55 protein-coding genes and 1 tRNA gene (1 of these 56 only partly in view) are annotated in these 55,281 nt (G+C 69.8%); 29 read left to right on the forward strand and 27 right to left on the reverse strand.

Annotated elements, in window-relative coordinates:
- From dnaG to argA, 5 genes are all read right to left on the reverse strand, one after another.
- Positions 1–1,322, reverse strand: a 1,322-nt coding sequence (dnaG, locus tag CS062_RS11915) for a DNA primase (protein ID WP_099861853.1), incomplete at its 3' end; no start/stop codon positions are given.
- A gap of 9 nt (positions 1,323–1,331) precedes the next feature.
- Positions 1,332–3,782 carry a putative bifunctional diguanylate cyclase/phosphodiesterase gene (locus CS062_RS11920; protein WP_099861854.1) on the reverse strand — a complete coding sequence of 817 codons (2,451 nt, stop codon included), beginning with the start codon at positions 3,780–3,782 and terminating at the stop codon, positions 1,332–1,334.
- Between the two features lie 271 nt (positions 3,783–4,053).
- On the reverse strand, positions 4,054–4,356 hold the full coding sequence (locus CS062_RS11925) for an H-NS histone family protein (RefSeq protein WP_091723182.1): 303 nt from the start codon (positions 4,354–4,356) through the stop codon (positions 4,054–4,056).
- Between the two features lie 256 nt (positions 4,357–4,612).
- The gene (locus tag CS062_RS11930) at positions 4,613–4,885 is read right to left on the reverse strand and encodes an oxidative damage protection protein (RefSeq protein WP_099861855.1); all 273 of its coding nucleotides are present in this window, start codon (positions 4,883–4,885) and stop codon (positions 4,613–4,615) included.
- Positions 4,886–4,954: 69 nt separating this feature from the next.
- Complete coding sequence (gene argA, locus CS062_RS11935) at positions 4,955–6,295, reverse strand: amino-acid N-acetyltransferase (RefSeq protein ID WP_099861856.1); 1,341 nt, start codon at positions 6,293–6,295, stop codon at positions 4,955–4,957.
- A 111-nt stretch (positions 6,296–6,406) separates the two neighbouring features.
- Between argA and CS062_RS11940 the strand changes: the two genes are divergently transcribed.
- The 6 genes from CS062_RS11940 (at position 6,407) to CS062_RS11965 (ending at position 17,507) form a co-directional block, all read left to right on the forward strand.
- Positions 6,407–6,823 (forward strand): VOC family protein, encoded by a 417-nt coding sequence (locus tag CS062_RS11940; RefSeq protein WP_099861857.1) that lies wholly within the window; start codon positions 6,407–6,409, stop codon positions 6,821–6,823.
- A gap of 56 nt (positions 6,824–6,879) precedes the next feature.
- Positions 6,880–10,881, forward strand: coding sequence for an ATP-dependent RNA helicase HrpA (hrpA, locus tag CS062_RS11945; RefSeq protein WP_199174229.1), 4,002 nt, complete (start codon positions 6,880–6,882; stop codon positions 10,879–10,881).
- Between the two features lie 105 nt (positions 10,882–10,986).
- A complete protein-coding gene (locus tag CS062_RS11950; RefSeq protein WP_158238762.1) occupies positions 10,987–12,948 on the forward strand; it encodes a serine/threonine protein kinase in 1,962 nt (653 codons plus the stop codon).
- Positions 12,945–15,344 carry a serine/threonine protein kinase gene (locus CS062_RS11955; RefSeq protein WP_099861859.1) on the forward strand — a complete coding sequence of 800 codons (2,400 nt, stop codon included), beginning with the start codon at positions 12,945–12,947 and terminating at the stop codon, positions 15,342–15,344. Before CS062_RS11950 ends, CS062_RS11955 begins: the two co-directional genes overlap by 4 nt.
- Before the next feature lie 190 nt (positions 15,345–15,534).
- Positions 15,535–16,449, forward strand: coding sequence for a hypothetical protein (locus CS062_RS26885; RefSeq protein WP_099861860.1), 915 nt, complete (start codon positions 15,535–15,537; stop codon positions 16,447–16,449).
- A gap of 263 nt (positions 16,450–16,712) precedes the next feature.
- Positions 16,713–17,507, forward strand: coding sequence for a hypothetical protein (locus CS062_RS11965; RefSeq protein ID WP_099861861.1), 795 nt, complete (start codon positions 16,713–16,715; stop codon positions 17,505–17,507).
- Positions 17,508–17,611: 104 nt separating this feature from the next.
- Here the strand turns inward: CS062_RS11965 and CS062_RS11970 are convergent, their stop codons facing one another.
- Entirely contained in the window at positions 17,612–17,854 is a 243-nt protein-coding gene (locus tag CS062_RS11970; RefSeq protein ID WP_143742320.1) for a YXWGXW repeat-containing protein, read from the reverse strand.
- A gap of 245 nt (positions 17,855–18,099) precedes the next feature.
- On the opposite strand from CS062_RS11970, the gene CS062_RS11975 reads away from it, so the two are divergent.
- Positions 18,100–18,768 (forward strand): glutathione S-transferase family protein, encoded by a 669-nt coding sequence (locus tag CS062_RS11975; protein ID WP_099861863.1) that lies wholly within the window; start codon positions 18,100–18,102, stop codon positions 18,766–18,768.
- A gap of 27 nt (positions 18,769–18,795) precedes the next feature.
- Here the strand turns inward: CS062_RS11975 and CS062_RS11980 are convergent, their stop codons facing one another.
- Positions 18,796–19,008, reverse strand: coding sequence for a DUF4287 domain-containing protein (locus CS062_RS11980; RefSeq protein ID WP_099861864.1), 213 nt, complete (start codon positions 19,006–19,008; stop codon positions 18,796–18,798).
- Positions 19,009–19,176: 168 nt separating this feature from the next.
- Here CS062_RS11980 and CS062_RS11985 point away from each other — a divergent pair, with 168 nt between their 5' ends.
- On the forward strand, positions 19,177–20,115 hold the full coding sequence (locus CS062_RS11985; protein ID WP_099861865.1) for a chitosanase: 939 nt from the start codon (positions 19,177–19,179) through the stop codon (positions 20,113–20,115).
- An 8-nt stretch (positions 20,116–20,123) separates the two neighbouring features.
- On the opposite strand, the gene CS062_RS11990 is transcribed toward CS062_RS11985, so the two are convergent.
- Positions 20,124–21,524, reverse strand: coding sequence for an amidohydrolase family protein (locus tag CS062_RS11990; protein ID WP_099861866.1), 1,401 nt, complete (start codon positions 21,522–21,524; stop codon positions 20,124–20,126).
- Between the two features lie 262 nt (positions 21,525–21,786).
- On the opposite strand from CS062_RS11990, the gene CS062_RS11995 reads away from it, so the two are divergent.
- A complete protein-coding gene (locus CS062_RS11995; RefSeq protein WP_099861867.1) occupies positions 21,787–23,718 on the forward strand; it encodes a DEAD/DEAH box helicase in 1,932 nt (643 codons plus the stop codon).
- Positions 23,719–23,811: 93 nt separating this feature from the next.
- On the opposite strand, the gene rpoZ is transcribed toward CS062_RS11995, so the two are convergent.
- The 3 genes from rpoZ to CS062_RS12010 all read right to left on the reverse strand — a co-directional run bounded on the left by rpoZ (position 23,812) and on the right by CS062_RS12010 (position 26,243).
- Positions 23,812–24,015: a DNA-directed RNA polymerase subunit omega gene (rpoZ, locus tag CS062_RS12000; protein ID WP_058936171.1), complete on the reverse strand. Its 204-nt coding sequence runs from the start codon at positions 24,013–24,015 to the stop codon at positions 23,812–23,814.
- A 22-nt stretch (positions 24,016–24,037) separates the two neighbouring features.
- Positions 24,038–24,661 carry a guanylate kinase gene (gene gmk, locus CS062_RS12005; RefSeq protein WP_091723212.1) on the reverse strand — a complete coding sequence of 208 codons (624 nt, stop codon included), beginning with the start codon at positions 24,659–24,661 and terminating at the stop codon, positions 24,038–24,040.
- A gap of 76 nt (positions 24,662–24,737) precedes the next feature.
- Positions 24,738–26,243 carry an FAD-dependent monooxygenase gene (locus tag CS062_RS12010; RefSeq protein ID WP_099861907.1) on the reverse strand — a complete coding sequence of 502 codons (1,506 nt, stop codon included), beginning with the start codon at positions 26,241–26,243 and terminating at the stop codon, positions 24,738–24,740.
- Between the two features lie 105 nt (positions 26,244–26,348).
- Between CS062_RS12010 and CS062_RS12015 the strand changes: the two genes are divergently transcribed.
- Positions 26,349–26,906: a DNA-3-methyladenine glycosylase gene (locus CS062_RS12015; RefSeq protein WP_099861868.1), complete on the forward strand. Its 558-nt coding sequence runs from the start codon at positions 26,349–26,351 to the stop codon at positions 26,904–26,906.
- A gap of 399 nt (positions 26,907–27,305) precedes the next feature.
- On the forward strand, positions 27,306–27,947 hold the full coding sequence (locus CS062_RS12020; protein WP_099861869.1) for a response regulator: 642 nt from the start codon (positions 27,306–27,308) through the stop codon (positions 27,945–27,947).
- Positions 27,948–27,951: 4 nt separating this feature from the next.
- Here the strand turns inward: CS062_RS12020 and CS062_RS12025 are convergent, their stop codons facing one another.
- From CS062_RS12025 to CS062_RS12050, 6 genes are all read right to left on the reverse strand, one after another.
- Entirely contained in the window at positions 27,952–29,058 is a 1,107-nt protein-coding gene (locus CS062_RS12025; protein WP_143742321.1) for a hypothetical protein, read from the reverse strand.
- Between the two features lie 19 nt (positions 29,059–29,077).
- Positions 29,078–29,617: a hypothetical protein gene (locus CS062_RS12030; protein WP_099861871.1), complete on the reverse strand. Its 540-nt coding sequence runs from the start codon at positions 29,615–29,617 to the stop codon at positions 29,078–29,080.
- Between the two features lie 49 nt (positions 29,618–29,666).
- Positions 29,667–30,071, reverse strand: a complete 405-nt coding sequence (locus CS062_RS26625; RefSeq protein WP_199174230.1) for a hypothetical protein — start codon at positions 30,069–30,071, stop codon at positions 29,667–29,669.
- A gap of 77 nt (positions 30,072–30,148) precedes the next feature.
- A complete protein-coding gene (locus tag CS062_RS12040; RefSeq protein WP_099861872.1) occupies positions 30,149–30,760 on the reverse strand; it encodes a DUF2589 domain-containing protein in 612 nt (203 codons plus the stop codon).
- 111 nt (positions 30,761–30,871) lie between these two features.
- Positions 30,872–31,390, reverse strand: a complete 519-nt coding sequence (locus CS062_RS12045; RefSeq protein WP_199174231.1) for a DUF2589 domain-containing protein — start codon at positions 31,388–31,390, stop codon at positions 30,872–30,874.
- A gap of 84 nt (positions 31,391–31,474) precedes the next feature.
- Positions 31,475–32,005, reverse strand: coding sequence for a glycoside hydrolase family 108 protein (locus tag CS062_RS12050; RefSeq protein ID WP_099861873.1), 531 nt, complete (start codon positions 32,003–32,005; stop codon positions 31,475–31,477).
- 279 nt (positions 32,006–32,284) lie between these two features.
- Between CS062_RS12050 and CS062_RS12055 the strand changes: the two genes are divergently transcribed.
- Complete coding sequence (locus tag CS062_RS12055) at positions 32,285–32,713, forward strand: hypothetical protein (RefSeq protein ID WP_099861874.1); 429 nt, start codon at positions 32,285–32,287, stop codon at positions 32,711–32,713.
- Between the two features lie 84 nt (positions 32,714–32,797).
- Here the strand turns inward: CS062_RS12055 and CS062_RS12060 are convergent, their stop codons facing one another.
- Positions 32,798–33,715, reverse strand: coding sequence for a YicC/YloC family endoribonuclease (locus CS062_RS12060; RefSeq protein WP_099861875.1), 918 nt, complete (start codon positions 33,713–33,715; stop codon positions 32,798–32,800).
- A gap of 31 nt (positions 33,716–33,746) precedes the next feature.
- Between CS062_RS12060 and CS062_RS12065 the strand changes: the two genes are divergently transcribed.
- Genes CS062_RS12065 through hemW form a run of 5 tightly spaced genes read left to right on the forward strand, consistent with a single transcriptional unit; the run spans position 33,747 to position 38,185 of the window.
- A complete protein-coding gene (locus CS062_RS12065) occupies positions 33,747–34,715 on the forward strand; it encodes a serine/threonine protein kinase (RefSeq protein WP_058936168.1) in 969 nt (322 codons plus the stop codon).
- Positions 34,712–35,611 (forward strand): PP2C family protein-serine/threonine phosphatase, encoded by a 900-nt coding sequence (locus tag CS062_RS12070; protein WP_099861876.1) that lies wholly within the window; start codon positions 34,712–34,714, stop codon positions 35,609–35,611. Before CS062_RS12065 ends, CS062_RS12070 begins: the two co-directional genes overlap by 4 nt.
- A 12-nt stretch (positions 35,612–35,623) precedes the next feature.
- Positions 35,624–36,358: a ribonuclease PH gene (gene rph, locus CS062_RS12075; RefSeq protein ID WP_099861877.1), complete on the forward strand. Its 735-nt coding sequence runs from the start codon at positions 35,624–35,626 to the stop codon at positions 36,356–36,358.
- A gap of 26 nt (positions 36,359–36,384) precedes the next feature.
- Entirely contained in the window at positions 36,385–36,990 is a 606-nt protein-coding gene (gene rdgB, locus CS062_RS12080) for an RdgB/HAM1 family non-canonical purine NTP pyrophosphatase (protein ID WP_099861878.1), read from the forward strand.
- Positions 36,991–37,000: 10 nt separating this feature from the next.
- On the forward strand, positions 37,001–38,185 hold the full coding sequence (hemW, locus tag CS062_RS12085) for a radical SAM family heme chaperone HemW (protein WP_099861909.1): 1,185 nt from the start codon (positions 37,001–37,003) through the stop codon (positions 38,183–38,185).
- Here hemW and CS062_RS12090 read toward each other — a convergent pair.
- Complete coding sequence (locus CS062_RS12090; RefSeq protein ID WP_099861879.1) at positions 38,151–39,149, reverse strand: LysR substrate-binding domain-containing protein; 999 nt, start codon at positions 39,147–39,149, stop codon at positions 38,151–38,153. The two genes, hemW and CS062_RS12090, sit on opposite strands and share 35 nt — an antisense overlap.
- A 143-nt stretch (positions 39,150–39,292) precedes the next feature.
- Here CS062_RS12090 and CS062_RS27285 point away from each other — a divergent pair, with 143 nt between their 5' ends.
- Positions 39,293–39,781, forward strand: coding sequence for a hypothetical protein (locus tag CS062_RS27285; RefSeq protein ID WP_099861880.1), 489 nt, complete (start codon positions 39,293–39,295; stop codon positions 39,779–39,781).
- Positions 39,782–39,893: 112 nt separating this feature from the next.
- Here CS062_RS27285 and CS062_RS12100 read toward each other — a convergent pair whose 3' ends face one another.
- Genes CS062_RS12100 through CS062_RS12110 form a run of 3 tightly spaced genes read right to left on the reverse strand, consistent with a single transcriptional unit; the run spans position 39,894 to position 42,597 of the window.
- The gene (locus CS062_RS12100; protein ID WP_099861881.1) at positions 39,894–41,009 is read right to left on the reverse strand and encodes a protein-glutamate methylesterase/protein-glutamine glutaminase; all 1,116 of its coding nucleotides are present in this window, start codon (positions 41,007–41,009) and stop codon (positions 39,894–39,896) included.
- 37 nt (positions 41,010–41,046) lie between these two features.
- Positions 41,047–41,718 (reverse strand): chemoreceptor glutamine deamidase CheD, encoded by a 672-nt coding sequence (gene cheD / locus CS062_RS12105; RefSeq protein ID WP_099861882.1) that lies wholly within the window; start codon positions 41,716–41,718, stop codon positions 41,047–41,049.
- Positions 41,719–41,730: 12 nt separating this feature from the next.
- Entirely contained in the window at positions 41,731–42,597 is an 867-nt protein-coding gene (locus tag CS062_RS12110) for a CheR family methyltransferase (RefSeq protein WP_099861883.1), read from the reverse strand.
- Positions 42,598–42,783: 186 nt separating this feature from the next.
- Between CS062_RS12110 and CS062_RS12115 the strand changes: the two genes are divergently transcribed.
- The 4 genes from CS062_RS12115 (at position 42,784) to CS062_RS12130 (ending at position 45,293) form a co-directional block, all read left to right on the forward strand.
- Complete coding sequence (locus tag CS062_RS12115; protein ID WP_438270474.1) at positions 42,784–43,503, forward strand: GGDEF domain-containing protein; 720 nt, start codon at positions 42,784–42,786, stop codon at positions 43,501–43,503.
- A gap of 2 nt (positions 43,504–43,505) precedes the next feature.
- Positions 43,506–44,312, forward strand: coding sequence for a MinD/ParA family protein (locus CS062_RS12120; RefSeq protein WP_099861911.1), 807 nt, complete (start codon positions 43,506–43,508; stop codon positions 44,310–44,312).
- Positions 44,313–44,327: 15 nt separating this feature from the next.
- Positions 44,328–44,762 carry a group II truncated hemoglobin gene (locus CS062_RS12125; RefSeq protein WP_091723270.1) on the forward strand — a complete coding sequence of 145 codons (435 nt, stop codon included), beginning with the start codon at positions 44,328–44,330 and terminating at the stop codon, positions 44,760–44,762.
- Positions 44,763–44,909: 147 nt separating this feature from the next.
- The gene (locus tag CS062_RS12130) at positions 44,910–45,293 is read left to right on the forward strand and encodes a hypothetical protein (protein WP_099861884.1); all 384 of its coding nucleotides are present in this window, start codon (positions 44,910–44,912) and stop codon (positions 45,291–45,293) included.
- Positions 45,294–45,366: 73 nt separating this feature from the next.
- Here the strand turns inward: CS062_RS12130 and CS062_RS12135 are convergent, their stop codons facing one another.
- Positions 45,367–46,008 carry a Smr/MutS family protein gene (locus CS062_RS12135; protein WP_099861885.1) on the reverse strand — a complete coding sequence of 214 codons (642 nt, stop codon included), beginning with the start codon at positions 46,006–46,008 and terminating at the stop codon, positions 45,367–45,369.
- A complete protein-coding gene (gene radC, locus CS062_RS12140) occupies positions 46,005–46,718 on the reverse strand; it encodes a RadC family protein (RefSeq protein ID WP_099861886.1) in 714 nt (237 codons plus the stop codon). The genes CS062_RS12135 and radC overlap by 4 nt, the downstream gene beginning before the upstream one ends.
- A 73-nt stretch (positions 46,719–46,791) precedes the next feature.
- Here radC and CS062_RS12145 point away from each other — a divergent pair, with 73 nt between their 5' ends.
- From CS062_RS12145 to CS062_RS12160, 4 genes are all read left to right on the forward strand, one after another.
- On the forward strand, positions 46,792–47,238 hold the full coding sequence (locus CS062_RS12145; protein ID WP_099861887.1) for an FKBP-type peptidyl-prolyl cis-trans isomerase: 447 nt from the start codon (positions 46,792–46,794) through the stop codon (positions 47,236–47,238).
- Between the two features lie 8 nt (positions 47,239–47,246).
- Positions 47,247–48,215, forward strand: a complete 969-nt coding sequence (gene ispH, locus CS062_RS12150) for a 4-hydroxy-3-methylbut-2-enyl diphosphate reductase (protein WP_099861912.1) — start codon at positions 47,247–47,249, stop codon at positions 48,213–48,215.
- Positions 48,216–48,343: 128 nt separating this feature from the next.
- Positions 48,344–49,639 carry a serine--tRNA ligase gene (gene serS / locus CS062_RS12155; protein ID WP_099861888.1) on the forward strand — a complete coding sequence of 432 codons (1,296 nt, stop codon included), beginning with the start codon at positions 48,344–48,346 and terminating at the stop codon, positions 49,637–49,639.
- Between the two features lie 101 nt (positions 49,640–49,740).
- A tRNA-Ser gene (locus CS062_RS12160) sits at positions 49,741–49,831 on the forward strand.
- A 142-nt stretch (positions 49,832–49,973) separates the two neighbouring features.
- Here the strand turns inward: CS062_RS12160 and CS062_RS12165 are convergent.
- Positions 49,974–50,387: a response regulator gene (locus tag CS062_RS12165; RefSeq protein WP_099861889.1), complete on the reverse strand. Its 414-nt coding sequence runs from the start codon at positions 50,385–50,387 to the stop codon at positions 49,974–49,976.
- Positions 50,388–50,531: 144 nt separating this feature from the next.
- On the opposite strand from CS062_RS12165, the gene CS062_RS12170 reads away from it, so the two are divergent.
- The 3 genes from CS062_RS12170 to CS062_RS12180 all read left to right on the forward strand — a co-directional run bounded on the left by CS062_RS12170 (position 50,532) and on the right by CS062_RS12180 (position 53,530).
- Positions 50,532–51,941 (forward strand): FAD-containing oxidoreductase, encoded by a 1,410-nt coding sequence (locus CS062_RS12170; RefSeq protein ID WP_233218029.1) that lies wholly within the window; start codon positions 50,532–50,534, stop codon positions 51,939–51,941.
- Between the two features lie 165 nt (positions 51,942–52,106).
- A complete protein-coding gene (locus CS062_RS12175) occupies positions 52,107–52,961 on the forward strand; it encodes a glycosyltransferase (RefSeq protein ID WP_143742322.1) in 855 nt (284 codons plus the stop codon).
- Positions 52,962–53,101: 140 nt separating this feature from the next.
- Complete coding sequence (locus tag CS062_RS12180; RefSeq protein ID WP_099861892.1) at positions 53,102–53,530, forward strand: hypothetical protein; 429 nt, start codon at positions 53,102–53,104, stop codon at positions 53,528–53,530.
- 105 nt (positions 53,531–53,635) lie between these two features.
- On the opposite strand, the gene CS062_RS12185 is transcribed toward CS062_RS12180, so the two are convergent.
- Complete coding sequence (locus CS062_RS12185) at positions 53,636–54,571, reverse strand: DMT family transporter (protein ID WP_099861893.1); 936 nt, start codon at positions 54,569–54,571, stop codon at positions 53,636–53,638.
- Positions 54,572–54,583: 12 nt separating this feature from the next.
- A protein-coding gene (locus CS062_RS12190; RefSeq protein ID WP_099861894.1) for an efflux transporter outer membrane subunit crosses the window boundary here: on the reverse strand, positions 54,584–55,281 show its final stretch. It continues 838 nt past the right edge of the window; only the last 698 of its 1,536 coding nucleotides appear in the window; its start codon lies beyond the right edge, outside the window; the stop codon is at positions 54,584–54,586.

Genomic DNA, 55,281 nt, shown 5'->3' on the forward strand with positions numbered 1-55,281 from the left:
GCCGGTGGCAGCGCGTTGGCCCACAGCGCCTGCAGTTCCGCGTCCGGCAGCTGCGCGCGCCGCGCCAGTTCGCCCAGTAGCTGGCGCTTGAGGAGCCCGTCGGGCAGCGCCGCCCACAGCGGCTTGGCGACGCTGAGCATCTTGGCGCGGCCCTCGGGCGTGCCGAGGTCGCAGCCGTCGGCGGCGGTCTCCATCAGCTGGCGCGACAGCGGCACGGCGCCCTCGATGCAGCGCTCGAAGGCGTCGGCCCCCAGCTCCCGCACATAGGAATCGGGGTCGTGCTCGGTCGGCAGGAAGAGGAACTTGATCGTCCGGGTCTCGTTGGCGTGGGGCAGGGCGGCCTCGAGCGCGCGACCCGCCGCGCGCCGGCCGGCGGCATCGCCGTCGAAGCTGAAGACCACCGATTCGGTGAAGCGGAACAGCTTCTGCACGTGATCGGCCGTGCAGGCGGTGCCCAGCGTGGCCACCGCGTTGCCGAAGCCGTGCTGGGCCAGCGCCACGACGTCCATGTAGCCCTCGACCACCAGCGCATAGCCGCGCCGGCGCATCGCTGGCCTGGCCTCGTACAGGCCGTAGAGCTCCTTGCCCTTGTGGAAGACCGGCGTCTCCGGGGAATTGAGGTACTTGGGCTCGCCCTTGTCGAGCACCCGGCCGCCGAAGCCGATGACCTCGCCCAGCACATTGCGGATGGGGAACATCACCCGGTCGCGGAAGCGGTCGTAGCGGCGCTGCTCGGCCTCGCTCTTGCCCGGATCGTCCTGCAGGATGACCAGGCCGGTCTCCACCAGCAGCGGGTCGTCGTAGGACGGGAAGGCGCTGGCCAGCGAGCGCCAGCCGTCGGGCGCGTAGCCCAGGCCGAACTGCAGCGCGATCTGGCCGGTGAGGCCGCGGCCCTTGAGGTACTCGATCGCGCGCGGGTTGCCCTTGAGCTGCTGGCGGTAGTGCTGGCCGGCCTTGGCCAGGATCTCGGTGAGCGTCGCCTGGCGCTGCTTCTGCGCCTTTTCCTGCTCGCGCTGCTGGGGGCTGCGGTCGTCCTCGGGCACCTGCATGCCGGCCTGCTGGGCCAGGTCCTTGACCGCATCGATGAAGCCGATGCCCAGGTGCTCCATCAGGAAGCCGACGGCGTTGCCGTGCTGGCCGCAGCCGAAGCAGTGGTAGGTCTGGCGCGAGGGGCTGACGGTGAAGCTCGGCGTCTTCTCGCCGTGGAACGGGCACAGGCCCTTGTGGTTGATGCCGGCCTTCTTGAGGTCGACATGGCGGCCCACGATGTCGACGATGTCGACGCGGGCCAGAAGGTCCTGAATAAAGCCGGGCGGGATCACCGCAGCAGTTTAAGTGATGGCCTGCAGCGGCCTCTGGCCGCCCGGGGCGGCGGGCGCGCGCTGCCGGGCCCAGTCCAGCAGCGCCTGGGGCGGCAGCGGCTCGCACAGGCCGGTGCCCTGGCCGACCCGGCAACCCATGTCGACCAAGGCCCGCGCATGCGCGGCCGATTCGACGCCCTCGGCCACCAGTTCGCAGCCGAACTGGCCGGCCAGCGCGATCACGCCCTGCACCAGCGCCCGGTCCTGCGGGTCGACCAGCATGGTCTGGACGAAGGAACGGTCGATCTTGAGCTGGTCCAGCGGCAACCGCTTGAGGATCGACAACGTCGCGTAGCCGGTGCCGAAGTCGTCCATTGCCAGCCGCAGGCCCAGGCGCTTGCAGTCGGTCAGCAGGCGGCGCGCCAGCGCGACGTCCTCGAGCGCGCTGGACTCGAGCAGTTCCAGCACCAGATGCTGCGGCGGGACCTCCGGATGGCGGGCCAGCAGGGCTTCCAGTCGCGCAGGGAAATCCGGCGCCGAGAGGTGGCGCGGGCTGATGTTGACGCTGAGCGTCAGCGCCAGGCCGTCGGCTTGCCAGCGCCGGCATTGCTCCAGCGCCTGTTCCAGCACCCAGTGTCCGAGTTGGGCGGCCATGCCGCTGCGCTCCACCGTCGGCAGGAAGGCCGCCGGCGCCAGCAGGCCGCGCTGCGGGTGGCGCCAGCGCAGCAGCGCTTCGGCGCCCAGCAGCTCGCCGGTGACGAGGTCCAGCTTCGGCTGGTAGTAGAGACAGAGTTCGCCCGCCTCCAGCGCCCGCTGCACGCGCAGCACGGCCTGGGCCTGGGCCTCGCGGCTGCGGCGCTTCTCCACGTCGAAGAACTGCACGCCGTCGCGGCCGCTGCGCTTGACCCGGTACAGCGCATGCGCCGCGTGGCGCATCAGGGTTTCGGCCTCGCCGCCGTCCTGCGGGGACAGCGTCGCGCCGACGCTCGCGCTCAGCCGCGGCGAATCGTCCGCCGCGCGCGCCGCGCCGTCGCCTTCATCCCCGGGGGGATCGATCGGTCGGCGCAGCACCTGCACGAGGCGGTCCAGCGCGAGTTGCGCCTCGGCGGCGTTCTGGACCCGCAGCACCAGGCCGAATTCGTCGCCGCCCAGTCGCGCCACCTCGTCGGACCATTGCGGCTGCTGGCGCAGCGCCGTCGACAGCCGGCCGGCGAGCTCGCGCAGGGCCTGGTCCGCGCGCGCGGCGCCATGACGGCGGTTGAACGCGGCGAAGCCGTCGAGGTCCACCCGCGCGACGCACAGCATGAAGCCGGGCCCGACCTGACGGCTGGTCTGCAGCGCGGCCTGCAGGCGGCGCTGGAATTCCTGCTCGTTGGGCAGGCCGGTCAGCAGGTCGAAACGGCCGATGCGCTCCAGCGCCTGCTGCCGCTGCAGGTCCTGGGTGAGGTCGCTGAGCGCCAGCACCCGATAGCGCGGCGGCCCCTCGGGCTCCGGGATCGAGGAGACCGTCAGCCGCAGCGTGCGGGGCGGACCGCCGGTGGCCCGCACCTTCACCAATCCCTGCCAATGACCGGCCGGATCGGCCAGCGCCTCGACGATCGTGTCGAGGTCGTGGCCGCTGCGGCGCAGCTGGGCCGCATCCATCGGCAGCGCCGGCCGTCCCAGCAGCTGGCGGCGCAGCGCCTCGGCGGTGTCGGACGAGCGCCCGTCGTCCTCGATGACCAGCCCCGCCGAAGCCTCGAGCAGGTCACTCATCAGCGTCCAGTAGGCCGGGTTGGCATCGAGCAGCCGGTGATCCAGGTCGGTGATCGCCAGGCCCTCGTGCAGGTGCTGGAACAGGCCGCTGCTCATGCGCTGGCGCTCTTCGGCGGTGCGTCGCCATTGGATGTCCTGCAGGCTGGCCAGCACGCGCCGGGCACGGCCGCGCGGATCGCGGCGCACGACACGCAACCGCAACTCGTGCCAGACCCAATCGCCGTCATCGCCGGGCAGGCGCAGGGCGTGGTGCAGCGCATCGGCCGCGCGCCGGTCGTCGGGCGTCTCGGCCGGAGGGCCCGCGAGGTCCGGCCCCTGCAGCAATGCCGGCAGGAGCTCCTCGAGCTTCATCCGGTCGACCGCATGGACCCGGTCCAGCCAGGCCAGCGGATCAGCGGGATCCGGCCGCCCGAGCCGGGCCTCCCATCCGGCCGAGGCGGCGATCGACCCGCCCGGAATCCATTGCGCCAGGGACAGGCCGGCGCTGTCGATCTTGGCGCGCCATTCGCTGCGCTCGTCGAGCGCGCGGCGACGTTCCGTCCGGCCCTGCAGGACCACCCCCAGGCCGACCAGCGGCAGCAGCCACCAGGCGACCGCGCGCCATGCGGGCCACCAGACGCCCGCCAGCAGCAGCGCCACGGTAGCGGCGACCAGCAGCGCCGTCGGGACGGACGCGGGCAGGCGGCGGGGCGCGGCGGGCAGGATCCAGCCGGCGGTGGCGGACATCTCGGACTTCAAGGCGGCAGCTCAGGCGGGGGAGGCGCGCCGCGCGCAGGTCGCGCGCGGAATCGGGCGGGATGCTAGCCGTCGCCTCGGCGGGGGCGGTCAGCGCAATCCCTGCAGCGACGGGCATGCCCCCCGGAATGAGGGTGCCGCGCCGCCAGGGGACGCGGACGCGGACGAAAAGGCGTCCAGGAAAAGCGTCCAGGAAAGGCGCCCAGAAAATGCAGAAAGCCACCCGAAGGTGGCTTTCAAGCAGGGCCGGCAGCGGCTGTCGTCAGATCACGAAATCTTCCAGCTTGGCGCCGCCGGAGATCGCGGCCTTGAGCCACTTGGGTTGCAGGCCGCGGCCGCTCCAGGTTTCGCCGGTCGCCTGGTTGCGGTACTTGGCCGCCACCTTGGACGACTTCGCCGTACCGGTCTTGGCCGCGCGCGCGGTCAGGTCGGCGACCGACAGGCCGTATTCCTGCATCAGCGACTTGACCTTGGCGATCGCGTCGGAACGCTCGCGTTCCTGGGTTTCGGCGATTTGCTGTTCGAGGGCGGCCCGCTGGGCCAGGAGGTCTTTGAGCGATGCCATTTATGCAATTCCTCGCGTAGTTCAACAGCTCCCCGGAAAGGGATTGCCGCATTATAGGCAGGGAATCGAGTATCACCGCAAGGGGGTAAATGCCCGGTGCAAAGGCTGTCCGGCATTTGCCGGAGGATTTCAGCGTCGGTCTGTCAAAAATCGTGTCGGCGTTGGCACGAATTCAGCATCCAGGTCCCAGGCCAAAGGCGGGAAATGCCCTGAACCGGGGAGCGGTGGCGGTCCGGCTCGCACCGCCCTGGGGAAATCAGGCCGACGGCGGCACATATCCGGCCGGTTGTTCCGCGCCGCCACCGAAGAAGAACTGCTCCATCTGCCGCGCAAGGTATTGGCGCGCGCGCTGGTCCGCCAGATTCAGGCGGTTTTCATTGACCAGCATGGTCTGGTGCTTCATCCATGCCGCCCAAGCTTCCTTGGAGACGTTCTCATAGATGCGCTTGCCGAGTTCGCCGGGATAGACCGGAAAGTCCATGCCTTCGGCTTCCTTCTTCAGATAAACGCATTGCACGGTGCGGGCCATATCAAACCTCGATGTTCAAAAGACGTGGGGAAGGGACGCTGCCGGCCGGGTTGCGCCGGCGGCGCCGGGTCAGCTGAGTTTCTTGACCAGGACCTGCGAGCGGCGGTCCCAGTTGTATTTGCGCTTGCGTTCCTCGGGCAGCCAGTTCGGGTCGACCGGTTGGAATCCGCGCTTGATGAACCAGTGCATGGTGCGCGTGGTCAGCACGAAGATGCTGGTCAGCCCCATGGCCTTGGCGCGCTGCTCGATGCGCTTGAGGATGCGCTCTCCGTCGCCCTGGCCCTGCACCGCGCTGGACACGGTGAGCGCGGCCATCTCGGCGGTGCGCGCTTCCTGATAGGGGTGCAGCGCCGCGCAGCCGAATATCACGCCGTCATGCTCGATGACGGTATAGGACTCGATGTCGCGTTCGATTTCGCTGCGCTCGCGCTTGACCAGCGTGCCGTCGCGCTCGAACGGTTCGATCAGCGCGATCAGGCTGCCGATATCGTCGTGCGTCGCCTCGCGCAGACTTTCGAGTTTCTCGTCGACCACCATCGTGCCGATGCCGTCGTGGGTATAGACCTCCTGCAGGATCGCGCCGTCGACGGCGAAAGGCAGGATGTGCGAGCGCTCGACGCCGGATTCGCAGGCCTTCACGCAGTACTTCAGGTAGAAACCGACGTCGGTCGGCTGCGTCGGCGGCGGCAGTTTCGCGATCAGCCGTTTGGCGTCCGCCAGGGCCAATTCGGTATCGATCGCGCTGTCCGGGTCCTCGGGGTTTTCGCGCACCCCTTCGACCTCGGTCATGAACAGCAGCTTGTCGGCCTGCAGGGCGATCGCGGTTTCGGTCGCGACGTCCTCCATCATCAGATTGAAGGCGTCGCCGGTGGGCGAGAAACCGAAGGGCGACATCAGCACGATCGCGCCGATATCGATGGCGCGCTGGATCGCGGCGGCATCGACGCGGCGCACGATGCCGGAGTGCTTGAAATCGACGCCGTCAACGATCCCGACCGGCCGCGCCGTCAGGAAATTGCCCGACACGACGCGCACCGTCGAATTGGCCATCGGCGTGTTGGGCAGGCCCTGCGAAAACGCTGCCTCGATTTCGAAGCGCAATTGGCCGGCGGCTTCCTGGGCGCTGTCCAGCGCGATGCCGTCGGTGATGCGCATGCCGTGGCTGTATTGCGGCTGGTGGCCCTTGAGGGCGAGCTGCTCGTTGACCTGCGGGCGGAATCCATGGACCAGCACGATCTTGATGCCCATCGCATGCATGATGGCCAGGTCCTGGACGAAGCTATTGAGCTTGCCGGCCGCGATCATTTCCCCGGTCATCCCGACGACGAAGGTTTCTCCGCGATACGCATGGATATAAGGGGCCACCGCGCGAAACCACGGCACGAAGGTATGGGGGAAGACCAGGCTCATGGGCGCGGATTGTGCAACAGGCTGTCCCCCCAACGCGGCGGGAAGGTCACTTGCGGGACACCGTCCGGCAGCGGAGCATGGCGCCTCCACAACACCCCCCGGAGCGAGACGATGGAAGTCTTCAAGACCCATGGCGCTTTCAGCTGGTCGGAGCTGCTCACGAACGATCCCCAGAAGGCGTCCGAGTTCTACGGCAAGCTGTTCGGCTGGAAGATCGAGGTCATGCCGATGCCGGGCGGTCCGGCCGACGCGCCGCCGTATCACCTGATCAAGACCGCCAAGGGCGGTGACGATGCGATCGGCGGGCTGATGGCCTGTCCGCAGCAGGGCATGCCGCCCGCCTGGGGCGTGTACGTGACCGTCGACAACGTCGACGAGACGGTGGCCCAGGCCAAGGCGATGGGCGGCAAGGTGCTGATGGACATCATGGAGGTGCCCACCGTCGGCCGCATGGCCACGATCCAGGACCCGCAGGGCGCGGTGATCAATGTCATCACCTACGCCGAGATGCCCGAGGAGAAGCAATGAGGGCCTCGGCCTGACGACCGGTCGGTGCTTGCGGGGCGCGAGATAATCCGCGCCCCGTGAGTCAAGACACCAACGCCCCCGCCCCGGCGGCCCCGAAGCCGGACCGCGCACCGCGTCCGCCACGCCGCCCGCGCCAGCAGGCCGCTCCTCGGCCTCCCGCGCCCGCCAACCCGATTCCTCCGATCGAGTTCCCCGAATCGCTGCCCGTCTCCGGCCGTCGCGAGGAGATCATGCGGGCGCTCGCCGACCACCAGGTCGTCATCGTCTGCGGCGAGACCGGCTCGGGCAAGACGACCCAGTTGCCCAAGATCGCGCTGGCCATGGGCCGCGGCCGCGGCAACGGCGGTGGGCTGATCGGCCACACGCAGCCGCGGCGGATCGCCGCGTCCAGCGTCGCCAAGCGCATTGCCGAGGAACTGAAGTCGCCGCTGGGCGAGGTCGTCGGCTACAAGGTCCGCTTCCAGGACCGGCTGCAGCCGGGCGCCTCGGTCAAGCTGATGACCGACGGCATCCTGCTGGCCGAGACCCAGACCGATCCGCTGCTCCAGGCCTACGACACGCTGATCATCGACGAGGCCCACGAACGCAGCCTCAACATCGACTTCCTGCTCGGCTACCTGCGCGAGATCCTCCCGCGGCGCCCGGACCTGAAGGTCATCGTGACCTCCGCGACCATCGATGCCGACCGCTTCGCGCAGCACTTCGCTTCCGCGAAAGGTCCGGCGCCGGTGCTGATGGTCTCTGGCCGGCTGTTCCCGGTCGAGCAGCGCTACCGGCCCTTCGAGGAGTCGCGCGAGTACGACGTCAACGACGCCATCTGCGACGCGGTCGATGAACTCTGGCGCGAGGGCCGTGGCGACGTGCTCGTCTTCCTGCCCGGCGAGCGCGAGATCCGCGAGGCTGCCGAGGCGCTGCGCAAGCATCATCCGCCGGGTGTCGAGGTGCTGCCGCTGTTCGCGCGGCTGTCGGAACAGGAGCAGAACCGCGTCTTCCAGCCGCATGGGCAGCCGCGCATCGTGCTGGCGACCAACGTCGCCGAGACCTCGCTGACGGTGCCCGGCATCCGCTATGTGATCGACCCGGGCCTGGCGCGCGTCAAGCGCTACAGCTACCGCAACAAGGTCGAGCAGCTGCAGATCGAGAACATCAGCCAGGCCGCCGCCAACCAGCGCGCCGGGCGCTGCGGCCGCGTCAGCAACGGCATCTGCGTCCGGCTCTACGAGGAGAAGGACTACCTCGCGCGTCCGCGCTTCACCGATCCGGAGATCCTGCGCAGCTCGCTGGCCGGCGTGATCCTGCGGATGAAGGCGCTGCACCTGGGGCAGGTCGAGGACTTCCCCTTCATCGAGCCGCCGCCGCGCAAGGCCATCGCCGACGGCTACCAGCTGCTCAACGAGCTGGGCGCGGTGGACGAGCGCAACGAGCTCACGCCGATGGGCATCGAGCTGTCCAAGCTGCCGCTGGACCCGCGTGTGGGCCGGATGATCCTGGAGGCCCGCCAACGCGACGCGCTCAGCGAGGTGCTCATCATCGCCAGCGCGCTGTCCGGCCAGGACGTGCGTGACCGTCCCGCCGAGCAACAGCAGCAGGCCGACGAGAAGCACAAGAAGTTCGACGACGAGAAGTCGGAATTCATGGGCTACCTGAAGCTATGGAAGTGGCTGGGCGACAGCCGCGGCGGGGAGGGCGAGCACAAGCTGTCCAACCGCAAGCAGGAGCAGCTGCTGCGCGATCACTTCGTCAGCCCGCGCCGGGTGCGCGAATGGCGCGACATCTACTCGCAGCTGCACACCGTCGTCGCCGAGCACGGCTGGCGGCTGAACGGTGCGCCGGCAACCTATGAGCAGGTCCACCTGTCGATGCTGGCCGGCCTGCTGGGCAACATCGGCGTCAAGGCGGATGACGACGACTGGTACCTGGGCGCCCGTGGCATCAAGTTCTGGCGTCATCCCGGCGCGCACCTGAGCAAGAAGCCGGGTCGCTGGATCGTCGCCGCCGAGCTCGTCGACACGACGCGGCTCTTCGGCCGCGGCATTGCCGGCATCGAGCCGCAATGGCTGCCGGGCATCGCCGGCCACCTGATCAAGACCCAGCTGCTGGAGCCGCACTGGGAGAAGAAGGCCGCCGAGGTCATCGCGCTGGAGCGGGCGACGCTCTACGGCATCGTGATCTACAACAACCGGCGCGTGAACTTCGGCCGCGTCGACCCTGCGGCCGCGCGCGACATCTTCATCCGCGAGGCCCTGGTCAATGGCGACTGGGACACACGGCTGCCCTTCCTGGCGCACAACCAGAAGCAGATCGCCAAGGTCGAGGAGCTGGAGCACAAGTCGCGTCGCCAGGACGTGCTGGTCGACGACGAGCTGATCTACGCCTTCTACGACCAGCAGCTGCCGGCGGACGTGTGTTCCGGCGCGACCTTGGAGAAGTGGTACCGCGAGGCGAGCAAGGCCAATCCGCGGCTGCTGCAGCTCAGCCGCGACGAACTGATGCGGCACGAGGCCGCCGGCGTCACCAGCAACGCCTTCCCGAAGACGATCCGCCTGGGCGGCGTGGACTGCGCGGCGACCTACCTGCATCAGCCCGGCGACGCGCGCGACGGCCTGACGGTCACCGTGCCGATCTACGCGCTCAATCAGGTCAGTGACGAGCGGGCCGACTGGCTGGTGCCCGGCATGCTCGAGGCCAAGGTCACGGCGCTGCTCAAGAGCCTGCACCAGAAGCCGCGCGCGCGGTTGACGCCGCTGCCCGAGTTCGTCGCCGAATTCGTCGAGCTGCACCCGTTCGCCCAAGGCAACCTGGTCGAGGTGCTGCTCAAGGCGGTGAAGGAGCGCACGCAGCTGGCCGTGCAGCGCAATGACTTCAAGCTCGAACAGGTGCCCGCCCATCTGTTCATGAACATCCGCGTCGTCGACGAACACGGCCGCCAGCTCGGCCAGGGCCGCAACCTGGCCACGCTCAAGGCGGAGCTGGGTGGCCAGGCGCGGTCGGCCTTCCAGGCCCTGGCGGCGCTGAAGCTGCAAGGCCAGGACGCCAGCGGCCAAGGCGAGGGCCGAGGCCAGGGCCAGGGCCAGGGCAACGCTGGCTCGGGGGCCCTCTCCGGCGAGCGCGGGAGGGCAGGGGCGAAGGCTGCGGTCGCCGAAGTCCCGCAGGGCTCGCGGGGCATCAAGGCGACGGTGATTCCGCCCAAGCCGGTCGCCGAGGCGACAAAAACCTACACCTCGTGGACCTTCGGCGAACTGCCCGAGTTGATGGAGATCCGCAAGGGCGCTCAAACCCTGATCGGTTTCCCGGCGCTGATCGACAAGGGCCAGCATGTCGAGATCGAAGTCTTCGACGAGCCCGAGCTCGCCGCCGCGAAGCACCGTGCCGGCTTGCGGCGGCTGGTCGCGTTGCAGCTCAAGGAGCCGCTGAAGTACCTCGAGAAGAACATCCCCGACCTGACGCAGATGGCGGTGGCCTACATGAGCCTGGGCACGGCCGAGGAGCTGCGGGACCAGATCATCGGTGTCGCGCTGGACCGCGCCTTCCTGGCCGACCCGCTGCCCACCGACGAGTTCAGCTTCAAGGCCCGGATCGAGGAAGGCCGCGCGCGGCTCAACCTGATCGCGCAGGAGGTGGCGCGACTGGCCTTCAACGTGCTGATCGAGTACCAGGGGGCGCTGCGCAAGCTCAAGGATGCGCGCACCGCGCCGAAGGAGGTGGTCGAGGACCTGCAGGCGCAGCTGCAGCGGCTGATGCCCAAGCGCTTCGTGCTGCAGACGCCCTGGACCCAGCTGCAGCACTTCCCGCGCTACCTCAAGGCGATCACGCTGCGGCTGGACAAGCTGCGCACGGATGCGGCGCGCGACGCCCGGCTGATGTCGGAGCTGCGGCCGCTGGAGCAGCGCTGGTCGCGCCGCGTGGCGGAGCTCAAGGGCACGCCGGATGCCCGGATCGACGATTTCAGGTGGCAGCTGGAGGAGTTGCGGGTGAGCCTTTTCGCACAGGAACTGAGAACGCCGCAACCGGTGAGCGTCAAGCGCCTGGAAAAGGTGTGGTCCCAGTTACAAAACTGAGCGGAGAATCGCCCTTACTTCTCCAGGCGAGGACATCGGGTTTTCGGTCCAATCCAAGCTACAAAAGGTCCGTGGCCCCGCACCATCGGGTGCCGCTCATCGCTCGTGTCTGACAACAACACAACATCCACCGCCGCCCCGATGCGGCGCTTCGGCCGCTTCGAGCTGCGCGCGCTCCTGCACAAGAGCCAGCGTTCGATGCTGTGGGTGGTGTTCGACCCGCAAAGCGGCCAGGAGATGTTCCTGATGATGCCGCGCGAGAAGCCCAACAGCGAGGCAGCGATGCTGCACTGGCTGAAGACGGTGGACGGCGCCTCGCGGATTCATCATCCCAACCTGGCCCATGTGATCGAGACCGGCCGGGTCGATCCCTGGCCCTATGTCGCCTATGACCGCGCGCTGGGCGAGACGCTCGAGGAGCGCCTGGCCCGCGGCGGACCGCCGCTGCCGCTGGACGCCGCCGGCTGGGCCGCCCAGGCGCTGGAGGGCCTGGCCTTCGCGCATGAGGCCGGCCATGCGCATCGCGACATCCAGCTCGCCCATCTCGTCGTCGACGGCGCCAATCACGTCCGCCTGCTGGGCCTGGAGGTGGCGCAGGAGATCGTTCCGGCCAGCGCCGACTTCAACACCGCCACCCGCCGCGCCGCGCGCGAGGCGGCCGAAGAGGACGTCGTCTGCATCGGCCTGGTCCTGCATCGCCTGCTCAGCGGCAAGCCGGTCCTGGACGAACCCGACCTGCAGGCGGTGCTCCAGCGCATGCAGCCGCAGGGGCACGAGCTGGTGCGCCTGGGCTGGGAAACCCCGTACCCGATCCCGGAGCCGCTGCGCGCGATCGTCAACCGCGCCAGCGACCGGCAGACGCGCCAGCGCTATCACCTGGCGCGCAGCTTCTGGCGCGCGCTGGACGGCTGGCGGCAGTCGGCCGAGCAGGACGACGGCGGTCCGATCGCCTTGCTCAAGGACAAGATGCAGCGCTTCGGCCACTTGCCGAGCACCTCGACCCGGCTGGTGACCACGGTGGCGTCGTCGGCGATGGCCTCGCAGCACGGCAGCCAGCTCGCGGCGATGGCGCTGAAGGACATGGCCCTGTCGCTGGAGCTGATCCGGCGCGTCAACAACGCGCTGCGCCAGCAGGGCCCGACCAGTGGCGGCACGGTGCTGAACCTGCAGCGGGCGATCGCGATGCTGGGCCTGAACGGCCTGGAGGACGCGGCCCGGGCGCTCAAGCCCTGGCCCGGCCCGATGAACGACGGCCAGGCGCAGTTCATGCAGAGCGTGATCCGGCGCGTGCAGCGAGCCGGCCAGGTGGCGCAGGCGCTGCGGCCGGCCGGCTACGACGGCGAGGTGGTCTATCTGATCTCGCTGATGCAGAACCTGGGCCGCCTGCTGGTGCAGTACCACTTCCCGGATGACGCGCAGCAGATCCGCCAGTTGCAGGTCGCTCCCGAGGCGACCGAGGACAACCCCAATCCGCGCGGCATGAACGAGCAGTCGGCCGCCTACGCGGTGCTGGGCTGCGACCTGGAAAGCCTGGGCCTGGCGGTGGCCCGGTACTGGGGCCTGGGCGACGAACTGCAGCACATGATGCGTCGCCAGCCGCAGGAGGCGCCGGTGCGCCATGCCGACGGCGACATCGAGCTGCTGCGCCTGACCTGCAGCCTGGCCAACGAACTGGTGGACGCGCTGGCCGCGCCGGAGCGCAAGCGGCAGGCGGCAATCGAACTGGCGACGCGACGCTATGCCCGCGCGCTCGGACTCGGCTTGCGCGAGATCTACGACGCGCTCGGCGCCAGTGGCGCGATCACCGACGCCGGCGACAGCGGCCTGGGCGCGATGACCGATCCGTCGATCGGCGCCGCCGCGACCGCGGCGCCACGCTCGCGACTGCGGGAGCGCGCCGAATCCGGCGCTCCGGCCGCGGCCTCGATGCCGACGGCGACTCCGCCGGCCGCGGCGGCCGCATCACCGGTTCCTTCGCCGGCGACCTCGCCGGCTTCGCCTTCCCTGACGACTTCCCAGCCAGGGACGCCTGCGCGCGCGCCCGAGCCCGGCAAGGACTTTCCATGACCGCCATGCCGCCCGCCGTCGGGCGCTTCAAGCCGCTGCGCAGCCTGGGGCAGGGCGCCCAGGCGACGGTGTGGCTTGCCCATGATCCGCGGCTGGACCGCGAGGTCGCGCTGAAGGTGCTGACCCAGGCGGCGGACCGCGCCAGCGTCGATGTCTGGTTGCACGAGGCGCGAGCGGTCAGCCGGCTGACGCATCCCAACATCGTGCCGGTCTTCGAGGCCGACATCGAGGCCGGGCAGGCCTACATGGTCTTCGAGTACGTGCCCGGCGGCACGCTGACCGAGCGCCTGCGCCAGCGCGGCCGCCTGCCCGCGCGCGAGGCGGTGACCCTGATGCTGGGCATCCTGGACGGATTGCATGCGGCCCACCAGGCCGGGGTCGTGCACCGGGACCTGAAGCCGTCCAACATCCTGATCGATTCGACCGGCCGGCCCAAGGTGATGGACTTCGGCATCGCCGGCCGCCTGGCCGCCGGCGGCACGGCGGCCAGGCCCAACCGCATCGTCGGCACGCCGGGCTACATCTCGCCGGAGGCGGCGCGCGGCGACGCGCCGTCGCCGGTGATGGACGTGTTCGCGGCGGCCGTGATGCTCAGCGAGATGCTGTCCGGCCAGCGCCTGAACTACGACCCCGATCCGTGGCGCGCGGTGCGCCGCGCGATGGAGCAGACGCTGGACCCGCCCGCGGACCTCGGCCCGGACAGCGACGACGCGCTGCGTGCCGTGCTGCTGCGCGGCCTGGCGCGCGAGTCAGCGCATCGCTGGACCGATGCCAAGGCCTTCCACGACGCGCTGGCCGCCTGGCTGCATCCGGCCGGCGAGGCGCCCGACGCGGGCGAGGGCGGCAACGCCACGCTCGAGTTCCTGCTGCGGCGCATGCGCCATCGCAGCGACTTCCCGGCGATGGCCGACTCCGTGGCGCGCATCCAGCGGATGACGCAGTCGGAGAACGAGAGCCTCACCACGCTGTCCAACGAGATCCTCAAGGACGTCGCGCTGACCAACAAGCTGCTGCGGCTGGTCAACACGGTGCAGTTCAGCCATGCCGGCGGCGGGCACATCAGCACGGTGTCGCGCGCGGTGGCGCTGGTGGGCTTCGGCGGCATCCGCAACCTGGCGTTGTCGCTGGTGCTGCTGGAGCGCATGGAGAACAAGCATCACGCGCAGCGGCTGAAAGAGGAATTCCTGCGCGCGCTGATGGCGGGATCGCTGGCGCGCGAGTTGTGCCTGGTGCCGCGCGAGAACGAGGAATCCTTCCTCGCGACGATGTTCCAGGGGCTGGGCCGTCTGCTGGCCGAGTTCTACCTGCCCGAGGAGGCGCAGCAGGTGCGACGTGTCGTGCGGCCCGAGCGCGGCATGGGCGAGCAGGCCGCGCCGCCGATGAGCGAGGCGGCGGCCTCGGCGCAGGTGCTGGGGTTGAGCTATGAGAGCCTGGGGCTGGGCGTGGCGCGGCAGTGGGGCTTCCCCGACAGCCTGCAGCGCAGCATGCAGCGGCCCGACGGCGATGCGCCGGCGCGGCTGGTCGAGCATTCGACCGATCGGATGCGCTGGCTGGGCCGCGCCAGCAACGACGTGGCCGACGTGATCCTGAACAGCGATCCGGCGGAGGCGCATGCCAAGGTGCGCGCGATGGCGCAGCGCTACGCGCGTGCGCTGGGCGTGGAGGCCAAGGCCTTCGAGGCCGCGGCCGACCAGGCGCGGCAGCGGCTGACGCAGCTCGCGCAGGCGATGGACATCAAGCTGGCGAAGAATTCCCCCGCCCAGCGGCTGCTGGCGCCGCTGACGCCGTCGGCGGAGGATTCGCTGTCGCCGCACCAGTTGCAGGCGACGATGGTCGAGGGCGCGCCGGCGGGTGGCGTCATCTCGGCGGAGCAGGCGGCGGCGACGCTGGCCGCCGGCATCCAGGACATCACCAACGCGATGGTCGAGAGCTTCAAGCTCAACGAGATCCTGCGGATGATCCTGGAGACGATGTACCGCGGGCTGGGCTTCCGGCGGGTGATCTTCTGCCTGCGCGATCCCAAGACCGAGACGCTGACCGGCCGCTTCGGCCTGGGCGACGGCGTCGAGGCGGTGGTGCCGACCTTCCGCGTGCCGCTGCGGGTCATGCCCGGCATGCCGGCCGACCTGTTCACCGCCATCTGCACCAAGGGCGTGGACACCTTGATCGCCGATGCCTCGCAACCCAAGATCGCCGAGCGGCTGCCGGCGTGGTTCCTGAGCGGCGCCAAGGCGCACAGCTTCCTGATCCTGCCGATGGCGTTGCGTGGCGCGCCCTTCGCGATGATCTACGCGGACAAGCCGGAACCGGGCAGCGTGGTGCTCGATGAGAAGCAGCTCTCGCTGCTGCGCACGCTGCGCAACCAGGCCGTGATGGCCTTCAAGCAAGCGAACTGAACGGCGCCTCCCGTTGCGGTCGCTACGCCGTTCGTGAACGGCTTCACGGATCGGCCTCGCGATGAGGCGCGCCACCTTCCAGGCTTTGATATTTCCGGACGAACCGCGCTGCGGGGTCCTCATGGTTTGTCACTGACGCCCCGCCATGCATCAGTCATGGCGACAACAGTCAACCATGAAGGGAAATCCAATGAAGAACGAACTGAAGAAGGCGCTGGTCCTGATGCCGCTGATCGCGGCGCTGGCGGCATGTGGCGGTGGCGGCGGCGACAGCAGCGCGCTCGACGCGAACTCCGGCACCGGCATCGGCACGGGCACGGGCACGGGCACGGGCACGGGCACGGGTACTGGCACCGGCACTGGTACTGGTACTGGTACTGGTACTGGTACTGGTACTGGTACGGGTACCGATGGAACGCCCACCAAGCCTGCAGTGAAAGAGCCGTTCCACTTCACCACCGACCCTGCGCGATATCTGCTGCTGGGCATCGGCCTGCAATCCACGGGCGTGCTGGAAGCGATCACACAGCAGCCGATCGGCGGTGTCGTGGCGATGAATGGTCAGACGCTGACCGGCGCGGATCTGTCGGTGGTCGACATCTCCGGCGACGAAACCTACGCGCAGGGCCGATGGGCCAAGGGCACGGCGGTCGCCGGCGGGAAGACGACCTCCCTGGGGACTTCGCGTAATGACGCGTATCACTACGTCGTCTACCTCGAACCGACCCACTTTCCGACCAGCGGCACGCGCCAGTGCGATGCCGGCACGTTCACGCGGCCGAACGTCGTCAACAACCCCTGGGCGCCGGATTTCGGTGTCGCCAACGGCTCGGCCACGCTGAGATTCGATGAAGAGGGTGCGGTGGTCGACGTGTCGATCACCGCGACCGCCGGTGATCGCGCCGGCACGGTGTCGACGACCGGACGAAAGCTCGGGATGGGGATGTCGGCCGTCACTGGCAACTTCTTCAACCAGGGCGACGGGATGATGCTGACGCTCGGCGACAGCGGGAACGGCGAGTTCCGCATCATCGCTGCCTATGAAGTGACCGCCGGCGGCGATGCGGCCTACCGAGGCATTGCGACCTTCCTGTGCTCGCGGTGACCCTTGGAGTGGGCCCACGGGCCCGCATCCAGCGATCGAAGCCGGCCTTGCGCCGGCTTCGTCGCTTCCGCGCCGCGCGGGAGGCCGACCGCCCGCCGAAGCCGCTCGCTAGCGATCGGTGGTGCCTGCGCGGTCTTTGACATTTCCCCTTTTCGCCCTCCTCAGGCGACAGCGCACCAGCGGGATCCCGCCACTCACCGCCGCGCCATGCAGGGGCATGGCCACCTCGGACATCAACAATTGGAGATCCCATGACATCTGGAATGACGAAAGCTCTGGCGGTGCTGCCGCTGATCGCGGCACTGGCGGCATGCGGCGGCGGCGGCGATCACGCCAGCAACGACAAGCCTGCCGGGCCGCAGGGCACCGGGGACACGAACCCGTCGCGGGTGAAGGCCGCATTCGTGAAGGGCACCGCGGCGCGTTACGTCCTGACCACGTCCACGACGCAGAGCGCGGGCCGGCTCGACGCTTTCGAGCAGCAGACGACGGGTGAGGTCATCACGATGAACGGTCACGCGCTGAGCGGCAGCGACCGCGCGATCGTGGATATCGCCGGCGACCCTGCCTTCGCCATCGGGCGCTGGAGCAAGGGCACGGCGGTGATCGCCAGCAGCACGAAGACGATCGGCGCAACCGGTACGTCGGTCCATTACGCGGTGTACAACGCGGCGGACGCCTTTCCCACGAGCGGCGGCTTCACCTGCGACGCCGGTCAGTTCACCACCCCCACGCTGGAAGAGGCGCCCGGCACCGAGCTGGGACAGGCCAAGGGCTCGGCGGCGCTGAGTTTCGATGCGTCGGGCGCGCAGCTGGATGCCTCGATCACCGTCACCCTGGCCGACGGCAGCAGCGGCACGGAGTCCGCCACCGGGCGCAAGCTGGGCGCGCCGACGATGATCACCTACACCGGCGGCATGCTGAGCGGCTCGTCCGGTCTGCAACTCGCCGTCGGTCAGGGCGTGGATGCGAGCAAGCAGCTGGTGTCCGTCGCCTATGTGGTGAAGGTGGGTGCCAGCAAGTACCGCGGCGTCGCGATGTTCAGCTGCTCGAAGTGAGGGGACGCGGCATCTCGGAGGGCGGAACGCTCTCCAGGATGCGCCCGACAATGAGGAAGCCGGCTTCGAGCCGGCTTCGTCGTTGTGGGCGGTCAGCGCCGTGTTCAGCGGCGGGGGCCGTAGTGACCGGGGATCCACCGACGGCCACCGCCTCGCGTGTCCCAATAGCCATCGATCCAGATCGTGCCGGTGACCGGCACGACTTCCGTGTAACCGGCGCCATAGGGGCCGTCGTAACCGCGGTCATAGCCGTGGTAGCGATGCGCCGGGACCACGACGCAGCCGGTCAAGCTCGCGACCATCGGCACGGCGGCCAGCACGAGCAGCAAGGGACGAAGTGTGCGCATGAGGAACCTCCAACGGATCTGGATGCCTCCGAGAACGCGTCGCCGCCGCACCTGGCCGACGCGCCGGGCCGGACATTACCCGACCGACAACAAGTAACGGCGGGTGACCTGACCCGCCGACCGTGGGGCAACGCTCGATCCAGCCGTCGATTCGGGCTGGTGCAGGAGGACGAGGGCGACGCGCCGCTTGTCGAGGTGGGGAAACGCCGGAGCGCCGCCGGCATCGCCCCCCATAGACTGCGCCGATGCTGACCGTCCACCACCTCAACAATTCCCGCTCGCAGCGGGTCCTGTGGCTGCTCGAGGAACTCGGGCTCCCCTACGAGATCAAGCACTACCAGCGCGACCCCAGGACGATGCTCGCGCCGCCCGAACTGCGCGCGGTGCATCCGCTGGGCAAGTCTCCGGTGATCAGCGACCAGGGGCTGGTGATCGCCGAATCCGGCGCGATCCTGGAGTACCTCGTCGACCGCTACGGCGAGGGCCGCTTCAAGCCCGCCGCCGGCACGCCCGAAGCGCTGCGCTATCGCTACTGGATGCATTACGCCGAGGGCTCGGCCATGCCGCCGCTGCTGCTCAAGCTGGTCTTCGACCGCATCGAGCGCGCGCCGGTGCCGTTCTTCGTGAAGCCGATCGCCCGGGGCATCGCCGCGAAGGCCAAGGCGAGCTTCGTCCAGCCGCAGATCGACAACCACATGAACTACCTGGAGGCGGAACTCGGCCGCAGCCCGTGGTTCGCCGGCCAGGACTTCAGCGCTGCCGACGTGCAGATGAGCTTCCCGCTCGAGGCGGCCGCGCAGCGCGGCGGCGCCGTGGCGCGGCAGCCGCGCATCACCGAATTCCTGCAGCGCATCCACGCCCGGCCCGCCTACCAGCGGGCGCTGGAGCGGGGCGGGCCGTACGCGTTGATCTGAAAGGGTGAAGGGCGGGCCGCCCGATCGTCAGCGCGCCTTCGCGAGGAACCACGCGACCAGCGCGTTCGCATGGCCGTGGCCCATCGCGTGGTCGGCCTTCAGCAGGCCGACCAGCTCCATGTGCTTCCGCGGCCCGGCGGCCTTCAGCACGCCCATCCAGTGGTCGATGCTCTGGCCGTATTTCTTCTCGATGGAAGGGAAATAGGACGCGGGGCCTTGGACTTTCTCTTCGCTGCTCATGCGGGTTCTCCGGAAATGCGAGGTGGGTCTGGAACGATCTCATCGGCACGACGAACCACGTCCGCAGATTTCGACAGGGCGCGCCCGGATATCCCCTGGGTGACGGATGCGCAGGGGGCAGGGCGGTGACAGACTGCCGCGGTCGGGGTCCCCCGGCGGGAGCACGCCATGTCCTTCCTCACGCCCTCGCAGATCCGCACCGCCCAGGCGATCGTCAATCTCTTCGAGACCGGTCATGTGCTTGGCGACTACGGCCAGGTGACCGTGCTCGAAGGCGATCCGGGGCGGCTGACCTACGGCCGCTCGCAGACGACGCTCGGTTCGGGCAAGCTGGTCGACCTGCTGCGGCAGTACGCCGGCAATCCCGGCGCGCAGTTCGGTGCCTCGATCGGCGATTGGCTGCCGGCCCTGGCGGCCGCCGGCGCGGCGCTCGACACCGACCTGCGCCTGCACAACCTGCTGCGCGCCTGCGCCGACGATCCGGTGATGCGCGAGACGCAGGACCGCTTCTTCGACGAGCACTTCTGGCAGCCTGCCGCGCGCGCGGCGGGCAAGCTCGGCATCGTGTCGGCGCTGGGGACGGCGGTGGTCTACGACAGCTTCGTCCACGGCTCCTGGGCGCGCATCCGCGCGGCCACCGACGCGCAGGCGGGCACGGTGGCGCAGGCGGGGGAACAGGCCTGGATCGAGGCCTACGTGCGAGTGCGCCGCCAATGGCTGGCCACGCACAGCATCGCGATCCTGCGCGGCACCGTCTACCGGATGGATGCGTTCCGGCGGCTGATGGACCTCGGCCAATGGGGCCTGCCGCTGCCGCTGGTGGTGCGCGGCGCCGAGATCTCGATGACGACGCTCAACGGCACGCCGCCCGGCTGCTACGACGGACCGGCGCCCGGCAGCCGCGTGCTCTCGGTCCAGGCGCCGCTGCAGCGCGGGCTCGACGTGCGCCGGGTGCAACTCGCGCTCTCCGATTTGGGCGCGGACATCAAGGCGGACGGCGTCTTCGGCGGCGCCTCGACACGCTGCGTCAAGGACGCGCAGCGTGCGCGCGGCCTGCCGGCGACCGGCGTGGCCGACATCGCCTTCATCGGCGCGCTGCTCGGCTGAGGTGCGCCTCATGCGCGCGCCGAGGGACCCGCCGCCGCGACCGCTGACCGGTAGGTCTCGGCGACGGTCCTGCGCAGCGCGGCCAGTGCCGCCTCGTCATGCCAACGCCCGGCGGCGAGCACGCCCCGCGGTGACGCCAGCGTCGTCAGGTCGTCGAGCGGGTTGGCCTCGCTCAGCAGCAGGTCGGCCCGCGCGCCGACCGTCACCGTGCCGAAGGGCGCGCCGCCCGGCCGTGTCGCAGCGATGAAGGCACCGGCCTGGCGCGTCGCCGTGGACAGCGCGTCGAAGCGCGACAGGCCGGCGCGGGTCAGCAAGGCCAGGTTCTCGTGCAGCGAGTACCCCGGCACCAGGCCGGGAATGTCGGACACGTCGGTGCCCGACAGCAGCGGCACGCCGGCGCGCTGCATCGCCCTCACCAGGGCTTCCAGGAAGGCGTAGCGCCGCATCAGGTCGCCGCGGCGGCGGGCATAACCGGCCAACGGCCAGAGCGCGCGCTGCGTCGGCGCGACCAGGGCCGCCTCCGGGCGCCGCAGGTACTCGTCGACGACGGCGGGTCGTCCCCACTGCTCGGCGATCTTGCGGTAGGTCACCAGGTCGGCGACGACGCGGGCGCCATGCCGGCGCAGCAGCGCCACCGCGTCCGCGATCGCCGATTCGGGTGGCGCGCCGTCGGGATCGTCCTCGCGGGGCGGTGGGAAGAAGGTGTAGAAGAACTCCTCGGCATGCGCGACCAGCACCTGGCCGGCCCCGATCTGTCGCGCCAGGCCGACCCGTGTCACGCCATGGCCGACGACCGGCAGCCCCGCCGCCGCACCCTCGCGCACCAGCGTGTCGAAGACCTCGGGCGACAGCCCGTTGTAGACCTTGAGGAAGTCGTAGCGGTTGGTCCGCGCCAGGCGGACGGCGGCGCGGGCGTCCTCGGGCGACGTCAGCACCAGGTGACCGTAGGCCGGGGAGCCATCGACGGCGAGCGCCACGTAGGCACGCGGTCCGGGCACCTCGCCCCGCTCGATCGCCAGTCGCAAGCGGCCGACGAAGCTGTTGCGCGCCTCGCCCATGTTGAGCATCGTCGTGACGCCCAGGGACAGCAGCACCGCCATGTCCTGGCGGCTGTCGCAGTGGTTGTGCATGTCCGCCAGGCCCGGCGACAGCCAGAGCCGCCCCTGGCCCTCGACGCGCCACGCGTCGGTGGGCACCGGCAGCTCCGGGCCGATGGCCTCGATGCGGCCGTCGCGGACCAGCACGGTCATGTGCCGCAGCACGCGCTCCTGGTCCATCGGCACGAGGTGCACGTCGATGAAGGCGATGGGCGGCACGACGGCCGGAGCGGTCGATTGCGCACGCAGGACGCTGGGCAGGCAGGCCGCCGCCCCGGCGCCGAGGAGCAGGACGCGACGATCGCGGCGCATCGCTCAAGCCTCCTGTGCGCGGACGCGCGGGCCCGGCGATGGGCTGCGGTCGCGTCGCGATCGGGCTGTGGCGATCCGCGCGGCGCGGTCGCCCGACGGCGTGTCGGTGAAGAGCGGACGGATCATGGTGCGCGGTGGGCGTGCCTGGGATCGGCCGATTGTGAGGCGCCCGCTCCGGCCGTCCCGCTTGTCACGGTGGCGGCCGCTATAGTCCCGCCTCCTCCGCATTCCCACCGGCTTTCTCCGGTGCCTGTCGCCGCCCATGCCCATCGCCGACATCCGCGCGGCGATCGAGGCCGAACTGGCCGCGACGCCCGAGTTCTACGACTTCCGCGTGCTCCGCAGCGAGCCGGACGGCGCCTGCTGGCGGGTGACGCTCGAGGCGGGCTATGTCTACGCCGAGGGCCAGCGGCCCGGTCAGGCGTCGGCGCAGACGCTGCTCGACGAGCGGCTGGAAGGCGCGTCCGCCTGGTGGGGCACGCCGGCCAAGGGCGGCGCGAGCGTGCGGGCGGTGGTGGTCGAGGAGGACCAGCTCCTGCTGCAGGACGCGAGCGCGCCGCCGCCCGGGGAGGGCCACCTGATCCGGATCTATCCGCCTCGCTTCCTGCAGGCAGTGGCCGACGCCTGGCGCGACGACGACTGGGCGCGCCGCGCCGCGGATTGCTGGCCGGGCCTGTCAGCGCCCGCGTCGAATCCGGCCGGTCCGCGCCTGGACGGCTCGCCGTTCCGCTGGCTGCGGCCGGCGCAGCGACAGGCGCTCGGGCTGGTGGCCTTCGAGGACGCCTTCCTGTGGGGGCCGCCCGGCACCGGCAAGACGACGACGCTGGGCGTGCTGGTCGCCGAATACCTGGATCGCTGCCCCGCGGCGCGGGTGCTGCTGCTGTCGACCACCAACCATGCGGTCGACCTGGCGACCCTGGCGGTGGACAAGGCGCTCCAGAAGGGGCGCCGCGAGTCGCTGCGAGGGACGATCCGCCGGCTCGGGTCTCGTTTCGATGCCCCCGCCTACGCCGGTCGGGACCATCTGATCCCGGCGCCCGGCACGCCGTCGCAGCAGGTGCTGCGCCAGTGCCGGCTCGCCACGATGACGACGACCCGCGCGGTCTTCACGCTGAAGACGCTGCGAGAACTCGGCGCCGCCGATGGGCTGCTAGGGATGTCGCGGGCGATGCCGCCCTTCGACCTGGTCGTCTTCGACGAGGCGAGCCAGGTCAGCCTGGCCCATGCGCTCGCGCTGATGCCGCTGGGCCGGGCGCGGCTCTTCGCAGGCGATCCTCAGCAACTGTCGCCGGTGCTGCGGAGCGACGACCGGCTGGCGCGGCTCTGGCTGGGACGGTCGCCGTTCGCGGCCATGCCGCGGGGCGGGCAGGGGGGGGCCGCGGTGGCGATGCTCGACGAGCAGTCGCGCATGGCGGCCCCGATCGGGGCGCTGGTCAGCGACCTGTTCTACGACGGCGCGCTGCGCGTGGCCGAGGAGGCGATGGCGTCGCCGGACTGGCAGGCCGCGCGCTCGCGCGCGCTGGGGGACATCCCGGCGGAGGTCCATGTGGCGGTGCGGCGCGTGACGCGGGAAGGCGGCTGGTCCGCGAAGGACCGTGGGCCGATCCGACGGGAGTCGGCCGACGCGATCGCCGCCGTGATCGCCGAGGCGCTCGCAGGCGGGGCCTGGGCACCCCACGAGTTCATCGTCCTGACGCCGTTCCGGGCGCAGCGCGCGCTGATCCGGCAGCGGCTGGCGGCGGCGGGCGTCGATGACGGGGTGCGGGTCAGCACCGTGCACCGCGCGCAAGGCAGCGAGGCGCCGGTCGTGTTCTTTGATCCGGCCGACGGGACGCAGCCCTTCCTGCGGACGGACGAGGCGCGGCGGCTGCTCAATGTGGCGCTGAGCCGCGCGCAGGCGAAGGTGGTGATCTACCTGTCACCCGCGGACCTGACCAACGAGGTGCTCGCGCCAATCGTCCAGCGCCTTCGGTTGGCCGGCGACGCGCGCGAGGCGGTGCCGCTGCTGACGCTCGCCCGGGCGGCCGACTTTCCCTTCAACGCGCGCGGACGGCGGATCGCGGCGGGACGGCTGATCGGCGAAGTCGAGCGCATCGCCCCGGACGGCGCGCGGTTCTGGGTCATCCACGAGAAAAGCGGCAACGCGGTGGAGATCGATGCGGCGTTCTGGCGGGAGCGGGCGGGGCGGTTGTGAGCGCTCCAATGAAATCGGCCCCGCATTCAAATCGGCCTCGCAATGAGAAACGCCCCGCGAGCGGGGCGTTTCGATCAAGCGGTCAGCCGGGGATCAGACCGGCACGCGGCGCAGCATTTCCACGCCGACGTCGCCGTTGGCGACTTCGCGCAGCGCGGTCACGCCGGGCTTGTTCTTCGACTCCAGCTTCGGCGCGTGGCCTTGGCTCAGCATGCGGGCGCGATAGGTCGCGGCGAGCACCAGCTGGAAGCGGTTCGGGATCTTGGTCAGGCAGTCTTCGACGGTGATGCGGGCCATGCGGGTTCCTGAGGGGACGGGGTTACTCGATGAGGTCGAGCGCGCGGAACACGGTCGACCGGTTGCGGCGCTGAGTCGCGTATTTTAGCCGCTGCGCCTGGACGATGGCCTTCAGGTCGAAAAGCGCGGTCTCGAAGACGGCATTGATGACCACGAAATCGAAGTGCTTCGCCTGCGCGACTTCCTCCCGCGCGGTCTGCATCCGCTTCGCGATCACCGCTTCCTCGGTGTCGCCCCGGCGGACCAGGCGCTGCTTCAATTCCTCCCAGCTCGGCGGCAGGATGAAGATCAGCACCGCATGCGGGAACAGCTGCTTGATCTGCAGCGCACCCTGGTAATCGATCTCCAGCACGACGTCGTCGCCGTGGGAGATGCGGGCCTCGATCGCCGCGCGGGAAGTGCCGTAGAGGTTGTCGTGGACCTGCGCCCATTCGAAGAACTCGCCCCGGTCGACCATGGCCCGGAATTCCTCCGGGGTGACGAACAGGTATTCGCGGCCGTGCTGCTCCTGGCCGCGTGGCGCGCGCGAGGTGTGCGAGACGGAGACGCTCAGCTTGGCGTCCAGTTCCAGCAGCGCCTTGACGAGGCTGGATTTGCCGGCACCGCTCGGTGCGGCGACGACGAAGAGATTGCCCGGGTATTCCATCGCGCGATTTTATCGGGGACGGCGTGACGGCCTCGTCACGAGGCCCCGCCACGGGCCGCGGCGATCGCGCACTCGTTCACGCCGCCGCGGACGCGGGGGCCGGCGGCGGGCGTGCAGCCGCGGGGGGACCGCACCAGACCTTCAACGCCTGATCGAGTCCGGCGTCGCCGTCGCGCTCGACCCAGGCGACATGCCCGTCCGGGCGGATCAGCAACGCGGAGGGCATCTCGACCGTGCCGACGACAGGCAGCTCGCAGCGGCCCTCGAACTGGGCGTTCACCGGCTTGACGCGTGTTGTCCACCCGGAAAGATCGAAGCGATCCGGCGCGCCCAGATTGAGCAGGACCGGCCGCGCGTCATGCAGGAGGGCGAAGAGGCGCCGGGGCTCGCCGTCGATGACGAGGTCCAGGTCGGGCACACGGCGGCCCAGCAGCGGATGGCCCTCGCCCAGGTCATAGCGGATGTCGAGGCCGGACATCATCGCGGTGTACCAGCGCCGAGGCTCGTCCATCTGCAGCGCCTTGACCATCAGGTGCCGCAGGGCGAGGGTCCGGTCGTCGCCCCGGTTGAGCGCCGTGAGCGCCAGCGTCTGCTGGAGCAACTCGGCACCGACGGCGTGCCGCTCGGCCTGGTAGGTGTCCAGCAGGTCGTCCGCCGACGTTCCGTGGACCACCTGGGCCAGCTTCCAGCCGAGGTTGACCGCGTCCTGCACACCGATGTTCAGCCCCTGGCCGCCGATGGGCGAATGGACATGCGCCGCATCGCCGGCCAGCAGCACGCGGCCCTGCCGATACCGGGCCGCTTGCCGCGCCGCGTCGGTGAACCGCGACAACCAGCTCAGGTCGTGGATGCCGAAGTCCGAGCCGTAGGCGGCGATGAGCGCGGCGCGCAGGTCCTCGATCGTCGGATCGACGCCTTGCTCCAGGGCCTGCTCGACCACGACGCCACGGATCCGCTGGCCGTCCTCCAGCCGGCCCATCGCCGACGTGCCCTTGAGCCCGGGGCGGAAGCCGAGGGCCGGCTCGCTCGCCATCTCGACCTCGAAGATCAGGTAGCTGATGTCCGCCTCCCAGCCCGGAAATGCGATCCCGGCGGCCTTGCGGACGAGGCTGCGTCCACCGTCGCATCCGACCAGGTAGCGGGCCCGCATCGTGTCGTCGCGGTCGAGCCGCAGATCGACGCCTGTGTCGTCCTGCATGAACGCCACCAGCTCCCGGCCCCGATACACCGGCACGCGCAGCTCCGCGACCCAGTCCGCGAGCGTGCGTTCGATCTTGTCCTGCCACAGCCCCAGGGTGTAGTTGTGGCGGGTCGGGCGGTCCCTGGCGTCCAGCGCCGCGCCGGCGAACATGACGGCGTAATGCTTCGTGCCCTGGGCGATGAACCGCTCCGCGATGCCGCGCTGGTCCAGCACTTCGAGGGACCGAGGATGCAGCCCGCTGGCGCGGGAGCCGGCGACTTCCTGGGTCATTCGTCGCTCGACGATGGCGACGTCCACGGCCGCCAGCGCGAGCTCCCCGGCCAGCATCAGGCCGGTCGGACCGCCGCCTGCGATGACCACCTCGTGTTGACATGCCTGCATGCCGCGATGCGGCAAGCGCCGTGCCTCCTGGTGCGATCGGTGACGCCCTGCCTTGTCATCGGCGCGTCCTGGCAGGGTCACCGAGCGATCCGCAATACTGGCGCGATGCTGCAGATCGATTTCATGGAGAGCCCGGTCCTGGTGGCGCGGCAGCTCATCGGGTGGACGGCGCTGGTGGACGGTGTCGGCGGCGTCATCGTCGAGACCGAGGCCTATGACGAGGACGACGAGGCCTCGCATTGCTTCATCGGCCCGACGCCGCGCAATGCGGCGATGTTCGGCCCACCGGGACATGCGTATGTCTACCGCAGCTACGGCCTGCACTGGTGCCTGAACTTCGTGTGCCGCCCCGAGGGCCACGGCGCCGGCGTGCTGATCCGCGCGCTCGAACCGACCCACGGCGTCGAGCGCATGGCCGAACGGCGGGGCACCGCGATGCCGCGCCTGCTCGCGTCGGGACCGGGGCGTGTCGGGCAGGCCCTGGGCATTGATCGTTCGCTGGGAGGGGCTTCGCTCAGCGCGCCGCCATTTCAGTTGCTGCCGCCGACGGAGCGGCCGGAAGTCCTTTGCGGGACCCGCATCGGCATCAGCAAGGCGGTCGATCGACCGTGGCGCTTCGTCGCGGCCGGCTCGCGCTACCTCAGCAAGCCGATGAAGGGATAGACCCGCGATCAGGCCGTGCGCCTTCGCCATCGTCGGACGATGCGCGGATTCCTGGTTTCCGGAACGGGTGGCCCCTCCTGGGGATCCAGAAGTTCATCGACAAGGACAAGGCGCTGGACAGCGTCTTCTCCCCGAGGGACAGGGACACAGCGCGCGCGGCCAAGTCGCGGGGGCGCAACGCCGATCCTGCAAGACATTACAGTTGCGCGCGCCCGATCTCCCACCCGTTCCGCGCCTTGCCTCGCGCCGCCATCGGACCGCGGTCGCGCACCGAGGCGCGTCTCGGTGAATCGCTGACCTCATTCGCGGTATCGCCTCGATTGCGGAGCCTCCCAATCCTGTTTGCAATCGCCCACGTAGCCCACGTCGCAGGGCTCGATTCACAGGGAGAAAACAAGCATGCGAACTCGATTGATGGTGATCGCGCGTCACCAGCTGCTGCGGGAGGCCCTGGCCTCCCTGATCCAGGAACAGGGCGGGCAGGAACTGGTGGCCCAGGCGGGCGATGGCCAGGAAGCGGTCCGGCTGGCCGTGCGGCTGCGGCCGGAAGTGGTGTTGATGGACATGGAACTGCCCGGGCTCAATTGCGTCGACACGACGCAGCGCATCGTGGCGGCATCGCCGTCCACCCGCGTGCTGTGCCTGGCCGACGAGGAGCCGCCGCATCGCATGCGGGCGGCGCTCGACGCCGGCGCCAGCGGCATCCTCGCCAAGGACAGCGGCGTCGACGAGCTGGTGCGCGCGATCGGCGCACTCGGCCGGCGTCAGTTCTATCTGAGCCCCTCATTGACCGAGGCCGCCGTCATCGCCTGCGCTCATCCGGCGGCCGCGCCCAGCGCCTTCGTCCGGCTCACGCCCAAGGAGCGCGAGATCGTGCAACTGCTCGCCGAAGGGCTGTCCACCAAGCACATCGCCGCGCAGCTCGGCGTCAGTCAGAAGACCGTGGCCTCGCACCGCGAGCACGCGGTCCACAAGCTGGGACTGCGCGGCCTGGCCGACATCACCCGCTACGCCATCCGGGAGGGACTCGCGCGTCCGTGACCGCTCAGGCACCGGGTTCGTCCCGCACGCCCGGCGTGCCCGGTCCGCCAGGCGTGCCGGGTGCTGCGGGTGTGCCGGGTGCGTCGGGCGGGGCGGCCGGGCCGGACGCTGGCGCCCCCGCCAGCAATTCGTCCAGCATCGCCGACAGCCGTTGCCGCGCCGCGTCGTCCGGTGCGGCCGCCAGCAGCTTGCCCTGCACGCCCATCAGCTGCCACGCGAGCGCCAGCCGTGTCTGCGTCGCCGATTGCCGCGCCTCGGCCTGAGCGTGGGCCCGGGTCTGCTCGACCAGTTGCTGGCGGTCGCTGTCGAACATCGAGTCCACGGTGTCCACGAGCCGTTGCAGCACCCGGTGGGTGAGGCGCGCGGAGAAGCCGCCCAGCAGCGCCAGCAGCGGGCGCTGCAGCGAGCCCGCGTTGTTCACGCTGTCCATCGGGATGAGCACCGCCAGCATCAGGCCCGACACCAGGCCCAGCCCGATGCGGATCCAGTACGAGGCGTCGTACAGCGGGTCATAGGTGGCCCGCGAGACGTAGGTCTGGGCGGTGAACAGCGCCTGGAAGGTCGCGCCCAGGCCCGCGGCGGTCAGCAGCAGGGCGGTCACGGCCACTTGCTGGAACCCATTGAGCGCCAGCAGGTCGGACGACAGCGCGGGCCCGTCGATCAGCGGCGACTGCGCGACCACCATGAAGGCGATCAGGCAGCAGAAGGCCGCCAGCGTCAGCCAGCGCACGTTGCGCATCGGACCGAGCAGCGGCAGCGCGCCCGCGTCGCGCGCCGCGTGCATCAGCCGCAAGGTGCCCGGCCGCGCCGGCGCCACCAGCGCGGCCAGCCGCGCATGCACCCGCGACAGCGTCTCCGGATCACCCGCCGAGGCGGCGCGCGCGGCGGCGCCCGGTGTCGGCGCGCCGTCGGCCGGGCTCAGCGCCTCCAGCGCGGTGCGCATCAGCGCGGGCGGGACTTCCCGCCCCGTCGCCAGCGCGTGGCGCAGCATCGCGGTGATCTCGGCGCGCAGTTGCGCCAGCACCTGCAGGCGGTCCTGCGGCGCCGCCCCGGAAGGAGCGGCCGCGCCGCATGCCGGGGAGGGCGTTGCGAGGTCGGGCGGGCTCGCCATGGCCGTCAGTGCGGGGCGCTCATGGCGACCGCCTGGCCGGGGTCGCCGGCGCGACGAGGACCGGGCTGCCGGACGGGGCCTGGTCCTCGTACGAATAGCCTGGCTGGCCGCCGGCGAGCGGCCGCAGCAGCACGCGCTTGTCCTTGCCGCCGACGGTGGAACAGTAGGCGGCCATGCCGCCCGACGCCGTCCCGGCGACCGAAGCCGTGTACAGGTGCCCCGCCTCCGGGACGTAGCCGTTGTACGACAGCATGACGTGGCAGCGGAGCTGCTCCTCATAGCGAACGTCGTAGCCGCCTTTGGCCTGCGGCGTGAGCGTCACCGGCACCAGCCGCGGCAGCTCGCCCGGCTGGGTCTTGAGCGCCATCCGGCCGGTGAGGGTCGCCGCCGGCGGATCCTCCGCGGCGGCGGGCGCTGGCTGCGCCCCGGCGCCGGCCGGCAGCAGCGGCGCGAACAGCAGCACCAGCGCGCCGGCCAGCGAGACGGACACCGAGACCGCGTAGGCGGCGGGTGCGAAACGTCCCGGGGCGGGACGGCGATTCTTCCGGAAAGCGATCATGGGAACTCCTGGGCCGCGGTCGCGGCGGGGTTGAAGACAGGGGTTGAAGTCAGGCCGGATCGGCCACGTCGGTCGAGGGCACGTCGGTCACCTCGCCGGTCTCCGCAGGCGAACCGGCCCGGGCCGAGCCGGCGGCCGCGGGCGCGTCGTGCGGCGCCGGAGCGGAGGCAGCGGCAGCGGCGGGCGGCTGGCGCGGCGGCTTGGGCGCCGGCTTGCGCGCGAAGCCCACGTGGTAGGCCATCCACTCGAGCACGACCTGGTGGTCGCCGATGCGCACCAGCGTGAAGCTGCGCTCCACCGCCAGCAGCGTGCCGCGCGGATGCGAGGCGCCGGACAGGCAGTCGTTGAGCTCCTCCATCTGAGCCTCGGTTTCCTCGCGCGTGCACAGCCGCGCGGGGTTGTCGCTCCCCACGACCAGGCGCTTGATGTACTTGACGTTGCTTTGATCGAACATGACGGCTCCGAGGGGCAGGGCAGGCCCGCCCCCGCCCGGGCGTGGACGGACCTGCGTGGCGGGCGCTCGGGCCCGGGTCAGACGGGGGTCGGCGCGCCGACCTTGCGCGGTGCCACGGCGGACTGCAGGATGTCCATCACCCGCGCCAGGCCCTCGGGCATGCCGTCGTCCACGGCGTGGACCTCGACGTGGTACTTGGCCGAGTTGTCCGAGGTGCGCGTGTTCTCCTTGTGCGAGGACACCGAGCCGCTCACCGTCACCGACGCCTTGAAGGGGCCGAAGCCCACGCTGGCCGTGCCGGAAGCGGCGGCCTGCGAGCTGTTCTGCTCCTTGGACGCGAAGGACGACTTCACTTCCATGTCGAAGACGATGTCCACCTTGGTGATGCTCAGGTTGGGCACCTTGACGATGGCCAGCAGCGGCACGCTGAGTTCCACCTGCTCCTCGTAGAAGGTGCCGTCGGCGCTGTTGGTGTTGGCCGTGGGCCGCTTGAAGTTGAAGTTGACCTGGCGGGTCGCGCCCGGATTGCCGCTGGCGTCGGCGTCGAAACCGACGGTCTGGATGAAGTCCGCGGTCGCCTTGGCGAGCCGGATCTGCGCGTCGCAGGCGGCCGTCAGCGGCGAGCCGATGAGTTCGCCCATGGGCAGACCCTTGTACTGGTCGGCGATGTTGACGAGATCGGAAGGCATTCAGTTCTCCTTGAATCGGCAGGGTCACGACGGCGCCGCAACGGCTGCGGCGCCGGCATCGGCGGTGCCGTCCGCCGATCCATGGCGGGCCGGCGGCGGGCCGGCCTGGCCTCATAGCGTTTGCTGCGTGTCGAAGACGCCCTGCACCTGGTTGAGCTGGCCGACCAGGCGCGCGTGGCCTTCGGTGGGCTCGCAGCCCTCGACGCGCAGCACCACGTGCGCGGCACTGCGCCGGCCCACCAGCGGGCCGCGGGTGTGGACCTGCACGCTCTTGCGCGCGGCGCCGGCCGAGCCCTGCCAGTCGCTGCCGGTGGCGGTGGGGCGGGCGCCGGGCAGCGGATCGTCGGAGAGCGCGCCGAGGTCGACATCGAAGCGCATCTCGACGTCCTTGATCTTGAGCGCGTTGGCGGGCACCAGGCCGAGCAGCGGCGCGCGGTAGAGGTCCTCGGTACCGGGCTCGGCGTCGGGCTGCATCGACGGCAACCGCATGACGACGGTGCGCGGGCGGTTGTCTTCGTCGAAGTACTGGCCGAGCTTGGCGATCTGGTGCTGCTCGATGCGGTCCTGGGCATCGATGACGGCGCCGGCGAGCGCCTCGATGAGTTCCTTCAAGTCGACACGTGAGCTCATGGGAGGGTCCTTCCCTGCGGGATGGTTGGAGGTCGGTGATGGAGGGCGGCGCGCGCAGGCGCGGCGGCGCCGCGGGGCTCGGCGTCAGAGCACCGGGAAGGCGTTGACGCGGTTGAGCCAGCCCTTGAGGAACTTGCCCAGGTCGGGTTGCCGGGCGACGAGGCGCTCGTAGTAGGCGATGCGGCGCTCGCGCAGCGCGCGGTAGGCGGCGGTCGGGTCGATGCGCTCGAGCGCCTGCGCGGTCAGCGGGCCCCAGGCGCCGTCGGGCTTGATGGCGGCGCCGCGCTCGACGAGCAGCTGCTGCAGCTCGCGGATCGCATGGCCGCCGGCGTTGACGTGGAAGTCCACCAGCATCTCCGCCAGCGGTTGCAGCGGGATCGCATCGGCGCCGACGGCGTCCCAGTACTTGAGCTTGTAGAGGCGGCCCGCGTCCTCCTTGCTCAGGCGCTTGAGCGCGTCCAGGCTGGTATCGGTGAAGCCGACCGACGGCCCCAGGCCTTGGAAGGTCTTGAGCGTGATGCCCATGTTGGTCGGACCGCCGGGGTCCTTGGGATCGTTGACGTAGCCGCCCTCGAATCGGAGCAGGGTCGGCAGGTACTGGTTGAAATCGGCCATGTCGTGGCACCTCAGGGTTGGGGTCGACGAAGGTCCGGACCGGGGCGGCCGGCAGCGCCGGAAGGCCCGGCGGCATGGCCGTCATCGTTGGCGGGTGCGGGCGACGGCGGCAGCGGCGGGGTGCCGCGAGCGCATGGTGGGAATGGCCGAGAAGGCCTCGGCAACTTGGAAGGCGCGCGTGGGAGGGGCGCCGATTTCACGCGTGGGCGCGGCGGCATCGAATGAGGGCGCATCCGGAGCCGGATGCGTTTTCTTCCACCTCATTCAAGGAGAAACACGATGCCCACGCTTGTGAACATCACCGCCGCCACCCCGAACGCCGTGCAGATCTGGGGCTTCCACGACCCGTGCAGCGTCAGGGACGTGGCCAAGGCGCTGGAGACCATCGCCGCGCAGCTGCGCGGGGAGGGCCACACGATCCACATCATGTCGGGGACCCACGGCTACTGCCGGGGCCAGGTCGGCGCGGTTGCGACGCGCGAGGAGAAATTCGCGAACGAGGATCGCGCACTGGCCAAGCCGAGGACAGCGGACGGCAAGACGGTGCAGCTGGACGTGCACGACTTCAACACCGCCGGCCTGTCGGGTCCCGACCCGGTCACGGCGGCGATGTCCAAGCTGAACACGGAGATGCGCGCCTCCGTGACTGGCGACGGCAGCAAGGACACCTTCCTGCTGGCGTACTGCTGCAGCGCAGGCACGCCCTGACCGAGGGCGCCGGGCGGCTCGACCCGGTATCGAGGAGCCTCAGTGTCGATGGCGGCTCGTCAAGGGTCTTGGGACCCTTGAGGGCTACTCGATGTTCTGCACCTGCTCCCGCAGCTGCTCGATCGCCACCTTCATTTCCACCGAGATGTTGGTGAGCTCGATGGCCACTGCTTTCGATCCCAGCGTGTTGGCCTCGCGATGCAGCTCCTGCATCAGGAAGTCCAGCCGCTTGCCGATCTCGCCGCCCTTCTTCAGCAGGCGCTCGACCTCGTCCAGATGAGCGCGCAGCCGCGTCAGTTCCTCGGCGACGTCGATGCGCAGCGCATACGCCGCCGCCTCGTTGATCGCGCGCTCCTGCAGCGTCTGCTCGGAGATCGTCTGCGTCGCGCCGGTGGCGCTCAGCGCTTCCTGCCAGCGCTCGAGGAAGCGCTCGCGCTGACGCTGCACGGCCGCCGGGATCAGCGGCTCGGCCTGTGTGGCGAGGTCCCGCAAAGTGGCGACGCGCTGCTTCAGCATCGTCACGAGCTTGGCGCCTTCGCGCTCACGCGCCTCGAGGAAGCCCTTGATGCATTGGCGCGCCGCGTCGAGCACCGTCTCGTCGTTCGCGGAGGCGCCGGTCGTGCCGGTCTTGCACCAGTTCAAGGCCTCCTGGACGCTCAATCCCTGCGCCTTCGGCAGCCAGGTCTGCACCTGCGATTCGAGCCGCGCGAGCCGGTTCAACTGCTCTGGCTGCGGGTTCGGCCAGGAACTGTCGGCATCGCGCTGCGTGTTGATGCGCAGCTCGATCTTGCCGCGCTTGACGCTGCCCGAGACCAGCTCGCGCAGCGCGGGCTCGAGCGAGCGCAACTCGTCGGGCATGCGGAAGCTGAGGTCCAGGAAGCGGCCGTTGACCGACCGCGCCTCCACCGTGACCGCCGGCGCAGCGGCGGGGCTAGGGGTTTCGCCGGAGTTCGCGGGTTGTGCCGTGGCGCTGGCATAACCGGTCATGCTGTAAACTGGCATCAGCTATCGGTAGAACAATCGAACCGCGATTATGTCAAAGCCGAAACCGGCGCCCTTGCCCGCAGGCACGGTGGTGGGGGGCTATCAGATCATCAAAAAGCTGGCTGCGGGCGGATTCGGCGTCGTGTATTTGGCCGAAGACCCCGACCATCATTTGGTGGCGCTGAAGGAATACCTCCCCTCGTCCCTTGCAGAACGATCCCCCGGCGAACTCACGCCTCGAGTGAAGCCTGAAAAGCAGCCCCTGTACCGTCTGGGGCTGCGCAGCTTTTTCGAGGAAGGCCGTTCCCTCGCGCAAATCTCGCATCCGAGCGTCGTCTCGGTGCTGAATTTCCTGCGCGAGAACGAGACCGTCTATATGGTCATGAATTACCTGCAGGGCGATACCCTGCAGGATTTCATCGTGACCGCGCGTGATTTGAAGCGCGACAAGGTGTTCCGCGAATCGACCATCCGGTCGCTCTTCGACGAAATCCTCAAAGGGCTGCGCATCGTGCATCAGCACAAGATGCTGCACCTGGACATCAAGCCGGCCAATATCTTCATCACCAACGACAACAAGGCGGTGCTGCTCGATTTCGGCGCGGCGCGCGAGGTGCTGTCCAAGGAAGGCAACTTCATCCGCCCGATGTACACGCCCGGCTTCGCCGCGCCGGAGATGTACCGCCGCGACGGCTCCCTGGGCCCGTGGACCGACATCTACGCGATCGGCGCCTGCATCTACGCCTGCATGCAGGGCTACCCGCCCAACGACGCGCCGCAGCGCCTGGAGAAGGACCGCCTGGGCCTGTCGCTCTCGCGGCTGCGCAATGTGTATTCCGACAACCTGCTCGAAGTGACCGAGTGGTGCATGTCGCTGGATCCGCTGACCCGTCCGCAGAGCGTCTTCGCGCTGCAGAAGGAACTCTCGCGCGAGACCGAGCGCCGCTACACCAAGCTCAGCTTCAGCGAGCGCCTCAAGCTGCAGCTGGAGAACCTGAAGACCGGGGCGAAGGCGTGAAGTTCTCCGTCTACCAGGTGAGCCGCCGCGGCGGCCGGGAGAAGAACGAGGACCGCATGGGGTATTGCTATACCCGCGAGGCCGGCCTCTTCGCGCTGGCCGATGGCATGGGCGGTCACCCGGACGGCGAGGTCGCCGCCCACCTCGCGTTGCAGAACGTGGCCGCGCTGTTCCAGCGCGACGCGCAGCCGGTGATCAAGCAGCCGTCGCAGTTCCTGGAGACCGCGGTGCTGCTCGCGCACCAGCAGTTGCTGGCCTACGCCCAGCAGCGTGCCATGAACGACACGCCGCGCACGACCATCGTCGTGGGCCTGATGCAGCAGGGCCAGATCTGGTGGGCCCACTGCGGCGACTCGCGCATGTACCTGCTGCGCGATGCCGAGCTCATCGCCCGCACGCGGGACCATTCCTACAGCGAGCTGCAGGAGGCGCTGGGCCGCCATGCGGCCGGTGCCGAGCGCTTCAACCGCCATGTGCTGTTCACCTGCCTGGGCAGCCCGGGCAAGCCGATGATCGACGTCAACGGCCCGGTGCTGCTGCAGAACGGCGATCGCATGCTGCTGTGCTCGGACGGGCTGTGGAGCTCGGTCAGCGACGTGGACATCCTGCGCCACCTGTCCGACAGCCGCTCGGTCGGCGATGCGGTGCCGGAACTGGTCGAGCAGGCGCTGCGCCAGGCCGGCGCGCGCAGCGACAACGTCACCGCCCTGGCGGTGGAGTGGGAAGGCGAGGGCGATGCCCCGGACTCCATCTCCACCCAGGACCTCGACGACCAGGGCTTCGCCTCCACGATCCAGGGCGCGACCCAGGACGTGCAGCTCGACGAAGCCGAGATCGATTCCGCCGTGCGCGAGATCCAGGACGCGATCCGCAAGGCCGGCAAGAAGCCCCACTGAAAGGTTGTTTCCATGACCCGTGAAGCCAGCCGTCCGCAGGGACGCGCGGCGGACGCCCTGCGTCCGGTCCGCATCACCCGCCACTACACCCGTCACGCCGAAGGCGCCGTGCTGATCGAGTTCGGCGACACCAAGGTGCTGTGCACCGCCTCGGTCGAGGAGAAGGTGCCGCCGCACAAGCGGGGCAGCGGCGAAGGCTGGGTCACCGCCGAATACGGCATGCTGCCGCGCGCCACGCACACCCGCAGCGACCGCGAGGCCGCCCGCGGCAAGCAGTCCGGCCGCACCCAGGAGATCCAGCGCCTGATCGGCCGGGCGCTGCGCGCGGTGTTCGACCTTGCCCAGCTCGGCGAGCGCACGATCCAGATCGATTGCGACGTGATCCAGGCCGACGGCGGCACGCGCACCGCAGCCATCACCGGCGCCTACGTGGCCGCGCATGACGCCGTGACCTGGCTGCTGGCGCACGGCAAGATCGCCGCCTCGCCGCTCAAGGACGCGGTGGCCGCGATCTCGGTGGGCATCCATGAAGGCCAGGCGCTGCTGGACCTCGAGTACGTCGAGGACTCCGCCTGCGACACCGACATGAATGTGGTCATGACCGGCGCAGGACACTTCGTCGAGCTGCAGGGCACCGCCGAGGGCGTGGCCTTCACCCGCGCCGAGGTCGACGTGCTGCTGAACCTGGCCGAGAAGGGCATCCGCGAGCTGCTCGTCGCGCAGCGCGAGGCGCTCGGCCTGAAGTAAATCCGCGTTCCCGATTGGAGCAAGCGATGAAGTTGGTCCTGGCCTCCAACAACGCCAAGAAGCTGCAGGAACTGCAGGCGCTGTTCCAGCCGCTGGGCGTCGAGCTCGTCACGCAGGGCAGCCTGGGCATCGCCGAGGCGGAAGAACCGTTCCACACCTTCGTCGAGAACGCGCTGACCAAGGCGCGTCACGCGTCCCAGGCCAGCGGCCTGCCGGCGCTCGCCGACGATTCCGGCCTGGCGGTCGAGGCGCTGGGCGGCATGCCGGGCGTGCTGTCGGCGCGCTATGCGACGCTGTTCGGCCGCGAGAAGAGCGACGCGGAGAACAACCGCGTGCTGCTCGAGAAGCTCGATGGCATCGAGGATCGGCGCGCCCGCTTCGTCTGCGCGCTGGTGGCGGTGCGCTCGGCCGACGACCCCGAGCCGCTGATCGCGCTGGGCCGCTGGCAGGGCGAGATCCTGCGCCAGGCGCAGGGCGAGGGCGGCTTCGGCTACGACCCGCTGCTGTTCATTCCGGAACTCGGCCAGAGCGTCGCGGCGCTCGGCGCCGAGACCAAGAACCGTCTGAGCCATCGCGCGCTCGCGTCGCAAGACCTGCTGCGCCAGATGCGCGAGAGCTGGCACCTTGGCTGACATCATCCGCATGATGCGGCCCGGCACGCTGACGCTGTCGGCGCTGCCGCCGCTGTCGCTGTACGTGCACCTGCCGTGGTGCATCCGCAAGTGCCCGTACTGCGACTTCAACTCGCACGAGTATCGGGACGGGCGCGAGCTCGACGTCGATACCGCCCGCGCCTACCTGGCCGCGCTGCGGGCCGACCTGGAGGCCGCGCTGCCGCTGATCTGGGGGCGGCCGGTGGTGTCGGTCTTCATCGGCGGCGGCACGCCCAGCCTGTTCGCGCCGGAGCAGATCGCCGAGCTGATCTCCGACCTGCGCGCCCGGTTGCCGCTGGAGGCGGGTTGCGAGATCACGATGGAGGCGAATCCGGGCACCTTCGAGAAAGACCGCTTCGCCGGCTTCGCGCAGGCGGGCGTGACGCGGCTGTCCATCGGCGTGCAGAGCTTCGACGACCGCAAGCTGCAGGCGCTGGGCCGCGTCCACAGCGGCACGCAGGCGCGCGCCGCGATCGCCGAGGCGGCGCGGTCCTTCGCGACCTTCAACATCGACCTGATGTACGCGCTGCCGGAGCAGACGCTGGCCGAGCTCGACGAGGACCTGGGCACCGCGCTGGCCTTCGACCCGCCGCACCTGTCCGTCTACCACCTGACGATCGAGCCGAACACGCGCTTCGCGAATGCGCCGCCCGAGCACCTGCCCGACCCGGATCTGGCCAGCGACATGCTGGACCTCATCACCGCGCGCACCGGCGCCAAGGGCATGCAGCGCTACGAAGTCTCCGCCTACGCGCGGGCCGGTCATCGCTGCACCCACAACACCAACTACTGGCAGTTCGGCGACTACCTCGGCATCGGCGCCGGCGCGCACACCAAGCTGAGCTTTGCGCACCGGCTGCTGCGCCAGGTCCGCTGGCGCGATCCGGCGACCTTCATGCAGAAGGCGGCCGAAGGCCAGGCCGTGTCCAACGAGCATGAGGTCGCGCGCTCCGAGCTGCCCTTCGAGTTCATGCTCAACGCGCTGCGCTTGCGCGAAGGCGTGCCGATGCAGAGCTTCCTCGAACGCACCGGCCTGCCGCCATCGGCCATCGCCAAGGCGATGGAACAGGGCCGCGCGAAAGGCCTGCTGGATCCCGATCCGGCCGTGATCCGCGCCACGCCGCGCGGCTTCGACTTCCTCAGCGATCTGCAGGCGCTGTTTCTGAGCTCGTGATCGCGTCGCCGCGCGGCATCGTGGCCGCGCTCATCCTGCCTGTCGACAGGCAGGTCGTGGCGCCATCGAGCGCCGCGCGCGACTGCGCCGTCTCCTCGTGCAGCCACTGGACGAAGGCGCGCACGGCGGGTTCCTCGCGCGACTGGGGCGTGTAGACGATGTGGTAGCGCTGAGGCTCCTTGAGCATCGCCTGCCGCGGCGCGACCCGCACCAGCCGTCCGTCGAGCAGCGCATCCGCCGCGAGCAGCTCGCGAGTGAGGCCCACGCCCATGCCTTGCTCGGCAGCCTGCAGCAGGATGCCGAAGTCATTGAAGATCGCCACCGGCAGCACCTGGCGCCGCAGCCCCGCCTGCGCGAACCAGTCCTCCCACTGCGAGGCGTCGCCCAGTAGCGGCGCCTGGGCCAGCGCCTCCAGCGGCTGGCCGATCAACTGGTGCGCCAGCGCCGGCGAGGCCACCGGCAGCATCGACAGGTCGAAGAGCGGCTCGCTCTCCAGCCCGGGCCACGGCCCGAGGCCCTGCCGCAGGGCGAGGTCGAATTTCTCCCGCTCCAGGTCGACCAGCCGCGCGGTCGCCTCGATCTCGATCGTCACTTCCGGATGCCGGGCATGCCAGCGGCCCAGCCGCGGCAGCAGCCAACGCTGGGCGAAGGAGGGCAGCACCGTGACGCGCAGGCTGCGCTGTTCGATGCCATGCGCCGCGGTGGCGGCGCGCAGGCCCTGGTCGAGCTCCTGATAGGCGCGCTCCACGCCGCGCAGCAGCGCCGCGCCCGCGGCGTTCAGCACCACGCGTCGACCCTGCCGGTCGAAGACGTCGAAGCCGAGTTGCGTTTCCAGCGCGCGGATCTGCTGGCTCACCGCGCTGTGGGTGAGGTTGAGCTCCTCGGACGCCGCGCGCAGGTTCTGATGCAGCGCGGCAGCCCGGAAGGCGGCCAGGTACTGAAGGGGGAGGCGGGGGCTGCGCATGGTGGGCGTCTCTCCGGCAGCGGGGTTGTTGGAAAGCTGGGCTGCACAGGGAGGCAAGGATATAGCGTTTGGGATGCGGTTGTTGGGCACCTAGCATTACCAGCATTGACGCCCCCCTCCCTCCGATGAACGAAGGAACGACCATGAACGAGCCCGACATCACGCCCCGTTTCCCAGCCGGTTTTTCCGCTCGCCTGCCGGCCTGTGTGCCCGCTGCCGCGCCTGTCCGCACCGCGCAACAGGCCGCCGCCCGCGTCGCCTCGTCCTGCACGGCGGCCCTGGCCGCCAGCGGCCGGCCGGTGGCCCGGTTGACGCCGGAAGTGCCTTGCTACGCCTACTCGCCCTGGACGCGCTTCCCGGTCATCGGCCCCGCGCTGACGGTGCTGGTCGCGATCGTCTCGGCGCTGGCGCTGGTCTCGAACGCGAACGCCTTCAACGACGTCAATGCCGAACTGCAGATCGCCGCCCGAGAGCAGCGCCTGGCCAGGGAAGAGGCGCAGCAGCTCGCCCGCGCGCAGGCGGCGCGGCCGGCCGTGCTGGCCGCGGCGGGCAATGACCGCGCGGTCGGGACGGCGCGGGCTCAGCCTGCCGTGAACCGGGCCGACGAGGCGAAGCAGGGGCGCGGCCGGTGACGACAGTCCCGGCGACGCGGATGATGCACCCGCGTCCGTCCTTATCTCGTAAGCGGGCTCGGCAAGAAGTGGCCTGCCGAGTGGGGAGGGCCGGCGGTGCCGCCCGAGGCGGTCAGACGCGGTTCAGCGACATGCCGGCCGTGCTGCGCAGCCGCTCGATCAGCCGCGTGGCGATCTGGTGCAGCGGCAGCACCTCGTCGGCGGCGCCGGCATTGATCGCCTCGCGCGGCATGCCGAAGACGACGCAGGTCGCCTCGTCCTGGACGAAGTTGTAGGAACCGGCGTCCTTCATCGCCTTCATCGCCCTGGCGCCGTCGGCGCCCATGCCGGTGAGCATGATGCCCAGCGCGTTCTGGCCGACCACGCGGGCCGCGGAGTTGAACAGCACTTCCACCGACGGCTTGTGCCGGTTGACCGGATCGCCGTCCTGCACGCGCGCGATGTAGTTGGCGCCCGAGCGCTCCACGCTGAAATGCATGCCACCGGGCGCGATGTAGCCATGGCCGGGCAGGATGCGCTCGCCGTCCTGCGCTTCCTTGACGCGGATCTTGCACAGGCCGTCCAGCCGCGCCGCGTAGCTGCGGGTGAAGCCCGGCGGCATGTGCTGGGTGATGCAGACCGCCGGGCAGTCGGCCGGCAGGTTGATCAGCACATCCTTGGTCGCCTCGGTGCCGCCGGTGGAGGCGCCGATGAAGATGATCTTCTCGGTCGACAGCCGGCCCAGGTTGGCGATCGGCGAGGCCGGCTTGAGCGGCGGCGTCGCGCCACCGGCGGCGGCCGGCGCGCCAGGAGCCGCGGCCGGCGCGGGCGCGCTCAGCCGGCGGATGTGCGCCTTCGAGGCGATGCGGATCTTGTCGGTGATGTCCTGCGCCAGCGCGCGGATGCCGTCGGCGACGCCGATCTTCGGCTTGGCGACGAAGTCCACCGCGCCCAGTTCCAGCGCCTTGAGCGTGACTTCGGCGCCGCGCTCGGTCAGCGTGGACACCATCACCACCGGCATCGGCCGCAGCCGCATCAGGCGCTGCAGGAAGTCCAGGCCGTCCATCTTCGGCATCTCGACGTCCAGGGTGATCACGTCCGGGTTGAGGTTGCGGATCATCTCGCGCGCCGCGAGCGGATCGCTGGCCGCGCCGATGCACTGCATGTCGGGCTGGCGGTTGATGATCTCGGTCAGGATGCTGCGCACCAGCGCGGAATCGTCCACGACGACGACGGTGGTCTTGGCCATTGCTGCTTACTCCTCGGTACTTCCGGGCTCTGCCGTCTCAGAACAGGTCGATCGAGCCGCCGGCGCTCGCCACCGGCTGGGCCCGCTGCGCGGCGGCCTTGTCCTGCTGCACCAGCGCATCGGTGTTGGTCGGCGCCAGGCGCTTGACCATCGCCTTGCCGCTCTTCGGAAGGAAACAGACCTTGCGCGGGTACACGTCCATCACATCCTTGGACACGATCGGGATGCGCTCGATCTTCAGGAAATCGATGACGAAATTGGTGTTGCGCTCGCCCACGTTGATCGTGTTCATGCCGGAGATCACCGCGCCGCCGCCGAAGATCTTCGCCTCCATGCGGCTCTTGGCGGCGCCACGCTTCATCATCTCGTTGATCAGCAGTTCCATCGCGAAGGAACCGTAGCGGCCCGAGTCGCCATGCCCCTCGGGCAGCATGAAGTGGTTCATGCCGCCGATCTGCGCGTGGCGGTCCCACAGGCAGGCGGCGATGCACGAGCCCAGCGTCGTCATCACGAGCAGGTCGTCGTTGTCGACGAAGTACTCGCCGGGCAGGACCTTGACCGCGGCGTTCTTGAAGTGCGCGTCGTAGAAGAAGAACGACGCCTCGCCGTTCTTGCGGGACACCGTCTTGAGCTGGGCCACGCGCGCCGCGCCGGCGCTGGCCAGCGCCGCGCTTTGCTGCATCGCGGAGGAGGCGGAAGGCAGGGTCATGGGGGTGGTCCGTTAAACGCGTTCGTAGATCGTCTTGCCGCGCAGGCGGAAGAGATCGCGGGAATCGGTGAAGTTCTCGGAATGCCCGACGAACAGCAGGCCGCCCGGGCGCATCACCTTGTGGATGCGCTCAAGCACCTTGCGCTGCGTCGGCGCATCGAAATAGATCATGACGTTGCGGCAGAACACGACGTGGAAGGGGTCGCCCAGCGACCACGAGGTGTGCATCAGGTTCAGGGTGCGGAACTCGATCATCTTCGCCAGCTCGGGCTTGACGCGGATGCGGCCCTCGTTGGCGCCGGTGCCGCGCAGGAAGAACTGCTTGAGCCGCTGCGGCGACAGCCCGCGCGATTCGGCCGCGTAGACGCCGCGGCGCGCGGTGTTGAGCACGTTGGTGTCGATGTCGCTGGAGATGATCTGCACGCCGGAATTCGCGCCCAGCGATTCCTGGCAGGTCATCGCGATGGAGTAGGGCTCCTCGCCGGTGGAGGCGGCGCAGCACCAGATGCGGATCGGCTTGCCGGTCAGCGCCTTGAGGTCGTCGTTGAGCGAGACGAAGTGGTGGTCCTCACGGAAGAACGAGGTCAGGTTGGTGGTGAGGCAGTTCACGAACTCCTGCCACTCCTGGTCGCCTTGCGGGCCGCTGACGCCTTCCAGCCATTGGAGGTAGTCGGCGAAGCTGCGATGGCCGGTGTCACGCAGCCGGCGCGACAGCCGGCTGTAGACCATCGCATGCTTGCCGTCGTGCAGCGAGATGCCGGCGTGCTGGTAGATCAGCTGGCGGACGCGTTCGAAGTCGGCGCGGCTGAAGCTGAACTCGTGATCGATCGCCTCGACCGGCGACGGGGCCGCGAACGAGACCGGTTGACCTGGGCGCATGGGGCTGTTTGGACTTCTTCGAAGGTGAGATGCCGTAGCACCGGATGGCCGCCATTGTCGGCAATCGCTAGTTTGATTGTGTTTGGTCTGTTTGATGTGTGAAAGAGGTGGGGGGAACCCCTCATTTCTGCACGCTCATTGGAGGGTGAAGCCGCTAGACTGCGCCGGAAATTGCCCCATCCCACCTTGGACGCACCGCACAGTCTCATTGCCGCGCACAAGCTGCGCCTGGATCTGGCCCTGCAGCTGCTGCAGCAGGCCGGCGCGATGCTGCCCGACGCGGAGCCGTATTCGGAGCCGTGGCTGCAAGGGATCGTCGACGCGCTGTGCGACCTCTCGAGCAAGGACGCGCTGACCGGCCTGGTCAATCGCCGCAGCTTCGAGATGGCGCTGGGCCGCGAGGTCGATCGCGTGGCGCGTTCCGGTGAACCGGCGCTGCTGCTGATGCTGGACATCGACCACTTCAAGGCGGTCAACGACCAGCATGGCCACGCGGCCGGCGACCTGGTGATCCGTGCGGTCGCGCAGTCGATCGCGCAGACGGTGCGTCCGATGGACACGGTGGCGCGGATCGGCGGCGAGGAGTTCGCCATCATCCTGCCCAACTGCCCGACCTCCTTCGGCGAGGTCGTCGCTGAGCGCATCCGGCAACGGGTGCAGGCGCTGGCGATCAGCCTGGGCGGCGGCCAGTCGCCGCTGACCTGCACGATCAGCATCGGCGGGGCGTTCGCGCCGCAGTGGGTGCGCTCGTCGACGCTGATCTGGACGGAGCGGGCGGACCGCCAGCTCTACCGCGCCAAGGCCGAGGGCCGCAACCGCGCCTGCCTGGAGAGCCATGTGGACTCGCTGGTGAGCGCCGAGGAAAAGGGCATGTTGTTCGCCGTAACGCAACAGGATAGTGAATGAGCATGACAACAGCTCCTGCTGCACCCCATGCCCGCGGAGGCGCTCGCACCTTGGCCGTGACCAGCGGCAAGGGCGGCGTGGGCAAGACCTTCGTCACCGCCAACCTGGCGGCGGCCCTGGCCGCGCGCGGCGAGCGCGTGCTGGTGCTGGATGCCGACCTCGGCCTGGCCAACCTGGACGTGGTGCTGAACCTGCATCCCAAGCTCACGCTGCACGACGTCTTCACCGAGCGCTGCACGCTGGAGCAGGCCATCCTGCCGGCGCCCGGCGGCTTCCATGTGCTGCTGGCGGGCTCGGGCATGGTGGAGTACTCGCGGCTCACGCCCGACGTGCGCGACAAGCTGCTGCACATCTTGGAGGTGGTGCGGCCGCGCTTCGACTACGTGTTGCTGGACACCGGCGCCGGCATCTCCGACGTGGTGCTGTTCGCCGTCTCGATGGCGCATGACGTGCTCGTCGTGGCGACGCCGGAGCCCACCTCGCTGACGGACGCGTACGCCACGATCAAGGTCCTGGCGACCCAGCAGGAGCGGCGCCAGGTGCGCCTCATCCTCAACCAGGCCAACCGGCCGGGCGAGGGCAAGCTGATCTGCGGCCAGCTGCAGCAGGTGCTGCAGCGCTTCGTCGGCCCGACGCCGGGCCAGACCTTCAAGCTGGAACTGCTCGGCGAGGTCAAGAACGATCCGATGGTCCGGCAGGCGGTGCTCAAGCGCCAGCTGCTGCTGGAGCACTACCCCGGCTGCGACGCGGCACAGGGCATCCGCGGGCTCGCCGCGAAGTTGCTGGAACAATCGGCCGGCCATCCCTGAATCCTTCCCCTTCCGATGTCCGATTCCCCTGAGACCGGTGCCGCCGACGGCACCGCGGTCCCTCCGACCGCTGCGCCCGCCACGCCCTTCGAGTGGGTCGGCGGCGAAGACGCCGTGCGCCGGCTGGTCGACCGCTTCTACGACCTGATGGACCTGGAGCCGCGCTTCGCTCAGCTGCGTGCGATCCATCCGACGACGCTGGACGGATCACGGGACAAGCTGTTCTGGTTCCTGTGCGGCTGGCTCGGCGGTCCGGACCATTTCGTCGAACGCTTCGGACATCCGCGGCTGCGTGCGCGCCACATGCCCTATCGCATCGGCATCGCCGAGCGCGACCAGTGGATGGCCGCGATGACGCAGGCAATGGCCGAGTGCGAACTCGATGTCGAGCTGCAGCGGCGGCTGGCCGCCTCCTTCGCCCACACGGCGGACTGGATGCGCAACGTCTGAAGTCGACCGGGAGGCACCTCAGGGGCCTCGCAGGCGCCGGAAATGATGTAAACGGCGCGACCAGCGTGCATATCTGACAGCGATGCCGGTCGCGACGGGCCGGCGGTGAACACGGCGGGCGCGGCTTCGTCTACTGTCGCATCCATCATGTCCACGCTGTTCCACGACGATGAGGTCGGCATCGAAGCCAATCCCGACCTGATGCATGTCCGGATCGACGGCGGCCGCCTCTGGCTGTCCGAAGACGCCCGGGAAGACATCGAGGTCTGCGCCGGCTTCTGCCCGGACACCGACAGCCCGATGCAGATGCTCAACTTCCTGCGCGCCGCCTGCGTGCGCCTCCAGCATGTCGACATGGACGGCGAGGATGCGGAGCACGCCTTCATGTCCTTCTGCGTGCTCAAGGGCCTGGAACACGCGATCGAGACCCACTGGCAGGGTGCCGACTCGGTGGGCGAGTTCCGTCCCGAGCGCCTGCTGATGGCGTTCACCACGCCGGTCTCGCCTTACAGCAGCCTGATGCTGCACTGACCGCGGCGGCGACCGCCGCCCCTCGGTCCCCGACAGGAACCCAGGAACGAAGCGCCGGCTGCGGCGCCGACCCTCAGGTCGCGTTCAGCAGGACCATCAGCGCGCCGGCCCCGCCATCGCTGGCGCGGGCCTGGACGAAGGCCAGCACTTCCTGCTTCTGCACCAGCCAGCGTCGCACGCGCGCCTTGAGCACCGGCTCGCGCCCGGGCGAGCCATTGCCCTTGCCATGCACCACGCGCACGCAGCGCAGGCCGCGCCGGGCGCTGTCGTGGATGAACTGCCCCAGGGCCTCGCGCGCCTGGTCGCGTCGCAGGCCGTGCAGGTCGATCTGCGCCTGCAGCGCCCAATGGCCGCGTCTGAGCTTGCGCACCGATTCGGCCGAGATCTCCGGCCGGCGGAAGGACAGCGTCTCGTCCGTCTCCAGCAGCGAGTCCACGTCGAAGTCGTCCGACAGCGCCTGTTTCCAGGCCATCTGCTCGTCGAGCTCGCGCTGGCGCGGCTCGGGCGCGGGGCGGCCATGACGCAGGATCACCCGGTTCGGATCGGGCAGCGGCACGACCGGCCCGACGGTGCGCTCGAAGACGCGGGCCTCCTGCTCGCGCAGCCGCGCCAGCGCGGCCTCGCGCTCCCTACGTTCTTCCTCCGCACGCTGGCGGAGCTTCAGTTCTCGGTGCAGCGTCTGCAGATCTTGCAGGCTGCGCAGTCGGTCGGTCACAGCAGGCCCAGGTCGGTCATCGAAGCGGGCTGGCCCGCGCCGACGATGAAGTGGTCCAGGACCTTCACGTCGACCAGGGCCAGCGACTCGATCATCGCGCGGGTCAACTGGACGTCCTGCGGCGATGGATCGGTGCGGCCCGAGGGGTGGTTGTGCACCAGGACGACGGCAGCGGCGTCCAGGGTCAGCGCACGCTTCACCACCTCCCGGGGATAGGTAATGGTATGGGAAAGGGTGCCGTGGAACAGCGTCTCCAGGGCGATCAGCCGATGCTGGGTGTCGAGAAACATCACAGCGAAGCACTCGGCGCGGCGGGCGTCGTACTCGAGCCGCAGGTAGTCGCGCACGGCCTGGGCGGACTCGAAGACCGGTCCGTCGGCCAGCGCGTCGCGGAAGGCGCGCCGGGCGATCTCCAGCACCGCCAGCAGGGTGGCGCGCTTGGACGGCCCCAGGCCCTTGATGCCGGCCAGCGCGGCGGCGGGTTCGCGCAGCAGCCTGCGGAAGCCGCCGCATTCGTCCAGCACGTCCCGCGACAGGCGCAGGACGGACCGGCCCGGCAGGCCGGTGCGCAGCAGGATGGCGAGCAGCTCGGCGTCGGCGAGGGCGGACGGGCCCAGGGCGACGAGCTTCTCCCGGGGGCGCGTCTCGGGCGGCAGGGCGGCGATGGCGGAGAGGACGGACGGGGAGGAAGACTCGGCGAGAACGGTCATGGCGGGACTCGGAGGAAGGACCACGGCGCTCCAGCCTAAAATCGCGCCTCGTTTCCCAAAATCCCCCTGACTAGTGAACCTCGTTCAACCAGGATCCTTCCTGACCCTGCATTACCGGCTGAGCGGGCCGGACGGCCAGGACCTGATCAACACCTTCGCCGACAAGCTGCCGGCCACGCTGACGCTGGGCGTCGGCGAGCTCGCGCCCGCGATCGAGGCCCGGCTGATCGGCCTGGCCGAGGGCACGCACACCCGCGTCGAGCTGGCGCCGGGCGAGGCCTTCGGCGAGCGCAATCCGGAGCTGCTGCAGCGCGTCAAGCGCAGCCTGATGCGCGAACTGGGCGATCCGGACGAGCAGTACCACGTCGGCGACGTCGTGCAGTTCCCGACGCCGGACGGGCAGGGGCAGTACGCCGGCGTCGTGCGCGAACTCGGCGAGGACTGGCTGTTGTTCGACTTCAATCACCCGTTGGCGGGACAGCCCGTCAGCTTCGAGGTGCAGCTGATCGGGGTGCTGTGATGACGGACATGACCATGGACAAGGACATCGTGCTGGCGGAGCCGCGCGGCTTCTGTGCCGGCGTGGACCGCGCGATCGAGATCGTCGAGCGCGCGTTGAAGAAGTTCGGCGCGCCGATCTACGTCAGGCACGAGATCGTGCACAACACCTACGTCGTCAACGACCTCAAGGCCAAGGGCGCGATCTTCATCGAGGACCTGGCCGAGGTGCCCCCGGGCGCGACGCTGGTGTTCTCGGCGCACGGCGTCAGCCAGGCGGTGCGCAAGGAAGCGCAGCAGCGCGGGTTCCAGATCTTCGACGCCACCTGCCCGCTGGTGACCAAGGTCCATGTCGAGGTCGCCAAGCTGCATCGCGAGGGCTACGAGTTCATCATGATCGGCCACAAGGGCCACCCCGAGGTCGAGGGCACGATGGGCCAGCTCAGCGACGGGATCTACCTGGTCGAGGAAGCGTCGGACGTGCCGCACGTGCGGGTCAAGGACCCGTCGAAGCTGGCGGTGGTGACGCAGACGACGCTGAGCGTGGACGACGCCGCCGAGATCCTCGCCGCGGTGAAGCGGCATTTCCCGCAGGTTCGCGAGCCCAAGAAGCAGGACATCTGCTACGCCACGCAGAACCGCCAGGACGCGGTGAAGGTGCTGGCGCCGCAGGTCGACGTGGTGGTCGTGGTGGGCAGTCCCACCAGTTCCAACAGCAACCGCCTGCGCGAACTGGCCGAGCGCCTGGGCACGCCGGCCTACATGGTCGACGCCGCCGAGGATGTGAAGGGCGAATGGCTCGACGGCCGCTCCAAGGTCGGGCTGACGGCGGGCGCCTCGGCGCCGGACGTGCTGGTCCAGGCCGTGATCGCGCGGCTGCGCGAGCTGGGCGCGACGACGGTGCGCACGCTGCCGGGCGTCGAGGAACATGTGCGCTTCCCGCTGCCGATGGGGCTGGGCGACAAGTCGATGGCCGAGGTCACCAGCGATCGATCTTGATCGCCGCGGCCGGTCCCTGACGGGGGCCCGCCGCCTGACTCCCCGCTGACCCTCCCGAACCGACTCCCCCATTCGAGCGCCGGCGCCCCCCGCAGGGCCGCGTCGGCGCAGGACACGAAAGACACACCATGCTGGACATCACCCTGCTGCGCAAGGACCTGGACGCCGTCATCGAGCGCCTGCAAGTGCGCAAGAACCCGCAACCCTTCCTGGACGTCGAGCGCTTCAAGGCGCTGGAAGCCGACCGCAAGCAGGTGCAGACGCGCACCGAGGAACTGCAGGCCAAGCGCAACCAGCTGTCCAAGCAGGTCGGCATGTTGAAGGGCAAGGGCGAGGACGCCAGCGCCGTGATGGCCGAGGTGGGCGGCATCGCCGACGAACTCAAGGCGGGTGCGGAAAAGCTGGAACTGATCCAGCAGGAATTGAACGGCATGCTGATGGGCGTGCCCAACCTGCCGCACGCCAGCGTGCCGGCCGGCGCGGACGAGACCGGCAACGTCGAGGTCCGCCGGTGGGGCACGCCGCGGAGCTTCGACTTCACGGTCAAGGACCATGTCGACCTCGGCGCGCCGCTGGGCCTGGACTTCGAGACCGGCGCGAAGCTGTCCGGATCGCGCTTCGCCTTCCTGAAGGGCCCGGCCGCGCGGCTGCACCGTGCGCTGGCGCAGTTCATGCTGGACCTGCAGACGACCGAGCACGGCTATACCGAGTGCTACACGCCCTACATCGTCAACCGCGAGATCCTGGAGGGCACGGGCCAGCTGCCCAAGTTCAAGGAAGACATGTTCTGGGTGCTGCGCGGCGGCGACGACGAGCAGCAGGAGCAGTACCTGATCTCGACCTCGGAGATCTCGCTGACCAACACCGTGCGCGAGAGCGTGTTGAAGGCGGAGGATCTGCCGGTGAAGCTGACCGCGCACAGCCCGTGCTTCCGCTCGGAAGCCGGTTCCGCCGGCCGCGACACCCGCGGCCTGATCCGCCAGCACCAGTTCGACAAGGTCGAGATGGTGCGCATCGAGCAGCCCGAGCACAGCATGGACGCGCTCGAGGAGATGACCGGTCATGCCGAGGCGGTGCTGCAGAAGCTGGGCCTGCCGTACCGCACGATGCTGCTGTGCGCGGGCGACATGGGCTTCGGCTCGACCAAGACCTATGACCTCGAGGTCTGGGTGCCGGCGCAGAACACCTACCGCGAGATCAGCTCCTGCTCGAACATGGGCGACTTCCAGGCCCGCCGCATGCAGGCGCGCTTCAAGAACGCGCAAGGCAAGAACGAACTGGTCCACACGCTGAACGGCTCCGGCCTGGCGGTGGGGCGGACGCTGGTGGCGGTGCTGGAGAACTATCAGCAGGCCGATGGCAGCATCGCCGTGCCGGAAGCGCTGCAGCCTTACCTGGGCGGACAGACGGTCCTGAAGGCCTGAAGCGGCGTTCGCACAATTTCCACAGACTTGTTGCCAAGGCCGCGAAAACCTCGCTATACTCTTAGGCTTACTCGCTGACAACCACGGTGAGCACCGAATCAGGAGAGGTGGCAGAGTGGTTGAATGTACCTGACTCGAAATCAGGCGTACGGTAACCCCGTACCGGGGGTTCGAATCCCCCCCTCTCCGCCAAGACGCTTGTGAATCAAGCATTTAGAAACCCGCCTAGAGCGGGTTTTCTTTTTGGTCTTTTGGAACTCCGAAACCCTCGGCCTTATTCCGTCGGGGAACCCGCGAGGGACGAATCCGATGCACGGGGCCGGCCCGCCGGGATTCAGCGCAAATGCAGCGAGCCCAGCGTCATCGGCCGGCTGGCCGCGAGGCGGGGCGCCTCGGCCAGCATGTTGAGGTCGGTGAGGAAGCGCTCGAATTCGCGCCCCTTGTCATAGAAGGCGTTGGCGCCGTTCTGCACGCACAGCGGGGCGTAGATCTCCGCCTCGCGGTTGCTGAGGACCAGGATGGTCCCGCCGAAGCCGGCCATGCGGAGCTTGCGCAGCACTTCCAGCCCCGATCCCGAGGCCAGCGACAGGTCCAGCACGACCACATGCGGCCGCGTCAGGCCGACGGTGCACAGCGCTTCCGCTTCCGTCGCGGCGATGCCGACCACCGACAGGAAGGGCTGCTCCTTCAGCGCCGCCAGCAGGTGCTTGCGCACCAGCGGCGAGTCTTCGACAAGTACGACTTTCATGATAGGTGTCAATTTTGCGCTTTTCGAATTGACAAAACCATGTGGGAAACCGAGGGGGTCAAGCGGGTTGAGGGCGTCGCGGAGGGCCGCTGCCCGGTCCGGCGGTGGCAGACTCCGCGACGGTCCTCTTCCAGGAGCATTGCCGTGAGCCCTTCCTCCGAGACCTTCGACGCCATCGTCATCGGCGCCGGCCAAGCCGGCCCGGCGCTGGCCGAGCGCATGTCGCAAGCCGGCTGGCGGGTCGCTGTCGTCGAACGCTCGCGCGTCGGCGGCACCTGCGTCAATACCGGCTGCATCCCGACCAAGGCGATGGTCGCCAGCGCGCATGCCGCCTGGGTCGTGCGCGAGGCCGCGCGCTGGGGCATCCGCCCACCGGAGCGCTTCGGCGTGGACCTGCCGGCCGTGGTCGCGCGCAAGGACCGCATCTCCGGGCAGTCGCGCCGGAACGTCGAGCAGTGGTTGCGCGGCATGGCCAACGTGGAACTGGTCATGGGCCATGCGCGCTTCATCGATCCCCACACGATCACCGTCGGCGAGCGCCGGCTGAGGGCGGACCGCTTCTTCCTCAATGTCGGCGGCCGGCCGGCGCAGCCAGGCGTCGAAGGCCTGGACGCGGTGCCCTGGCTCACCAACGCGTCGATCATGGCGCTCCAGGAACTGCCCCGGCACCTGGTGGTCGTCGGCGGCAGCTACATCGGGCTGGAGTTCGCGCAGATGTTCCGGCGCTTCGGTTCGGCGGTCACTGTCGTGCAGCGCGGGCCGCGCCTAGTCCCTCGCGAGGACGCCGATGTCGCCGAGGCGCTGCGCGCGATCCTGGAGCAGGAAGGCCTGACGATCCGCACCGGCGCCGAATGCGTGAAGCTGGCCCCGTCCGGCGAGGGCGTCGCCGTGCAGGTGAACTGCCAGACTGGTGAGCCCGAGGTCCATGGCAGCCATGTGCTGATCGCGACCGGCCGCCGGCCCAACACCGATGACCTGGGCCTGGACCTGGCCGGCGTGCGCCTGGACGAGCGCGGTCATGTCGTCGTCGACGACCGCCTGCGCAGCAGCGTGCCGCACATCTGGGCGCTCGGGGACTGCAATGGCCGCGGCGCCTTCACCCACACCGCGTGGAACGACTTCGAGATCACCGCGGCCAACCTGTTCGACGGTGCCGACCGTGGCGTCGGCGATCGGGTCGTGACCTATGCGCTCTACACCGATCCGCCGCTGGCGCGCATCGGCCTGAGCGAGCGCGAGGTGCGCGCCAGCGGTCGGGCCGCGCTGATCGGCACGCGGCCGATGACGCGGGTGGGCCGGGCGATCGAGAAGGGTGAGACCGAAGGCTTCATCAAGCTCCTGGTTGATGCGGACTCGAAGGCGATCCTCGGCGCGACGGTGCTCGGCGTCGATGGCGACGAGGCGGTGCAGTCGCTCCTGGATGTCATCGCGTCGGGCCGGCCGTACACCGAGGTGACGGCCGGCGGGGTGCGCATCCATCCCACGGTCAGCGAGCTGCTGCCGACGGTGCTGCAGGCGCTCAAGCCCTTGCCGCCCGCGACCGACCCCGGCTGAGCCGCCTCGCGTCACGCGCGCGTATCGCGGCATCGCGCTGTCGCGTTGTCGCGTCGCTTGCGTTGCTCGGGTTGCTTGGGTTGCTTGGGTTGCTTGCGTCGCTTGCGCGGGTATGGGGTTTGCCATTCCGGGGAAACCGCGACTGGCGGTTGTGAAAGGCCGCCGATGAACCGTCCCGCCGCTCGCCGCCCCGGCACGATCGCCCCCCTGCCTGCCGCTCCCTTGGCGGCGCCGGCCGGCGTCGCGTCGGCGTCGCCGACGGTGCACGTGGTCGAGGTCGTCGGCGCGGTCCCCCCGGACGAGACCACGGACGAGCTGTCATCGGGCCTGGCTGCGGCCGCCGACCGGCTCGGTGCCACCGAACTGGTGGAGCGCTTGCTCGAGCGCCTGGGCCCGGAGGACGGCTTGCGCTTCACCGTCGTGTGTCCTGCCGACGGCGCGTTCGCGGAACGGATGCGCGCCCGTGGCGCCGAGGTCGTGATTGTGGCCATGCCCGACGATCCCCCCTGGCATGCGATCCAGGTGCTGGTCGGGCTGATCCGCAATCGGCAGGCGGACGTGCTGCACGCGCATTTGCCTAACGCGCACCGACTGGCCGGTCTGGCGGGCGGCATCACCCGCACGCCGGTGCTCAGCTCGGTGCAGGGCGCGCAGCTGGACATGCCCGACCTCGAGGTGCATCGGCTGATCGCGAGCCAGCTCAGCGTGGTCAGCGAGGCGAGCTATTTCCATGCATTGGGACTGGGCATCGCGCAGGAGCGCATCAGCCTCGATCCCTTCGACGCCGAGGCGGACGGGGACGCCATGGCCGCCAGCCTCGATGCGCTGGGCGAGCGGCTCCGCGGTGTCGCGACGCAGACCGCGGTCGCCGGGTCGCGCGGCGCGGCGCAGGCGCGCGCGCTCACGCAGCCGTTGACGGCGGAACCGGTTCCGGCGGTGCCGGCGGGCGCGCCAGCGGTGCGCGCGGTGCTGGACGAGCTCGTGCCGGGCCGGACGCGGACCGTCGCTCGAGACCGGTGACCTGGCCGGCGCGCCGATCCCCGCAGGCATCGGGATTGCCGGTCAATTCCTGCAAGGACGGCCCGTCGATCCGCGATGCGACGCGGGCTCGCGACCGTTCCCGGCAAGACCTCGACCTTCAGCTTCCAAGGAGATCCACCATGAACTCACGTTCCAAGATCACCACCGTGGCGATGGCGATCGCGCTGGCGTCCGGTGTCGGCTTCCTGCACGCCCAGAGCGGCGGCCAGGGCGGCAGTTCCGGCTCAGTCGGTGCCCGCGACCAGACCCAGGATCCGCTGTCCAACAACAACGACCAGAACAAGGCGCCTCCTGCGACGCCCGCGGCCAATCCCAGCACCGGCCAGCCCGCGACGACCAATGACTGGCGCAACAGCCAGCCCGCCACCGGCAGCGACAACAACGGCAACAACACGACGACCGACCAGCGGCAGGATCCCAGCGTGAGAACGCCGACCCAGCCGATGAACCAGGGCAGCACGTCGACGATGGGCAGCGACACGTCGAGCACCGGCACGTCGACGAGCAGCTCCGACAGCTCGCTGCCGGCGCGTGCTGACCGCAACTGATTCCGCTGTCATCACCCACCCCACAGGCGACCCACGGGTCGCCTTTTTCTTGCGGCAAACGCAGCGGCGGCCATGGCGTCATTGACCGACCCACCGCCGGATGGTTCAGCGGGTCCGGCGCGCGAGCCACACACCGATCGCGACCAGCGCCATGCCGGCCATCGCCAGCCCGCTCAGCGTCTCGCCGAACAGGGCCCAGGCGATCAGCGCGGTGGTCGGCGGCGTCAGGTAGAAGAGGCTCGCGACATTGACCGCGCTGCCGCGGCGGATCAGCAGGTTCAGCAGGCTGACGGCGCCCAGCGACAGCACCACCACCAGCCAGCTCAGCGCGAAGACGAACTGGCCGGTCCAGCGCACCTGCATCGTCTCGGTCGCCGCCGCGAGCGCGGCGGTCACCAGCAGGCTGGGCACGAACTGGATGATCGAGCCGGTGCGCAGGTCGAAGGAGGGGCAGAACCTCTTCTGGTAGAGCGTGCCGGCGGTGATGCCGATCAGCGCGACGACCGCCGGCAGCAGCATCGTCACCAGCGCACCGCCGGGCACCGCGGCGACCTTCTGCGCCACGACCAGCGCCACGCCCAGGAAGCCCAGCGCCAGTCCCAGCCACTGCATGCGGTCGATGCGCTCGCCGAGGAAGGCGCGGGCGCCCAGCGCGGTCACCAGCGGCTGCAGGCCCACCACCAGCGCGGTGATGCCCGCCGGCAGGCCGTGCGAGATGGCGGTGAAGACGCCGCCGAGGTAGACCCCATGCACCAGCAGGCCGGTCACCGCGATGTGGCCGCAGGCGGCGGCCGAGCGCGGCCACGGCGCACGCAGCAGCAGGACCACCGGCAGCATCAGCACGATCACCGCGGCGTAGCGCCAGGCGAGGAAGGTCAGCGGCTCCGCGTCGGGCAGCCCGAACTTGGCGCCGATGAAGCCGGTGCTCCACACGGCGACGAAGAGCAGCGGCAGCAGCTCGTTGATCGAATGGGCGCGCGCGGCACCGGACGACGGGGCCGGCGCGGCGGAGGGCGAGGGCGGTGCGGAGGGCGGGCTCATAGGGCCCCGATGCTACCGAGCCGCGATGGTGGCCGGCGCGTCCCAACCGCCGCCAAACGCCCGGAAGGCGGCGACCGCCGCCCGCGCGTGCGCCGCGTCGAGCTGTGCCAGCTGGTCGCGCGCGCCGAGCAGCAGCCGGTCTTCCTGCAGCACCTCGATCAGGCTGGCGGCGCCGCCCTTGTAGGCGTCCTCGGCCGCGTCGCGCGCAATCTGATGGGCCCGGACTTCCTCCGTCAGATCGCCGCGCTGCTGCTCCAGCTCGGACAGACTGACGATCGCGTTCTCGACGTCCTCGGTGGCGCGCAGCATGCGCAGGCGCACTTGCGCGAGGGCCTCGGCGCGTGCGCCGCGCGCCTGCGCGACCTCGGCGTCGACGCGGCCGAAGTCGAACAGCCGCCAGTGCAGCCCGAGCAGCGCCTGCGGCTGGAAGGCCGCCGCCGACAGCAGCCCGCCGTTCAGGCTCGAAGCGCCGAGCACGCCGCCGAGCGTCAGGCGCGGGTAGTACTCGGCGGTGGCGACGCCGATGCGCGACTGGCTCGCGTCGAGCTGGCGCTCCGCGGCGATGACATCGGGGCGGCGGCGCATCAGCGCCGCGGGTGTCAGGTCCGCGGGCAGCGAGGGCACGAGGTAGGTGGGTGAACGCGTCGCGGCCAGCGCGGCGGCGCGTGGCGCCTCGGGCGTGTCCGCGATCAACTTGGCCGCGTAGGTGC

Source organism: Roseateles chitinivorans, assembly GCF_002761755.1.
GTDB classification, from domain to species: Bacteria; Pseudomonadota; Gammaproteobacteria; order Burkholderiales; family Burkholderiaceae_C; genus Roseateles; species Roseateles chitinivorans.

Excerpts from the sequence above, each read along its gene's own strand:
- CS062_RS12130 (WP_099861884.1), top strand. The coding sequence starts at position 44,910 with ATGTCCACGCTGTTCCACGACGATGAGGTCGGCATCGAAGCCAATCCC.
- CS062_RS12120 (WP_099861911.1), top strand. The coding sequence starts at position 43,506 with ATGACAACAGCTCCTGCTGCACCCCATGCCCGCGGAGGCGCTCGCACC.
- CS062_RS12025 (WP_143742321.1), bottom strand. The coding sequence starts at position 29,058 with ATGGCGAGCCCGCCCGACCTCGCAACGCCCTCCCCGGCATGCGGCGCG.
- CS062_RS11965 (WP_099861861.1), top strand. The coding sequence starts at position 16,713 with ATGACGAAAGCTCTGGCGGTGCTGCCGCTGATCGCGGCACTGGCGGCA.
- CS062_RS11975 (WP_099861863.1), top strand. The coding sequence starts at position 18,100 with ATGCTGACCGTCCACCACCTCAACAATTCCCGCTCGCAGCGGGTCCTG.
- CS062_RS12055 (WP_099861874.1), top strand. The coding sequence starts at position 32,285 with ATGCCCACGCTTGTGAACATCACCGCCGCCACCCCGAACGCCGTGCAG.
- CS062_RS11995 (WP_099861867.1), top strand. The coding sequence starts at position 21,787 with ATGCCCATCGCCGACATCCGCGCGGCGATCGAGGCCGAACTGGCCGCG.
- radC (WP_099861886.1), bottom strand. The coding sequence starts at position 46,718 with ATGACCGTTCTCGCCGAGTCTTCCTCCCCGTCCGTCCTCTCCGCCATC.
- CS062_RS11925 (WP_091723182.1), bottom strand. The coding sequence starts at position 4,356 with ATGGCATCGCTCAAAGACCTCCTGGCCCAGCGGGCCGCCCTCGAACAG.
- CS062_RS12015 (WP_099861868.1), top strand. The coding sequence starts at position 26,349 with ATGCTGCAGATCGATTTCATGGAGAGCCCGGTCCTGGTGGCGCGGCAG.
- CS062_RS11930 (WP_099861855.1), bottom strand. The coding sequence starts at position 4,885 with ATGGCCCGCACCGTGCAATGCGTTTATCTGAAGAAGGAAGCCGAAGGC.
- CS062_RS12065 (WP_058936168.1), top strand. The coding sequence starts at position 33,747 with ATGTCAAAGCCGAAACCGGCGCCCTTGCCCGCAGGCACGGTGGTGGGG.
- CS062_RS12090 (WP_099861879.1), bottom strand. The coding sequence starts at position 39,149 with ATGCGCAGCCCCCGCCTCCCCCTTCAGTACCTGGCCGCCTTCCGGGCT.
- rph (WP_099861877.1), top strand. The coding sequence starts at position 35,624 with ATGACCCGTGAAGCCAGCCGTCCGCAGGGACGCGCGGCGGACGCCCTG.
- CS062_RS12175 (WP_143742322.1), top strand. The coding sequence starts at position 52,107 with ATGAACCGTCCCGCCGCTCGCCGCCCCGGCACGATCGCCCCCCTGCCT.
- CS062_RS12030 (WP_099861871.1), bottom strand. The coding sequence starts at position 29,617 with ATGATCGCTTTCCGGAAGAATCGCCGTCCCGCCCCGGGACGTTTCGCA.
- CS062_RS12050 (WP_099861873.1), bottom strand. The coding sequence starts at position 32,005 with ATGGCCGATTTCAACCAGTACCTGCCGACCCTGCTCCGATTCGAGGGC.
- gmk (WP_091723212.1), bottom strand. The coding sequence starts at position 24,661 with ATGGAATACCCGGGCAATCTCTTCGTCGTCGCCGCACCGAGCGGTGCC.
- CS062_RS12020 (WP_099861869.1), top strand. The coding sequence starts at position 27,306 with ATGCGAACTCGATTGATGGTGATCGCGCGTCACCAGCTGCTGCGGGAG.
- rdgB (WP_099861878.1), top strand. The coding sequence starts at position 36,385 with ATGAAGTTGGTCCTGGCCTCCAACAACGCCAAGAAGCTGCAGGAACTG.
- CS062_RS11990 (WP_099861866.1), bottom strand. The coding sequence starts at position 21,524 with ATGCGCCGCGATCGTCGCGTCCTGCTCCTCGGCGCCGGGGCGGCGGCC.
- CS062_RS26625 (WP_199174230.1), bottom strand. The coding sequence starts at position 30,071 with ATGTTCGATCAAAGCAACGTCAAGTACATCAAGCGCCTGGTCGTGGGG.
- argA (WP_099861856.1), bottom strand. The coding sequence starts at position 6,295 with ATGAGCCTGGTCTTCCCCCATACCTTCGTGCCGTGGTTTCGCGCGGTG.
- CS062_RS12010 (WP_099861907.1), bottom strand. The coding sequence starts at position 26,243 with ATGCAGGCATGTCAACACGAGGTGGTCATCGCAGGCGGCGGTCCGACC.
- CS062_RS12185 (WP_099861893.1), bottom strand. The coding sequence starts at position 54,571 with ATGAGCCCGCCCTCCGCACCGCCCTCGCCCTCCGCCGCGCCGGCCCCG.
- CS062_RS27285 (WP_099861880.1), top strand. The coding sequence starts at position 39,293 with ATGAACGAGCCCGACATCACGCCCCGTTTCCCAGCCGGTTTTTCCGCT.
- CS062_RS12060 (WP_099861875.1), bottom strand. The coding sequence starts at position 33,715 with ATGCCAGTTTACAGCATGACCGGTTATGCCAGCGCCACGGCACAACCC.
- CS062_RS12165 (WP_099861889.1), bottom strand. The coding sequence starts at position 50,387 with ATGAAAGTCGTACTTGTCGAAGACTCGCCGCTGGTGCGCAAGCACCTG.
- CS062_RS11985 (WP_099861865.1), top strand. The coding sequence starts at position 19,177 with ATGTCCTTCCTCACGCCCTCGCAGATCCGCACCGCCCAGGCGATCGTC.
- CS062_RS12040 (WP_099861872.1), bottom strand. The coding sequence starts at position 30,760 with ATGCCTTCCGATCTCGTCAACATCGCCGACCAGTACAAGGGTCTGCCC.
- CS062_RS12180 (WP_099861892.1), top strand. The coding sequence starts at position 53,102 with ATGAACTCACGTTCCAAGATCACCACCGTGGCGATGGCGATCGCGCTG.
- rpoZ (WP_058936171.1), bottom strand. The coding sequence starts at position 24,015 with ATGGCCCGCATCACCGTCGAAGACTGCCTGACCAAGATCCCGAACCGC.
- CS062_RS11940 (WP_099861857.1), top strand. The coding sequence starts at position 6,407 with ATGGAAGTCTTCAAGACCCATGGCGCTTTCAGCTGGTCGGAGCTGCTC.
- CS062_RS26885 (WP_099861860.1), top strand. The coding sequence starts at position 15,535 with ATGAAGAACGAACTGAAGAAGGCGCTGGTCCTGATGCCGCTGATCGCG.
- CS062_RS12045 (WP_199174231.1), bottom strand. The coding sequence starts at position 31,390 with ATGAGCTCACGTGTCGACTTGAAGGAACTCATCGAGGCGCTCGCCGGC.
- CS062_RS12100 (WP_099861881.1), bottom strand. The coding sequence starts at position 41,009 with ATGGCCAAGACCACCGTCGTCGTCGTGGACGATTCCGCGCTGGTGCGC.
- ispH (WP_099861912.1), top strand. The coding sequence starts at position 47,247 with ATGACCATGGACAAGGACATCGTGCTGGCGGAGCCGCGCGGCTTCTGT.
- hemW (WP_099861909.1), top strand. The coding sequence starts at position 37,001 with ATGATGCGGCCCGGCACGCTGACGCTGTCGGCGCTGCCGCCGCTGTCG.
- CS062_RS12110 (WP_099861883.1), bottom strand. The coding sequence starts at position 42,597 with ATGCGCCCAGGTCAACCGGTCTCGTTCGCGGCCCCGTCGCCGGTCGAG.
- cheD (WP_099861882.1), bottom strand. The coding sequence starts at position 41,718 with ATGACCCTGCCTTCCGCCTCCTCCGCGATGCAGCAAAGCGCGGCGCTG.
- CS062_RS11920 (WP_099861854.1), bottom strand. The coding sequence starts at position 3,782 with ATGTCCGCCACCGCCGGCTGGATCCTGCCCGCCGCGCCCCGCCGCCTG.
- CS062_RS11955 (WP_099861859.1), top strand. The coding sequence starts at position 12,945 with ATGACCGCCATGCCGCCCGCCGTCGGGCGCTTCAAGCCGCTGCGCAGC.
- serS (WP_099861888.1), top strand. The coding sequence starts at position 48,344 with ATGCTGGACATCACCCTGCTGCGCAAGGACCTGGACGCCGTCATCGAG.
- CS062_RS11970 (WP_143742320.1), bottom strand. The coding sequence starts at position 17,854 with ATGCGCACACTTCGTCCCTTGCTGCTCGTGCTGGCCGCCGTGCCGATG.
- CS062_RS12125 (WP_091723270.1), top strand. The coding sequence starts at position 44,328 with ATGTCCGATTCCCCTGAGACCGGTGCCGCCGACGGCACCGCGGTCCCT.
- CS062_RS11980 (WP_099861864.1), bottom strand. The coding sequence starts at position 19,008 with ATGAGCAGCGAAGAGAAAGTCCAAGGCCCCGCGTCCTATTTCCCTTCC.